The 55430-nt window shown below is 73.0% G+C and carries 52 protein-coding genes and 1 pseudogene (1 of these 53 running past the window's edge); 28 read left to right on the plus strand and 25 right to left on the minus strand.

Annotation, left to right across the window (positions count from 1 at the left end; genetic code table 11):
• Window positions 1–35: 35 nt before the first annotated feature.
• The 4 genes from AB0M29_RS27360 to AB0M29_RS27375 all read right to left on the minus strand — a co-directional run bounded on the left by AB0M29_RS27360 (window position 36) and on the right by AB0M29_RS27375 (window position 3733).
• Window positions 36–932, minus strand: a complete 897-nt coding sequence (locus tag AB0M29_RS27360) for an alpha/beta hydrolase (RefSeq protein WP_365387168.1) — start codon at window positions 930–932, stop codon at window positions 36–38.
• 141 nt (window positions 933–1073) lie between these two features.
• Window positions 1074–1781, minus strand: a complete 708-nt coding sequence (locus AB0M29_RS27365; protein ID WP_365387344.1) for an FAD:protein FMN transferase — start codon at window positions 1779–1781, stop codon at window positions 1074–1076.
• 34 nt (window positions 1782–1815) lie between these two features.
• Window positions 1816–2361 carry an FMN-binding protein gene (locus tag AB0M29_RS27370; RefSeq protein ID WP_365387170.1) on the minus strand — a complete coding sequence of 182 codons (546 nt, stop codon included), beginning with the start codon at window positions 2359–2361 and terminating at the stop codon, window positions 1816–1818.
• A 7-nt stretch (window positions 2362–2368) separates the two neighbouring features.
• Window positions 2369–3733 carry a ferredoxin reductase family protein gene (locus AB0M29_RS27375; protein WP_365387172.1) on the minus strand — a complete coding sequence of 455 codons (1365 nt, stop codon included), beginning with the start codon at window positions 3731–3733 and terminating at the stop codon, window positions 2369–2371.
• A gap of 150 nt (window positions 3734–3883) precedes the next feature.
• Between AB0M29_RS27375 and AB0M29_RS27380 the strand changes: the two genes are divergently transcribed.
• Together AB0M29_RS27380 and AB0M29_RS27385 are read left to right on the plus strand one after the other, a co-directional pair.
• Window positions 3884–4636, plus strand: coding sequence for a response regulator transcription factor (locus AB0M29_RS27380; protein WP_365387173.1), 753 nt, complete (start codon window positions 3884–3886; stop codon window positions 4634–4636).
• A complete protein-coding gene (locus AB0M29_RS27385) occupies window positions 4633–6168 on the plus strand; it encodes a HAMP domain-containing sensor histidine kinase (protein ID WP_365387175.1) in 1536 nt (511 codons plus the stop codon). Before AB0M29_RS27380 ends, AB0M29_RS27385 begins: the two co-directional genes overlap by 4 nt.
• Before the next feature lie 12 nt (window positions 6169–6180).
• On the opposite strand, the gene AB0M29_RS27390 is transcribed toward AB0M29_RS27385, so the two are convergent.
• On the minus strand, window positions 6181–6723 hold the full coding sequence (locus tag AB0M29_RS27390; RefSeq protein WP_365387177.1) for a DUF2231 domain-containing protein: 543 nt from the start codon (window positions 6721–6723) through the stop codon (window positions 6181–6183).
• A 160-nt stretch (window positions 6724–6883) separates the two neighbouring features.
• Window positions 6884–8476 (minus strand): metallophosphoesterase family protein, encoded by a 1593-nt coding sequence (locus tag AB0M29_RS27395; protein WP_365387179.1) that lies wholly within the window; start codon window positions 8474–8476, stop codon window positions 6884–6886.
• A 311-nt stretch (window positions 8477–8787) separates the two neighbouring features.
• Here AB0M29_RS27395 and AB0M29_RS27400 point away from each other — a divergent pair, with 311 nt between their 5' ends.
• A complete protein-coding gene (locus tag AB0M29_RS27400) occupies window positions 8788–10845 on the plus strand; it encodes a phosphocholine-specific phospholipase C (RefSeq protein ID WP_365387181.1) in 2058 nt (685 codons plus the stop codon).
• Window positions 10846–10869: 24 nt separating this feature from the next.
• Here the strand turns inward: AB0M29_RS27400 and AB0M29_RS27405 are convergent, their stop codons facing one another.
• On the minus strand, window positions 10870–11715 hold the full coding sequence (locus AB0M29_RS27405) for an AraC family transcriptional regulator (protein ID WP_365387183.1): 846 nt from the start codon (window positions 11713–11715) through the stop codon (window positions 10870–10872).
• Window positions 11716–11795: 80 nt separating this feature from the next.
• Between AB0M29_RS27405 and AB0M29_RS27410 the strand changes: the two genes are divergently transcribed.
• On the plus strand, window positions 11796–12152 hold the full coding sequence (locus tag AB0M29_RS27410; RefSeq protein WP_365387185.1) for a cupin domain-containing protein: 357 nt from the start codon (window positions 11796–11798) through the stop codon (window positions 12150–12152).
• A 68-nt stretch (window positions 12153–12220) separates the two neighbouring features.
• Here the strand turns inward: AB0M29_RS27410 and AB0M29_RS27415 are convergent, their stop codons facing one another.
• Entirely contained in the window at window positions 12221–13123 is a 903-nt protein-coding gene (locus AB0M29_RS27415) for a LysR substrate-binding domain-containing protein (RefSeq protein WP_365387187.1), read from the minus strand.
• A 95-nt stretch (window positions 13124–13218) separates the two neighbouring features.
• Here AB0M29_RS27415 and AB0M29_RS27420 point away from each other — a divergent pair, with 95 nt between their 5' ends.
• The 4 genes from AB0M29_RS27420 to AB0M29_RS27435 all read left to right on the plus strand — a co-directional run bounded on the left by AB0M29_RS27420 (window position 13219) and on the right by AB0M29_RS27435 (window position 17664).
• Window positions 13219–13923 carry a succinate dehydrogenase cytochrome b subunit gene (locus tag AB0M29_RS27420; protein ID WP_365387189.1) on the plus strand — a complete coding sequence of 235 codons (705 nt, stop codon included), beginning with the start codon at window positions 13219–13221 and terminating at the stop codon, window positions 13921–13923.
• Window positions 13924–13940: 17 nt separating this feature from the next.
• Window positions 13941–15902: a fumarate reductase/succinate dehydrogenase flavoprotein subunit gene (locus tag AB0M29_RS27425; RefSeq protein ID WP_365387190.1), complete on the plus strand. Its 1962-nt coding sequence runs from the start codon at window positions 13941–13943 to the stop codon at window positions 15900–15902.
• The gene (locus AB0M29_RS27430; protein WP_365387192.1) at window positions 15899–16648 is read left to right on the plus strand and encodes a succinate dehydrogenase/fumarate reductase iron-sulfur subunit; all 750 of its coding nucleotides are present in this window, start codon (window positions 15899–15901) and stop codon (window positions 16646–16648) included. Before AB0M29_RS27425 ends, AB0M29_RS27430 begins: the two co-directional genes overlap by 4 nt.
• 83 nt (window positions 16649–16731) lie before the next feature.
• Window positions 16732–17664, plus strand: coding sequence for a LysR family transcriptional regulator (locus AB0M29_RS27435; protein WP_365387194.1), 933 nt, complete (start codon window positions 16732–16734; stop codon window positions 17662–17664).
• Here the strand turns inward: AB0M29_RS27435 and AB0M29_RS27440 are convergent.
• Together AB0M29_RS27440 and AB0M29_RS27445 are read right to left on the minus strand one after the other, a co-directional pair.
• The gene (locus AB0M29_RS27440; RefSeq protein ID WP_365387195.1) at window positions 17661–18443 is read right to left on the minus strand and encodes an SDR family oxidoreductase; all 783 of its coding nucleotides are present in this window, start codon (window positions 18441–18443) and stop codon (window positions 17661–17663) included. The genes AB0M29_RS27435 and AB0M29_RS27440 overlap by 4 nt on opposite strands.
• Before the next feature lie 151 nt (window positions 18444–18594).
• On the minus strand, window positions 18595–18816 hold the full coding sequence (locus AB0M29_RS27445) for a hypothetical protein (protein WP_365387198.1): 222 nt from the start codon (window positions 18814–18816) through the stop codon (window positions 18595–18597).
• Window positions 18817–18956: 140 nt separating this feature from the next.
• On the opposite strand from AB0M29_RS27445, the gene AB0M29_RS27450 reads away from it, so the two are divergent.
• Window positions 18957–19340 carry a DUF427 domain-containing protein gene (locus AB0M29_RS27450; RefSeq protein WP_365387200.1) on the plus strand — a complete coding sequence of 128 codons (384 nt, stop codon included), beginning with the start codon at window positions 18957–18959 and terminating at the stop codon, window positions 19338–19340.
• A 79-nt stretch (window positions 19341–19419) separates the two neighbouring features.
• Here AB0M29_RS27450 and AB0M29_RS27455 read toward each other — a convergent pair whose 3' ends face one another.
• The gene (locus tag AB0M29_RS27455) at window positions 19420–20280 is read right to left on the minus strand and encodes a hypothetical protein (RefSeq protein ID WP_365387201.1); all 861 of its coding nucleotides are present in this window, start codon (window positions 20278–20280) and stop codon (window positions 19420–19422) included.
• Complete coding sequence (locus tag AB0M29_RS27460; protein WP_365387202.1) at window positions 20280–21542, minus strand: VWA domain-containing protein; 1263 nt, start codon at window positions 21540–21542, stop codon at window positions 20280–20282. Before AB0M29_RS27460 ends, AB0M29_RS27455 begins: the two co-directional genes overlap by 1 nt.
• A 68-nt stretch (window positions 21543–21610) precedes the next feature.
• On the opposite strand from AB0M29_RS27460, the gene AB0M29_RS27465 reads away from it, so the two are divergent.
• Together AB0M29_RS27465 and AB0M29_RS27470 are read left to right on the plus strand one after the other, a co-directional pair.
• Window positions 21611–22165: a sugar O-acetyltransferase gene (locus AB0M29_RS27465; RefSeq protein ID WP_365387205.1), complete on the plus strand. Its 555-nt coding sequence runs from the start codon at window positions 21611–21613 to the stop codon at window positions 22163–22165.
• A gap of 139 nt (window positions 22166–22304) precedes the next feature.
• Window positions 22305–23165: a hypothetical protein gene (locus AB0M29_RS27470; RefSeq protein WP_365387207.1), complete on the plus strand. Its 861-nt coding sequence runs from the start codon at window positions 22305–22307 to the stop codon at window positions 23163–23165.
• A 7-nt stretch (window positions 23166–23172) separates the two neighbouring features.
• Here AB0M29_RS27470 and AB0M29_RS27475 read toward each other — a convergent pair whose 3' ends face one another.
• Window positions 23173–23850: an ABATE domain-containing protein gene (locus tag AB0M29_RS27475; RefSeq protein ID WP_365387208.1), complete on the minus strand. Its 678-nt coding sequence runs from the start codon at window positions 23848–23850 to the stop codon at window positions 23173–23175.
• Between the two features lie 140 nt (window positions 23851–23990).
• On the opposite strand from AB0M29_RS27475, the gene AB0M29_RS27480 reads away from it, so the two are divergent.
• Both AB0M29_RS27480 and AB0M29_RS27485 read left to right on the plus strand, forming a co-directional pair.
• Window positions 23991–24947, plus strand: coding sequence for a pyridoxamine 5'-phosphate oxidase family protein (locus AB0M29_RS27480; RefSeq protein WP_365387210.1), 957 nt, complete (start codon window positions 23991–23993; stop codon window positions 24945–24947).
• 71 nt (window positions 24948–25018) lie between these two features.
• Window positions 25019–25486 carry a nuclear transport factor 2 family protein gene (locus AB0M29_RS27485; RefSeq protein WP_365387213.1) on the plus strand — a complete coding sequence of 156 codons (468 nt, stop codon included), beginning with the start codon at window positions 25019–25021 and terminating at the stop codon, window positions 25484–25486.
• 35 nt (window positions 25487–25521) lie between these two features.
• Here the strand turns inward: AB0M29_RS27485 and AB0M29_RS27490 are convergent, their stop codons facing one another.
• Window positions 25522–26538 carry a LacI family DNA-binding transcriptional regulator gene (locus AB0M29_RS27490; protein ID WP_365387214.1) on the minus strand — a complete coding sequence of 339 codons (1017 nt, stop codon included), beginning with the start codon at window positions 26536–26538 and terminating at the stop codon, window positions 25522–25524.
• A 192-nt stretch (window positions 26539–26730) separates the two neighbouring features.
• Between AB0M29_RS27490 and AB0M29_RS27495 the strand changes: the two genes are divergently transcribed.
• Entirely contained in the window at window positions 26731–28680 is a 1950-nt protein-coding gene (locus AB0M29_RS27495; RefSeq protein WP_365387216.1) for a discoidin domain-containing protein, read from the plus strand.
• A 141-nt stretch (window positions 28681–28821) separates the two neighbouring features.
• Complete coding sequence (locus AB0M29_RS27500) at window positions 28822–29991, plus strand: SRPBCC family protein (protein ID WP_365387219.1); 1170 nt, start codon at window positions 28822–28824, stop codon at window positions 29989–29991.
• On the opposite strand, the gene AB0M29_RS27505 is transcribed toward AB0M29_RS27500, so the two are convergent.
• The 8 genes from AB0M29_RS27505 to AB0M29_RS27540 all read right to left on the minus strand — a co-directional run bounded on the left by AB0M29_RS27505 (window position 29973) and on the right by AB0M29_RS27540 (window position 38766).
• Window positions 29973–31265 carry a benzoate/H(+) symporter BenE family transporter gene (locus tag AB0M29_RS27505; RefSeq protein WP_365387222.1) on the minus strand — a complete coding sequence of 431 codons (1293 nt, stop codon included), beginning with the start codon at window positions 31263–31265 and terminating at the stop codon, window positions 29973–29975. The genes AB0M29_RS27500 and AB0M29_RS27505 overlap by 19 nt on opposite strands.
• A 1-nt stretch (window position 31266) precedes the next feature.
• Window positions 31267–32421 (minus strand): acyl-CoA dehydrogenase family protein, encoded by a 1155-nt coding sequence (locus AB0M29_RS27510; protein ID WP_365387224.1) that lies wholly within the window; start codon window positions 32419–32421, stop codon window positions 31267–31269.
• A gap of 2 nt (window positions 32422–32423) precedes the next feature.
• A complete protein-coding gene (locus AB0M29_RS27515) occupies window positions 32424–33191 on the minus strand; it encodes an alpha/beta fold hydrolase (RefSeq protein ID WP_365387226.1) in 768 nt (255 codons plus the stop codon).
• Entirely contained in the window at window positions 33188–33481 is a 294-nt protein-coding gene (locus AB0M29_RS27520; RefSeq protein WP_365387227.1) for a phosphopantetheine-binding protein, read from the minus strand. Before AB0M29_RS27520 ends, AB0M29_RS27515 begins: the two co-directional genes overlap by 4 nt.
• A complete protein-coding gene (locus tag AB0M29_RS27525; protein ID WP_365387229.1) occupies window positions 33474–35084 on the minus strand; it encodes an amino acid adenylation domain-containing protein in 1611 nt (536 codons plus the stop codon). The genes AB0M29_RS27520 and AB0M29_RS27525 overlap by 8 nt, the downstream gene beginning before the upstream one ends.
• A 27-nt stretch (window positions 35085–35111) precedes the next feature.
• Window positions 35112–36074, minus strand: a complete 963-nt coding sequence (locus AB0M29_RS27530; protein WP_365387232.1) for a chlorinating enzyme — start codon at window positions 36072–36074, stop codon at window positions 35112–35114.
• Between the two features lie 182 nt (window positions 36075–36256).
• The gene (locus AB0M29_RS27535) at window positions 36257–36715 is read right to left on the minus strand and encodes a hypothetical protein (protein ID WP_365387234.1); all 459 of its coding nucleotides are present in this window, start codon (window positions 36713–36715) and stop codon (window positions 36257–36259) included.
• On the minus strand, window positions 36712–38766 hold the full coding sequence (locus AB0M29_RS27540; RefSeq protein ID WP_365387235.1) for a DNRLRE domain-containing protein: 2055 nt from the start codon (window positions 38764–38766) through the stop codon (window positions 36712–36714). The genes AB0M29_RS27535 and AB0M29_RS27540 overlap by 4 nt, the downstream gene beginning before the upstream one ends.
• 221 nt (window positions 38767–38987) lie before the next feature.
• Here AB0M29_RS27540 and AB0M29_RS27545 point away from each other — a divergent pair, with 221 nt between their 5' ends.
• The gene (locus AB0M29_RS27545; RefSeq protein WP_365387236.1) at window positions 38988–39638 is read left to right on the plus strand and encodes a carboxymuconolactone decarboxylase family protein; all 651 of its coding nucleotides are present in this window, start codon (window positions 38988–38990) and stop codon (window positions 39636–39638) included.
• Window positions 39639–39773: 135 nt separating this feature from the next.
• Here the strand turns inward: AB0M29_RS27545 and AB0M29_RS27550 are convergent, their stop codons facing one another.
• Window positions 39774–40424, minus strand: a complete 651-nt coding sequence (locus AB0M29_RS27550) for a Type 1 glutamine amidotransferase-like domain-containing protein (protein WP_365387238.1) — start codon at window positions 40422–40424, stop codon at window positions 39774–39776.
• Between the two features lie 13 nt (window positions 40425–40437).
• Window positions 40438–41109 carry a TetR/AcrR family transcriptional regulator gene (locus tag AB0M29_RS27555; RefSeq protein WP_365387241.1) on the minus strand — a complete coding sequence of 224 codons (672 nt, stop codon included), beginning with the start codon at window positions 41107–41109 and terminating at the stop codon, window positions 40438–40440.
• A gap of 180 nt (window positions 41110–41289) precedes the next feature.
• Here AB0M29_RS27555 and AB0M29_RS27560 point away from each other — a divergent pair, with 180 nt between their 5' ends.
• The 12 genes and pseudogenes from AB0M29_RS27560 (at window position 41290) to AB0M29_RS27615 (ending at window position 54668) form a co-directional block, all read left to right on the plus strand.
• Window positions 41290–41610: a multidrug efflux SMR transporter gene (locus AB0M29_RS27560; RefSeq protein ID WP_365387243.1), complete on the plus strand. Its 321-nt coding sequence runs from the start codon at window positions 41290–41292 to the stop codon at window positions 41608–41610.
• Window positions 41611–41863: 253 nt separating this feature from the next.
• A complete protein-coding gene (locus AB0M29_RS27565) occupies window positions 41864–44011 on the plus strand; it encodes a glycoside hydrolase family 27 protein (RefSeq protein ID WP_365387246.1) in 2148 nt (715 codons plus the stop codon).
• A gap of 136 nt (window positions 44012–44147) precedes the next feature.
• Window positions 44148–45440 (plus strand): ABC transporter substrate-binding protein, encoded by a 1293-nt coding sequence (locus AB0M29_RS27570; protein WP_365387248.1) that lies wholly within the window; start codon window positions 44148–44150, stop codon window positions 45438–45440.
• Window position 45441: 1 nt separating this feature from the next.
• Complete coding sequence (locus AB0M29_RS27575) at window positions 45442–46368, plus strand: sugar ABC transporter permease (RefSeq protein ID WP_365387249.1); 927 nt, start codon at window positions 45442–45444, stop codon at window positions 46366–46368.
• Window positions 46368–47279 (plus strand): carbohydrate ABC transporter permease, encoded by a 912-nt coding sequence (locus AB0M29_RS27580; RefSeq protein WP_365387252.1) that lies wholly within the window; start codon window positions 46368–46370, stop codon window positions 47277–47279. The genes AB0M29_RS27575 and AB0M29_RS27580 overlap by 1 nt, the downstream gene beginning before the upstream one ends.
• Window positions 47276–49394, plus strand: a pseudogene (locus AB0M29_RS27585) (alpha-galactosidase). Before AB0M29_RS27580 ends, AB0M29_RS27585 begins: the two are co-directional and overlap by 4 nt.
• An 85-nt stretch (window positions 49395–49479) precedes the next feature.
• A complete protein-coding gene (locus AB0M29_RS27590) occupies window positions 49480–50238 on the plus strand; it encodes an SDR family oxidoreductase (RefSeq protein ID WP_365387254.1) in 759 nt (252 codons plus the stop codon).
• A 40-nt stretch (window positions 50239–50278) separates the two neighbouring features.
• Entirely contained in the window at window positions 50279–51043 is a 765-nt protein-coding gene (locus AB0M29_RS27595; RefSeq protein WP_365387255.1) for a FadR/GntR family transcriptional regulator, read from the plus strand.
• Window positions 51040–52185: a galactonate dehydratase gene (gene dgoD / locus AB0M29_RS27600; RefSeq protein WP_365387258.1), complete on the plus strand. Its 1146-nt coding sequence runs from the start codon at window positions 51040–51042 to the stop codon at window positions 52183–52185. Before AB0M29_RS27595 ends, dgoD begins: the two co-directional genes overlap by 4 nt.
• Window positions 52186–52190: 5 nt before the next feature.
• Window positions 52191–52988, plus strand: a complete 798-nt coding sequence (locus tag AB0M29_RS27605) for a hypothetical protein (protein WP_365387260.1) — start codon at window positions 52191–52193, stop codon at window positions 52986–52988.
• Between the two features lie 64 nt (window positions 52989–53052).
• On the plus strand, window positions 53053–53697 hold the full coding sequence (locus AB0M29_RS27610; RefSeq protein ID WP_365387261.1) for a bifunctional 4-hydroxy-2-oxoglutarate aldolase/2-dehydro-3-deoxy-phosphogluconate aldolase: 645 nt from the start codon (window positions 53053–53055) through the stop codon (window positions 53695–53697).
• Window positions 53694–54668: a sugar kinase gene (locus AB0M29_RS27615; RefSeq protein ID WP_365387263.1), complete on the plus strand. Its 975-nt coding sequence runs from the start codon at window positions 53694–53696 to the stop codon at window positions 54666–54668. The genes AB0M29_RS27610 and AB0M29_RS27615 overlap by 4 nt, the downstream gene beginning before the upstream one ends.
• Before the next feature lie 15 nt (window positions 54669–54683).
• Here AB0M29_RS27615 and sthA read toward each other — a convergent pair whose 3' ends face one another.
• On the minus strand, window positions 54684–55430 hold the 3' portion of the coding sequence (sthA, locus tag AB0M29_RS27620; RefSeq protein WP_365387265.1) for a Si-specific NAD(P)(+) transhydrogenase. It continues 657 nt past the right edge of the window; 747 of the gene's 1404 nt are visible here — the last part of the coding sequence; its start codon lies off the right edge, out of view; its stop codon occupies window positions 54684–54686.

Below are 55430 nucleotides of genomic sequence, written 5' to 3' on the forward strand. Positions count from 1 at the left end.
GACCCCTGTGCGGGGAGCACGGCGGCTGCGAGCCCTCACCCCGGGGCCGGGGCGCGGCGCACGGCGTCCGCCAGATGCGCGGCCACGACACGGGCGCCGGGCGCACCGAGCACCAGCGAGTAGTGGTTGACGTCCGGCACGAAGTGCGTGCTGACGCCCTCCGCCTCCAGATCGGCGGCGGCGATCACCGCGGGCGCGTACAGCCCGGTCGGCTCGTCCATCAGCCCCCGCTCGGCCCACAACAGCCGGGTCGGGACGGTCAGTTGGTGGAGGGCGGCGAAGACGTCGGGGTTGCGCAGCTCGTCCTCCGCGTCCTCGCGGATCGCCGCCGCGCGGCACGCGGAGCGCATCCGCGGTGCCTCGCCGACGAGGTCGCGGTCCAGGTAGCCGGCCACCAGCGGCCCGCCGAGCCGCGCGAAGGCCGGGTGCGCCGCCCAGAAGGCGTGGTACGCGGCCCGGTCGGCGAACACCATGTCCAGCTTGCGCATCGCGGGCCCGATCACCGCCTCCAGCACCACGTCGATGTCGGTGCCTTCGGGCACGGGGAAGCCGAGACCGCCGTCGGCCAGCACGAGCGAGGAGTAGCGCTCCGGGTCGCGCCGTGCGGCGACGCAACCGACGAAGCCACCCATCGAGTGCCCGGCCAGCACCGCCCGCCCGATGCCGAAGTGGTCGAGCACCGCCAGCAGGTCGTCGGCGTGCCGCGCCATGCCGCCGCGGCCGGTCACGTCCCGGCTGAGCCCGCGACCGCGCAGGTCGGGGGCGATCAGCTCCACCTCGCCGAGTTCCTCGGCGACCCGGCTCCACGCCAGCCCGTTGCTCGCGATCCCGTGCACGGCCAGGACGACGGGCCCGCCCGCGGGTCCCGGCCAGCGCCGTACCGTCAACCGCCCGCCGTCCACCGGGATCCCGGCATCCTCGAACTCCCGCATGTGCCCGCTCCCGCTCCGGCCGTGACCCAGCTCCGATCCGCAGCACGATAGAGAGCGTGCGGCTCGCCGCCCATGGTCGCGGCGCACACAACGCGGCCCCGGAGGGTGTGTCCTGTCACCGCCCGCGCGGAGGTGCGGGCGCTACGCGGCGAAGCCCGGGGTGCGCCAGGTGGTGCCGTCGGCCGCCACCGCGAAGCCCTCCGTGCCGCGGAGCGCCGTCAGCCACCCCCGCGCCCGGGGGCCCATCGCGTACCCGGCGGTGGCGCGCACGTCCGCGTCGGTGAGGCTCCGGCAGACCACGGTGAGGGAGGCGAGCCCGGCGGCGGGCGGGCGGCCGGTGCGGGGGTCAAGGATGTGGCAGCCGCGTTCCGCGGGGCCCGAGGTGGCGACGGCGAGGGCGTCGCCGTCGAACTCCACAAGCGTCGCCAGGGCGCCGGGCCGCAGCGGGTCGGTGACGCCGATCCGCCACGGACCGCCGTGCAGCTGGACGTCGCCGCCGCCGTTGACGCACACCGCCTCGGCGCCCGCCGACGCCAGCATCGCGGCGGCGCGCTCCACCGCCCACCCCTTCACCAGCCCGGTCGGGTCGAAGCCGCCCGCGTACCGCGCGGTGAACCACCCGGCGGTGTCGCTCTCGGCCGCCTCGCACAGCGCGGCCACCTCGCGCACCTCGGGACCGCACGCCGCCAGGGTCCGCGTGCCCGCCGCGAGGCGGCTGATCTCGCTGTCGGGGCGGTAGGTCGAGAAGACCTCGTCCACGTGGTGCAACCAGGCCGCCGCGGCGTCCAGCGCCGCCGCCACCCGGCGCTCGCCGCCGCCGCGCACGTCGAAGGAGAAGGCGGTGCCCATGGTGTGCTCGACCCGGCGCAGCCGGGCGCCGGTCTCAGGCACCGGCCTTGTCCAGCGCGCTCTGCAGGGACTGTATGTACCCGTCGCTGGTGTACGAGGCCCCCGACACGGAGTCGATCCGCGCGCTCTGCGCGGCCAGCGCCTCCTGGGTGAGCTGCGGCACCGCGAAGCCGGAGATCTCCTGGTCCCGTGGGTTGTCCTGCGGGAGCTGGAGGGTGGTCACCGCGGTGATCTTCCCGCCGGTGAGGGTGACGCGCAGCTGCACCGGCCCGTAGCGGGTCTGCACGGTGTCGCCGTCGACCGTGCGGGTCACCGGGGCGCTGGAAGTGCTCGGTGCCTTGGAAGAGCCGGAGGAGCCGGAGGAGGACTTGCCGCCGCTGGCCGAGGGCTGGGGAGAGGCCGGGGCCGAGGGCGCCGCCGAGGCGGACGGCGCCGCCGCCGGGGAGGTCGACCGGGCGGCCACGTCGGCGGCGCCGCCCGTGGAGTGCGGCTTCAGCGAGAGCAGCAGCAGGCCACCGGAGACGGTCGCCACCGTCGCCAGCAGGATCCGGCGCAGCGGAGGTGCGGGAAGGGCGCTCATGGGGTGCTCACAGTTCGAAGGACTCGTGGTGGATACGGCGGGCCGGTACGCCCGCCTCCCGAAGGGCCTCGTACGAGGCGCGGGTCATGCCCGGCGGCCCGCACAGGTAGACGTCGTGCTCCGCGATGTCGGGCAGCGCGGCCCGCAGAGCCCGGGCGCTCAGTACGGGACGGCGGCCGTCCGGGGTGTTGACCGCGAGGTGCAGCCGGGCGCCGCGGGCGGCGGCGATCGACTCCAGCTCGGCGCGCAGCGCCAGGTCGGCCGGGCTGTGGGCGCGGTAGACCAGCGTCAGGTCGCCGGGGCGCGCGGGCAGCGACTCGAAGAGCGCCCGCAGCGGGGTGACGCCGACACCGCCCGCGATCAGCAGCACCTTCTGCCGGGTCCTGCGGTCCGCGGTCAGCGCGCCGTACGGCCCCTCGGCCCAGATCCGGGTGCCGGGCCGCAGCCGGGCCAGCGCCCTGCTGTGGCTGCCGACCTCCTTGACGGTGATCCGCAGCGCCCCCTCCCGCGGGGCGGCCGACAGCGAGTAAGGGCTCGCCGTCCACCACAGCCCCGGCGTCAGGAAGCGCCAGCGCAGGAACTGCCCGGGCCGTACCGCCAGCTCCGGCAGCCGCTCGCCGTGCACGATCACTGACACCACGTCCGGCGCCTCCCGCACCACCCGGGCGACCCGCAGCCGGTGCCGCAGGTTCAGCCGCTGCGGCGCCAGCACCCGGAACCACAGCACGGCCGCGGCGGCGCCCCCGTAGAGCGCGTACCAGAAGACCCGCGCCGGAGTGTTCCCGACGAAGTCCGCGCCGAGCGCGAGCTGGTGCCAGAAGGCGAGGAAGACCGCGAGATACGTCAGCAGGTGCAGGTAGTACCAGGTCTCGTAGCGGACCCTGCGGCGGACCGCGCGGACCGAGACCACGCCGACGACGATGAGCAGCAGACCGCCGATCGTGCCCTTGAGCATGTCGGGGTAGGTGAGGACGACGGTCTCCGTCTCGCCGACCAGTGAGGTGTGGGCCTGGACCGTGTAACCGGTGAGGATCAGCGTGATGTGCGCCACCAGCAGGCAGATCGTGTAGCGGCCCGCCATCGCGTGCCAGCGGGCCACCCGGTCGCTGCCCACGCCCTGCTCGAGCGCCGGTATCCGGGCCATGAGGGCGACCAGCAGCGCGCAGCAGTACCCGGTGAGCAGCCCGGCGATCCGGCCCGCGCCGAGCAGCCAGTCCGCCGGGCCGACGACGCTGTGCGTGTTCTGCCACCACAGGCCGACCGCCGCCGCCGCGCCCGCCCAGCACAGGACCAGGATCACGGTGGCGGGCGAGCGCCGGGCGGGCCGGGCCACCGCATGGCGGGCCGGCGGTGGGGAGACGGTGGTGGTCACGGTGGTTCCTTTCCTGGTCGTACGCTGGCCACTGTGCGGCGGCAACCTCTGAACCAGCTCTGAACGTGACGTTCCGCCCCGAGATTCACAGCCAACGCAGAGCTCGTGGAGCGCCACGGGAGGCGCCCGCCGGGTGATGCTGGAAGGACCATGGACACCCCCTCACCCGCGCGTCAGTCCCCGCAGACGCATCCGCTCACCCACCCCGACGGCTCACCGGTCCGGGTGCTGGTCGTCGACGACGAACCCGACCTCGCCGAGGTGCTCTCCGGCGTCCTGGCCTACGAGGGCTGGGAGGTGCGCACCGCGGGGGACGTCGCCTCGGCGGTGGCCGCGGCGCGCGACTTCACGCCGGACGCGGTGGTCCTCGACGTGATGCTGCCCGACGGCGACGGGCTGTCCGTCCTCCGGCAGATCCGGGCCGAGCAGACCGACGTCTGCGTGCTCTTCCTCACCGCGCGCGACTCCGTCGAGGACCGCATCGCGGGCATCACGGCGGGCGGCGACGACTACGTGACCAAGCCGTTCAGCCTGGAGGAGGTGCTGGCCCGGCTGCGCGGGCTGCTGCGCCGCGCCGGGATGACCAGGGCGCGCGGCGACGCGGCGGTGCTCACCGTCGGCGACCTGGTGATGGACGAGGACGCGCGGGAGGTGACCCGCGGCGGCGAGATCGTCGAGCTGTCGCCGACCGAGTTCGAGCTGCTGCGCTATCTGATGCGCAACCCGCGCCGGGTGCTCAGCAAGGCGCAGATCCTGGACCGCGTGTGGTCGTACGACTTCGGCGGCCAGGCCCATGTCGTCGAGCTGTACATCTCCTATCTGCGCCGCAAGGTCGACGCCGGGCGGGAGCCGATGATCCACACCGTGCGCGGCGCGGGCTATCTGCTGAAATCCCCGCAGTGAGCGGCACACGTCTGACGCGGCTGCTGCCGCGCACCCTGCGGGCCCGGCTGACCTGCGGTCTCGTGGTGCTGCTCGCGCTGAGCTGCGCGGCCGTGGGGATCGCGGCGGTGGTGGCGCTGCGGGCGTTCCTCACCGAGCGGCTCGACCAGCAGCTCGCCGAGGCGGGAGGCCGGTTCCCCGCGAGCCTGGAGCACCCGGGCACCGGCACCGGCGGCGGGCCGGGCGGGAAGGAGCCCGACGCGGACAACGCGCAGGTCGACACCCGCCGCCAGGCGCAGGGCACCTTCGGGGCCCGGCTGCTGCACGGCAAGGTCACCGGCGCCGCCGTGATCCGGGCCGGGGCCGACACCAGCGTCACCCTGACCGCCGCCGACCGGGCGGCACTGGCCGCGCTCGCCCCCGACGGCCACTGCCACCGGCTGGAGCTGTCGGCGCTGCACGACTACCGCGTGGTGGCCGTCAAGGGCGACGACGGCGACGTGCTGATCACCGGGCTGCCGTTCGGCTCGGTCGAGGACGCCGAGAAGCGGCTGATGGCCGTCGAGGCGGCGGTCTTCGGCGGCGCGCTGGTGGTGGCGGGCGCGGCGGGCGCCTTCTGGGTGCGCTGGTCGCTGCGGCCGCTGAGCCGGGTGGCCGCGACGGCCGCCTCGGTCACCGCGCTGCCGCTGGACAGCGGCGAGGTGACGCTGCCCGACCGGGTGCCCGACACCGACCCGCGCACCGAGGTCGGCCGGGTCGGCACCGCCTTCAACCGGATGCTCGGCCATGTCGAGAACGCGCTGACCAAACGGCACGCCAGCGAGGAGCGGCTGCGGCGGTTCGCCGCCGACGCCAGCCATGAGCTGCGCACCCCGGTCGCCGCGATCCGCGGGCACGCGGAGCTGGCGCTGCGCCACCCCGGACCGGTGCCGCCGGGGGTGACCCGGGCGCTGGACCGGATCGCCGCCGAGTCGGCGCGGATGGGCGGCATGGTGGACGACCTGCTGCTGCTCGCCCGGCTCGACGCGGGCCGCCCGCTCGCCGCCGAGCCCGTCGACCTCACCCGCCTCGTACTGGACGCGGTCGACGACGCCAGGGCCGCGGGCCCCGGCCATCTGTGGGCGCTGGACCTGCCCGCCGAGCCGGTCACCCTGATCGGGGACGCCCACCGCCTCCAGCAGATCACCGCCAACCTGCTCGCGAACGCCCGCGTCCACACCCCGGCGGGCACCCGCGTCCTGGTCCGCCTGCGTCAGCACCCGGACGCCACCCTGCTCACGGTCACCGACAACGGGCCCGGTGTCCCCGAGGCCGTACGCGACACCGTCTTCGAGCGCTTCGCCCGCGCCGACCACCTGCGCGACGACGCGGGCACGGCGCCCGCCCCGGGCGTCACGTCCGCCACCGCGACCGGCCACGGCGCCGGGCTCGGCCTCGCCATCGTCGCGGCCGTCGCCGCCGCGCACGGCGGCTCGGTCACCCTGGAGAGCCGGCCAGGCGCGACGTCCTTCGAGGTGACCCTGCCGGGCGGACCCGCGGAACCGGCGCGGTAGCGCGCCCGGGGATCAACCGGGCTGGCCGCTCGCGGACTTGTCGTAGTTGTCGTGCCAGGCGGCCTTGGCGCCGGACTCGCCGATCCGGTAGACGTCCACCACGGCGCCGGTGCCGATGACGACTGCCAGCACCACCGCGGTGAGGTGCAGCGCCCTCGGGGCCCGCCACCAGGCGCCGGCGGCCGGTGCCTGACCGCCCTCGGCGGCCGGCTGCGCGTCCTGGGCGGCGAGACGGCGGCCCATCCACCAGACCGCCGCGGTGACCAGGAACAGCGCCCCCGCCCAGGGCAGCAGGCCGTCGCCCAGCTCCGTGTGCTTCTCCACCAGCGGGTCATGGCCGACGCGCGACTGAAGCCACTCGCCCGCGTGCGTGGTGACCGGCACCATGGCGAGCGTCACCAGGCCGAGGACCGGCAGCGTGAGCCCCAGCCGCCGGGCGTACCGCGGCCGTATCGCGCAGACGATGGCGGCCAATGCGGTCAATGGCACCATCACCACGATGAAGTGGACGAAGAGCACGTGTGCGGGCAAGCCGTCAATGTGCGTGAGACTCATGGGTGTTGGCTCCAGGACGGGGTCGTCGACGTGCACGGGGACAGGTACGGACCGCAGCGTTCCATGCCAACTTCTGAGTTACTTCTGAAACACCCGTCGCACCGTCCCCGCGGAGCCGTGTGCGCGGCTCCGCGGGGACGGTGCGCGGGCGGGCCCTGGCTCAGCGGCCGTCGGAGCGCTTGCGGTGCAGCGTGAAGTTCTCGAACACCGACAGGTCGCCGTTGGGCTTGTTCACGTTGTAGTACGTGACGTGCATGCGGGTGGTGTCGCCGGGGAAGCGGCCCGGGTCCACGGTGAACGCCGCGAAGCCGTACGGGTGGTCGGTGTCGCGCACGCCCGCCCAGACCGCCTGCTCCTTGACGTAGACGGAAGTGCGCTTGCCGTTGGCGCCCGGCGTCGACGACACCGCGGTGATGACCTTGCCCGTGCCGTCCTTGAAGAACGCCTGGTTGGTGGTGCCGGAGACGCCACCGCCGCCGAGCACCATGTGCACGGTGCCGAGCGAGGTGTCGATGTCGTCGGTGGCGGTCGAGACCGGGTTCGGCGTGAGCGTCTCGCTGCCGGTCACCACACCGCGGACGGCCAGCGACCGCTCGTAGTTGTGCTCGTGGCCGCAGACCACCAGGTCCACCCCGTAGCGGTCGAACAGCGGCCCGTACTTCTGGCGCAGCCCGAGGTCGGAGCCGTTGGCGTCGGTGGAGCTGACCATCACCTGGTGCATGGCGACGACCACCCAGTCGATGTCGCGGTCGGACCTGGCCGCCCGCAACTCCCGCTCCAGGAAGGCGAGCTGACGGCCGCCGGAGTATCCGCTGATGTAGACGTCACCGCCGTCCTGCAGGCAGTTGTCGTCGTTCTGCAGCACGATCACCCGCACCGAACCGGCGGTGAACGCGTACCACAGGCCCGCGAGTTCGTCGTCGGTCTCGGTCGACGGGAGCTGGAAGTACGTCTGGAACGCGCCCAGGCCCAGCGGTCCGTTGGCGCTCTCGATCTCGTGGTTGCCCGCCGCGGGCATCCACGGGCGGAACCGGGCCGAACGGGTGTTGTTGGTGAAGAAGTTGTTCCAGGTGCGCACCCGGTCGACGTCCAGGTTCGCGTAGCACAGGTCGCCGTTGAGCAGGTGGAAGAGCGGGGCGACCTGCTCCACGCCGCTGACGATGTCCTTGGTGGCGGGCGTGGAGTTGGCGTCCAGGCCGACGGCGCCGGCCGCGGTCCATGTCACCTGCGGCGCCGACTGGTCACCGAAGCTGGTGAAGGTCAGCGGGCGGCGGTCGCGCGGCGCGGTACGGAAGTTGCCGCTGTCGGGCGTGGCGCCGTCGTGCGAGACCACGTACAGGTACTCGGTGCCGGGGGAGAGCCGGCCGAGCAGCGCGTGGTGGACGTAGACCGTACGGCCCGACTTGCCGTCGGTGTACGAGCGGGTGGTGGCCGAGGCGCCGGAGCCGAGGCCGTGCTCGAGCGTGCCGTAGAGCACCCGCGGGCGCTTCACGGGGCCGTCGGTCAGCCAGGAGACCACCATCTGGCTGCTGGGGTCCTTGCCGAAGGTGAGGTGCAGTCCCTGGATCACGGGGGCGCCGCCGGTGTCCGGGGAGGGGTGGAACGCGGGGGCGCCGGCCGGGGCGGCGGCCGCCGGGGTCGCGGTCAGCAGCGGGGCGGCGACCGCCCCGACACCCGCGGTGCCGAGCAGGCCGACGGCGGTGCGCCGGCTGACCTCTCCGGACGAGCCCGGTGTATCCGTCTGTGCAACCATCGTGGCTCCTTGTGCAGGGCTGCGAACGTACGCATGAGGAATCGCGTGAAGACTCGCGCCCTCCGGCGACGCCCAGTTGAACTCCGCCTTGCGGCCACACGTCGGTACCCGGCGCGATCGGCCGATAACGGACGGCTGCGAACCGCCCCCGCCGGGCAGGGCGTTCGGCCCGCCACGCCGTGACCGGCAGCGGAGTTCGTACCGCGTACCGCCTGCCGTCACATCCGCGACACCGGGCGGTCTCCCGCACTCGCTGCCCTGGGAGCACCCTGGTCACCCGTTCCTCCGACAGCGAAGAGGTCCCCGGATCCATGTCTGAACTCAACCGGCGCCGGTTCCTGCAGATCGCAGGCGCCACCGCGGGCTTCACCGCCCTGTCCAACAGCATCAACCGGGCCGCGGCCATCCCGGCCAGCCGCCGTACCGGCACCCTCAGGGACGTCGAGCACATCGTCGTCCTGATGCAGGAGAACCGGTCCTTCGACCACTACTTCGGTGCGATGAAGGGTGTCCGCGGATTCGGCGACCCGCGCCCCGTGACGCTGGCCTCCGGCAAGTCGGTGTGGCACCAGCCGGACGGCGGCAAGGACGTGCTGCCCTACCACCCGGACGCCGAGGACCTCGGCATGCAGTTCATCGAGGGCCTCAACCACGACTGGATCGGCGGCCACAAGGCGTTCAACGCCGGGCGGTACGACCAGTGGATCCCCGCCAAGGGCACCGGCACGATGGCGCATCTGACCCGGGACGACATCCCGTTCCACTACGCGCTCGCCGACGCGTTCACGGTCTGCGACTCGTACCACTGCTCGTTCATCGGCGCGACCGACCCGAACCGCTACTACATGTGGACCGGCTACACGGGCAACGACGGCAAGGGCAAGGGACCGGTCCTCGGCAACGACGAGGCGGGCTACTCCTGGACGACCTACCCCGAGCGGCTGGAGCAGTCCAAGATCTCCTGGAAGATCTACCAGGACATCGGCGACGGCCTGGACGCGGCGGGCGGCTGGGGCTGGATCGAGGACGCCTACCGGGGCAACTACGGCGACAACTCGCTGCTGTACTTCGACAACTACCGCAACGCCAAGCCGGGCGACGCGCTCTACGAGAAGGCCAGGACCGGCACCGACGCCAAGGCGGGCGAGGGCTTCTTCGACGTCCTGAAGGCGGACGTGAAGGCGGGCAAGCTGCCGCAGGTGTCGTGGATAGCGGCGCCCGAGGCGTTCTCGGAGCACCCCAACTGGCCCGCGAACTACGGCGCCTGGTACATCTCGCAGGTCCTGGACGCGCTCACCTCCAACCCCGAGGTGTGGAGCAGGACCGCGCTGTTCATCACCTACGACGAGAACGACGGCTATTTCGACCACGTGGTGCCGCCCTTCGCGCCGGTCTCGCCCGACCGCGGCGCCTCGACCGCCGCGACCGACCTGGAGGTCTTCGCGGGCAACAGCACCTACGCCGCCGGTCCCTACGGGCTCGGCCAGCGCGTCCCGATGCTGGTGGTCTCGCCCTGGAGCACCGGCGGTTACGTGTGCTCCGAGGTCTTCGACCACACCTCGATCATCCGGTTCATGGAGCGCCGTTTCGGCGTGCACGAGCCCAACATCTCGCCCTGGCGCCGCGCGGTCTGCGGCGACCTCACCTCGGCGTTCGACTTCGGCCTCAAGCGCTCCGGCACCGTCGACCTGCCCGGCACCGACGGCTACCGGCCCACCGACGACCAGCGCCACGACAGCTATGTGCCGGTGCCCCCGGCCAACCCGGTGCTGCCCAAGCAGGAGAAGGGCCGGCGGCCCTCGCGCCCGCTGCCGTACGCGCCGCTGGTGGACGCCGCCGTCACCTCCTCCAACGGGCATGTCACCCTCACCTTCGGCGGCGGCGTGGCCGCCGGCGCCTGCTTCCACGTCACCGCGGCCAACCGCGCCGACGGCCCGTGGACGTACACCACCGAGGCGGGCAAGAAGATCTCCGGCAGCTGGGACACCGCCGCGGCGCAGGGCGCCTACGACCTGACCGCGCACGGCCCGAACGGCTTCCTGCGCGCCTTCAAGGGCTCCGCCGCGCACACCGGGCCCGAGGTGACCGCCCGCCACGACGCCGAGACCGGCCGGGTCGAGCTGACCATGACCAACTCCGGCCACGAGGACGTCCGGCTGACCGTCAGCAACGCCTACGACGGCAAGCACCGCACCTACGTGGTGCGCGCCGGCCGCCGCCTCACGCAGTCGGTGGACCTGTGGGCGGGCAGGCACTGGTACGACCTGACCGTGGTCAGCGACCACGACGGGACCTTCCTGCGCCGCTTCGCCGGACACGTCGAGACGGGCCGCCCCGGCGTCAGCGACCCGGCGATCATCACCGGCTGAACGCCTCGCGGCCGAGGGCGGCGCCTACGGGTGCCGCCCGCGGCCGAAGCGGGCCGGGGACACGCCCAGGTGGCGGGTGAAGTGCCGGTTCAAGTGGGCCTGGTCGTAGAAGCCGACGGCGAGGGCCACGTCGACCGGCCGCTGCCCGGCGAGCAGCAGACGGCGGGCGCGCTCGATGCGCTTGCCGGTCAGATAGGTGTGCGGCGGCAGCCCGTACGCCTGCTTGAAGCAGCGGATCAGATGGGTCGGGTGGGCGTGCAGCAGCGCGGTCGCCTCGTCGAGCGTCAGGCCGTCGGTGACCCGGGCGTCGAGCAGCTCGCGCAGCCGGGCGGCCAGCAGGGCGGCCTCGCGGCCGGGTTCGGTGGCCGAGCGGGCGTCGAGGTGGAACAGCAGGCGCTCGCGGACGAACGCCAGCCGGGACTCGGCCTCCAGGCAGTCGTCGCGGTGCCGCAGCGCGCTGTGCAGCTGGTGGATGCGGCGCCGCAGCAGGACGTCGCCGAGCACGGGCACGTCGACCGCCGCGCCCGCCAGCCGCTCGGGCAGCACCGCGGTGTCGAGGTAGAGCACCCGTTTGCGGAAGCCCAGCGGGTTCACGGTGCGCCCGTCGTGCGGGACGCCGGGCGGCAGCAGGGTCACCGCGCTCGCGCCACCCACGCCGTGCCGGCGGCGGTCGAGCGCGAAGTCGACCGCGCCGTCGTCGAGGATCATCAGGTCCCACGTGTCGTGGGTGTGCACCGGATACGCGTGGTCGGTGAAGTGCGCGTGCAGCACCTCGGTGATCCCGGGCACGGCGGGCGTCCACGCGTCGACCTGCGAGACGGCGGTCCGGGACCCCTTCGCGCCGGCCGCGCCGGTCCGGGAACCCTTCATGCCAAGAATGTACAAGACCACCGGCCGGGCCGTGCGGGACGCTGCGAGCGGCAGACCGGCGACGAACCGAGGGAGACACCGTGACCGTCAACATCACGGACGCACTGGCACGGATCACCGACATGTGGTCGCAGCGGACCGTGGCCGCGGTCAACGACTACGAGGTGAAGCTGGCCAAGGTGCACGGCGAGTTCGTCTGGCACCGCCACGAGGACACCGACGAGTTCTTCCTCGTGGTCAGCGGCCGCCTCACCCTCCAGCTCAGGGACGGCGACGTGGTGCTGGGCCCGGGGGACATGTATGTGGTGCCCAAGGGGGTGGAGCACTGCCCGAAGGCGGACGAGGAGACCGCGATCCTGCTGCTGGAGCCGGCGGGCACGCTCAACACCGGCGACGCGGGCGGCCCGCTCAGCCGGCCCGCGGTCCCGCTGGCCTGACCCCGGCGGGCGCGTCTTCGTACGCGCGCCGGGCCTCGGCGACCTCGTCGAGGCGGGCCCGCGGCCCGTCACCTCCGGGTGGCGGGCGCCGGTGTGTGGCGGGCCAGCAGGACCTCCTGGAGCACCCGGGCCGCCCGCGGCGGGGCGACGTCGCTGCGGTGGGCCAGCGCGATGGTACGGCGCAGCCCCGGGCGGGCCAGCGGGGTGACACGCAGGTCCTGCCCGGTGCGGGAGGCGACCATGCTGGGGACCACGCCGATCCCCAGGCCCGCCCGGACGAAGCCGAGCACCGCGTCCATCTCGCCGCCCTCGACGGTGAAGTACGGCTCGAAGCCCGCGGCCCGGCAGGCGTTGAGGGTCAGGTCCCGCAGGTCGTAGCCGTGCCGGAACATCACCATCGGCTGCCCCTCCAGATCACCGATCCGCAGCGGCGAGCGCGGCGCGGGCGCCCAGCGGGACGAGACCGCCACCAGGTCCTCCTGGAACAGCTCGACGGTGGTCAGCGCGGGGGACGGCGACGGCAACGGCAGCACCACCAGCGCCAGATCGAGCGCGCCGCGCGCCAACTCCCGTACGAGGTCGTGCGAACCGCCCTCCTCGATCAGCAACTGGATGCCCGGGTGCAGATCGTGGAAAGTGCGCAGCACATCCGGCAGCAGGCCGGTGCACAGGCTCGGGGTGGCGCCCAGCCGCACCCGGCCGCGGCGCAACTGCGCCAGCTCCAGCACCTCGTGGCGGGCGGTGTCGGCGTCGGCCAGGATCCGCCGGGCCAGCGGCAGCAGCGCCTCCCCGGCGTCGGTCAGGGTGATGTTCCCCCGGGCCCGGCTGAACAGTTCGGCGCCCAGCTCCCGCTCCAGCGCCCGGATCTGCTGGGACAGCGACGGCTGCGAGACATGCACCTCCTCGGCGGCGCGGGTGAAGTGCCGGGTGTCGGCGACGGCCACGAAGTACGCGAGCTGCTGGAACTGCATATCTCCAGGGTAGGCGCTTCGATAGCCAGTGCCTATGGAGACCAGCAATATCATGTCTTGGACCACTGATGGCCGATGACCTTAACGTCAGGGACATGGCACTGGCAACGCGGACGGACCGGCGTCCGTCGATGGCCCGCACGGTCTGGGGATCGACCGTCGGCAAGAAGACGATCATGGCGGTGAGCGGCCTGGTCATGCTGCTCTACCTGGTGGTCCACATGTTCGGGAACCTGAAGATCTTCTTCGGTCCCGGCACCTTCAACGGGTACGCGCACTGGCTGCGCACCCTCGGCGAACCGTTCCTGCACTACGAGTGGGCGCTGTGGATCATCCGCGTCGGCCTGGTCGCCGCGGTGGTGCTGCACGGTGTGTGCGCGTACCAGCTCAGCCGCCTCGACCGGAAGGCACGGCCCGTCGCGTACGTCCACAAGCGGCAGCGGGCCAGCTACGCCACCCGCACCATGCGCTGGGGCGGGGTCATCCTGCTGCTCTTCATCGTCTGGCACCTGCTGGACCTCACCACCCTCACGGTGAACCCGCACGCCGAGCCGGGCCACCCGTACGAGAACGTCGTGGCGACCTTCCACACCTGGTACGGCGACGTCGTCTACATCGTGGCGATGCTCGCGCTCGGCCTGCACATCCGGCACGGCTTCTGGAGCGCCGCCCAGACGCTCGGCGCGGGCAGCGCCCGCCGCGACCGGGCACTCAAGACCACCGCGAACGCCCTCGCGCTGGCGCTGACGGCGGGCTTCGTCGCCGTACCCGTCGGTGTGATGACCGGCATCGTGAACTGAGCGGAGGCACAGCCGACATGAGCGACAGCACGCAGGACTACACGCGCTACGCGACGGGCGCACCGCTCGCCGACACCAAGGCGCCGCAGGGGCCGATGGCCGAACGCTGGGACACCCGCCGCTTCGAGGCCAAGCTGGTCAACCCGGCCAACCGCCGCAAGCACACCGTGATCGTCGTCGGCACCGGCCTCGCGGGCGGCTCCGCGGGCGCCACCCTCGCCGAACAGGGCTACCACGTCGTCCAGTTCTGCTACCAGGACTCCCCGCGCCGGGCCCACTCCATCGCCGCCCAGGGCGGCATCAACGCCGCCAAGAACTACCGCAACGACGGCGACTCCATCCAGCGGCTGTTTTACGACACCGTCAAGGGCGGCGACTTCAGGTCCCGCGAGTCCAACGTCCACCGCCTCGCCCAGATCTCGGTGGAGATCATCGACCAGTGCGTGGCCCAGGGCGTGCCCTTCGCCCGCGAGTACGGCGGCCTGCTCGACACCCGCTCCTTCGGCGGCGTGCAGGTCTCGCGCACCTTCTACGCCCGCGGCCAGACCGGGCAGCAACTGCTGCTCGGCGCCTACCAGGCGCTGTCCCGGCAGATCGGCGCGGGCACCGTCGAGATGCACCCGCGCACCGAGATGCTGGACCTCGTCGTCATCGACGGCCGGGCCCGCGGCATCGTCGCCCGCGACCTGGTGACCGGCGAGATCTCCAGCCACTTCGGCGACGCGGTGGTGCTGGCCAGCGGCGGCTACGGCAACGTGTTTTACCTCTCGACCAACGCCATGAACTCCAACGCCACCGCGGTCTGGCGCGCCCACCGCCGCGGCGCCCTCTTCGCCAACCCCTGCTTCACCCAGATCCACCCCACCTGCATCCCGCGCACCGGCGACCACCAGTCCAAGCTGACGCTGATGAGCGAGTCGCTGCGCAACGACGGCCGGATCTGGGTCCCGAAGACACCCGGCGACAGCCGCCCGGCCGCCGAGATCCCCGAGGACGAGCGCGACTACTACCTGGAGCGGATCTACCCGTCCTTCGGCAACCTGGTGCCGCGCGACATCGCCTCCCGCGCCGCCAAGAACGTCTGCGACGAGGGCCGCGGCGTCGGCCCCGGCGGCCAGGGCGTCTACCTGGACTTCGCCGACGCCATCGCCCGGATGGGACGGCGGGCGGTCGAGGAGAAGTACGGCAACCTCTTCGAGATGTACGAGCGGATCACCGCGGAGAACCCGTACGAGGTCCCCATGCGGATCTATCCGGCCGTGCACTACACGATGGGCGGCCTCTGGGTCGACTACGACCTGCAGACCACCGTGCCGGGGCTGTTCGCGATCGGCGAGGCCAACTTCTCCGACCACGGCGCCAACCGGCTCGGCGCCTCCGCGCTGATGCAGGGGCTGGCCGACGGCTACTTCGTGCTCCCCGCGACGATCAACGACTACCTGGCCCGCCACCCGTACAGCGAGGAGGTCCCGGCCGACCACCCCGTCGTCCAGGAGGTGCTCGCGGAGACCGAGGACCGGCTCAACCTGCTCCTCGCCGTCGACGGCGACCGCACCGCCGACTCCTTCCACCGCGAGATCGGCGAACTCCTGTGGGAGCACTGCGGAATGGCCAGGACCGAGGACGGCCTGCGCAAGGCGCTCGGCCGACTGCCGCACATCCGCGACGAGTTCTGGCGGCGGATCAAGGTGCCCGGCAGCGGCGACGAGTTCAACCAGTCGCTGGAGCGGGCCAACCGCGTCGTGGACTACCTCGAACTCGCCGAGCTGATGTGCCTCGACGCCCTGCACCGCGCCGAGTCCTGCGGCGGCCACTTCCGCGAGGAGTCGCAGACCGCCGACGGCGAGGCGGCCCGCAGGGACGACGAGTTCGGCTACGTCGCGGGCTGGGAGTTCACCGGCACCGGCCGCGCTCCCGTCCTGCACAAGGAAGACCTCGTCTTCACCAGCGTCCACCCCACCCAGCGGAGCTACGCATGAGGATCGACCTGCGCGTCTGGCGCCAGAAGGACGCCGGCTCGCCCGGCGCCATGGCCACCTACACCGTCGACAACATCTCCCCGGACATGTCCTTCCTGGAGATGCTCGACACCCTGAACGAGGAACTGACCCTGCGCGGCGAGCAGCCCGTCGCCTTCGACCACGACTGCCGCGAGGGCATCTGCGGCGCGTGCAGCCTGGTCATCAACGGCGACGCGCACGGCCCCGAGCGCACCACGAGCTGCCAGCTCCACATGCGGTCGTTCCAGGACGGCGACACCATCGACGTGGAGCCGTGGCGGGCGGCGGCCTTCCCCGTCATCCGCGACCTGGTCGTGGACCGCTCGGCGTTCGACCGGATCATCCAGTCCGGCGGCTATGTCAGCGTGCCCACCGGCTCGGCGCCCGAGGCCCACGCCACCCCCGTACCCAAGGCCGCCGCCGACTCGGCCTTCGAGCACGCCAAGTGCATCGGCTGCGGCGCCTGTGTCGCCGCCTGCCCCAACGGCTCCGCGATGCTCTTCACCTCGGCGAAGGTCAACCACCTCAACGTGCTGCCGCAGGGCGCGCCGGAGCGCGAGACCCGGGTGCTGGACATGGTGGCGCGGATGGACGAGGAGGGCTTCGGCGGCTGCACGCTCACCGGCGAGTGCGCCACCGCGTGCCCCAAGGGCATTCCGCTGACCTCCATCACCGCCATGAACAAGGAGTGGCTGCGGGCGACCCGCAAAGTGCCCCGCACCTAGGGCGTGTTCCACAGGACAGGCCCTGGCAAAGTCCGTCCCAGGAAGGACCCGGAGGCGGCGACCGTGCGCATAGGGTCCGGAGCATGGCTGATCTTGATCTGCGCCACCTGCGCTCGTTCCTGGCCGTCGCGCGGGAGTCCAACATCACGCGGGCCGCGCAGCAACTGCACCTGGCCCAGCAGGCGGTGTCCGCGCACATCCAGCAGCTGGAGCGGGCGCTCGGCGCCACGCTGCTGGTACGCACCTCCCGCGGCGTCCGGCTGACCGCCGCGGGAGACGAACTGGCCGCGGGCGGCAAGGCGTTGCTGGGCGACCTGGACGCGCTCACCGCCCGGGTGAGCACGGTGGCCGACGGCCAGGCCGGGCGGCTGCGGCTGGTGTGCAAGCCGCACGCCACCCATGAGTTCGCCCTCGAGGTCGCCGAGGCGCTGGAGGCCGCGCTGCCGCGCCTGGAGGTCGAGTTGGTCAGCGTCTCGACGCTGCCGGAGGAGCTGGAACTGCTGGAGTCCGGCGGCGCCGACGCCGCCTTCCTCTGGGTGCCGACCGGTGACGAACGGCTGCGGTACGCCGAAGTCCGCACCGACCGGCGGATGGTGGCGCTGCCCGTCACCCATCCGCTGGCGGGCCGCGCCTCGGTGACGCTCGCCGACCTCGCCGACGAACCCGTCATCATCCCGAAGGTCGTCGTCTCCGACGAGGTGCTGCGGCACTGGCTGGCGGAGCCCCGGCCCGACGGGCGGCCCGCGCGGCGCGGCCCGGCGACCCAGCGGATCGAGGACCGGCTGCTGCTGGTCGCGCGCGGCCGCGGCGTATGGCTCGCGCCGGAACCGCTGAGCCGCTACTTCCCGATGCCCCGGGTGTGCTGGCTGCCGGTCGAGGACGCGGCGCCCTCCCACCTGGCCCTGGCGTGGACGGCGCGCGCCCCCGAGGCCCTGATGACCAGGGTCGCCGCGGAGGTGCGCGCCCTCACCGGCTGGGACAGCCGGCCGCTGAGCGGCGTCCGGGACACGCCCTAGAACATCGCGCCGTTCGCGCGGACCGTCTGCCCGCTGACCCAGCCCGCCCCCTCGCCGACGAGGAAGCCGACCACGGGCACGATGTCCTCGGGCGCGCCGAGCCGTCCGCGCGGGCTGTGCTGGGAGGCCGCCGCCATCGACTCCGGGGTCTCGGCGCCGCGGTAGAAGGAGTCGTCCACCGGCCCCGGCGCGACCGCGTTGACGGTGACCCCGCGCCCGCCCAGCTCCTTCGCCGCCGCCAGCACCATCCGCTCCACCGCGGCCTTCGAGCCGGAGTAGACACCGTAGGGGCCGGTCATCACCGAGGTGAGCGTGGTGGACAGCACCACGCAGCGGCCGCCGTCGGCGATGTGCCGGGCGGTGGCCCGCAGAGTGTGGAACGCGCTGCGCGTGTTGCGGTCGATGAGGTGGTCGAAGTCCTCGTCGGTGAAGTCGGCCAGCGGCTTCTTGATCACCGCGCCGGGCACGTGCACCACGATGTCTATCCGCCCGTGCCGCTCGACGACACCGCGGAAGAGGGTCTCGACGTCCGCCGAGACCGTGGCGTCGGAGCGCACGGCCTCAGCGGCGCCGCCGTGCTTCTCCAGCGCGGCGAGCGTCCGCTCGGCCGCCGCGTCGTCACCCGCGTACGTGATGACGGTGGTGGCGCCGCGCGCCGCCAGGTCGCCGGCGAACGCCGCGCCCATGTTGCGGGAGCCGCCGATCACCAGCGCCACCTTGCCGGCGAGGTCGCGGGACTCCCGCACGGAGGCAGGGGTGGACGAGGGGAAGGTAGACATCTGGACGCCCTTCGGAGTTTCCGGGATGGCGGAACCGCCGCACTCATCGTGCGACGGGCACCCCGAGGGGCGGAAACACCGTTCGGCGGTGGCTGCCACAACGCGGAGCGGTGGCAGCGGTCACGGGCGTACGCCGGCGGTCAGATGGCTCTCAGAGATTGGTGAGCTTGGTGTACGGGCTCATGATGCGCTTCTGGAGCGAGCCGAAGTCAACGATCACCGCCACTCCCTCTTCGACGCCGGTGACACGGCCGAGGCCGTACACATCATGGGTGACCCGGTTGCCCACCTGGAACTCCTTCGGTGGTGGGGCCACCGGAGCCTTGAAGGGGCTGGTGGGCAAAAAGCGCTTCGTTGCATCAGGCTTTGTCATTGGCTCCAGTATGCGCCCGCCGGGCGCCGGATCGCCCCGCCGGGGGCCGTCCGGTCCCGCTTGACGGGCGGAGACAGATCTGTCTATCGTCGAAGATCTTGCCTAGACAGATCTGTCTATAATGTGCTGAGGGAGTTCTCATGGAACGCACGGTCAAGATCCCCGGCCCCGACCACCCCATCACCGTGACGCCCGATCCGGCCCGGATCGTGGTCCGCGCGCAGGGCCGGGTGATCGCCGAGACCACCCGCGCCCTGACCCTGCGGGAGGCCGATTACCCGCCCGTCCACTACATCCCGCTGGACGATGTCGAGGACGCGGCGCTGCGCCGCACACAGACGCAGACGTACTGCCCGTACAAGGGCGACGCCTCGTACTACTCCCTCGTCGGCGCCGGCGAGGAGATCGCCGACGCGGTGTGGACCTACGACAAGCCGTACGACGCGGTCGCGGAGATCGCCGGGCATGTCGCGTTCTATCCGCGGCATGTCGAGTTCACCGTCGAGGACGCGCCCGCCGGGTAGCGCCGCGCCGATTCCGTGCCGCGGGGCCCGTCCGGCGTCGGACGGGCCCCGCGGTGTGTCCGGTCGCCGCCGGGGTGGATCAGTTCACGTACGCGCCGGGCTCGCGGGCGCGCTCCGGACCGCGTCCCGGCGGGCCGGGCGGCGGTCCCTGGCGGGGGACGACCGGTCCGTTGACCGGGCCGCGGGCCAGCCGGTGGGCCCCGACGGCCGCGAGGGCGGCGAGCAGACCGCCGCCGCCGGTCCACAGCCAGCGCGGCGACCACCAGGTCCCCGCCCAGCCGCCGGAGGGCGCGACCGAGGGGGCGTTCGCGGACACCAGCGGGGCCACCGAGCCATCGACCGCCTGCCGCCCCGCGGTACCCGCCGCGCTTGCCTTCACGGCCGCCTGCACGGGCAGCCCCAGGTCGGTCTGCGGCACCGTGAGCGCGGTCAGCCGCAGGTAGTAGCCGCCCCGCAGCGGATCGTTCGACCAGGGCTCGGCCCAGGCGCGTACCGCACGCAGCGTGCAGGACAGCTCCACCGACGTGGCGTCCGCGGCGGCGGTACGGGTCTGCATGCCGAACCGGCACGGCTGGCGGCGGCGCAGCCCGTCGTACACGTCGAGCTGCCAGGTGGACGCGCCGTGCCGGGCCGCCGAGGCCGGGAAGGTCACCGTGGCGGTGGCCGTCACGTTCTGGCCGGTGTCGGCGGGGAACACCCAGTACAGGTAGTCGCCCGTGGACGCGGCCGCGGTGGCCTGCTGGCCCTGCTTGATCACCGTGGCGGTACGGAAGTTGGTGCCCGCCACCGTCGGCGGGGCGTCGTCGTCCGCGGTCGCGGTGGCCGAGGGGGTGGCACTCGGGTCGGCCGTCGGGTCGTCCGCGGCGGCGGGGCCCGCCACGGCGGACAGGGCCGCCGCCGCGAGCAGCGCCGCGGCGGCCATCATCCGGGTCGCGCGCATCAGCGGGTCCTCCCTGTGGTCAGGCGCCAGCGGGAGATCCAGCCGGACAGCAGTCCGGCCACCGCGCCGGTCACGGTCAGTACGCCCAGCAGCCACCAGCCGCGCCCGAGGCCGAAGAAGGCCACGTCGGACGGCTGGTCGGGGGAGTCGACCAGGTCGATCGACAGCTCCACCGGCAGACCCGGGGAGGTCTTCACCGAGGGCGCCGCGGAGAAGGAGTTGCCCACCTGGAGGCAGACCGTCTCCGGCGGGGTGCCGTCGTCCGCCGACGGCTTGGGATAGCGGATACCGGCCGAGACCACGTCGGTGCGCCCGGTGCCGCCCTCCGTGTCACGGACGATCTCCCGCCCGTGCACGGTGACTCCGCGCAGCAGCACCCCGTAGTCGGCGTTCACCGCGCGGTCGTCGGAGACGCTCACCGCGGCGCGCAGCTCGCGGCCGGGCGGCACGTCCACGCGGTACCAGCGGTTCTCCGAGAACATCTCGCGGTCGGTGTAGAGCCCCGCCTTGAGCTGCGGCGCGTCGGCGCAGCCCGTACCGCCCCTGGTCGCCACCGGGTTGACCTGCACGGCCGTGCTCCGGGAGACCAACTGCTTGACCTTGGTGGTGAGTTGCTGGCGGTGCTGGACGGTGGTGTACGTACCGCCGGTGGCCTCCGCGATGCAGCTCAACTGGTTGCGGGTGGTGGCGTCCGGTATCAGCCCGAGCGTGTCGATCACCAGATGGATGCCCTGGGCGGCGATGTCGCGCGCCACGTCGCACGGGTTGAGCGGGCCGCAGGTGTCCTCGCCGTCGGTGATCAGCACCAGGCGGCGGCTGCCGTCCCCGCCCTTGAGGTCGTCGGCCGCCTTGAGCAGCGCGGGGCCGATCGGCGTCCAGCCGGTCGGCTGCAGCGTCGCCACGGCGGTCTTCGCCTCGGTGCGGTCCAGCGGACCGACCGGGTAGAGCTGGCGGGTGTCCTTGCAGCCGGTCTTGCGGTCGTTGCCCGGATAGTCGGCGCCCAGGGTGCGTATGCCCAACTGGACGTTCTGCGGCACCGAGTCCAGCACGTCGTCGAACGCCTGCTTGGCCGCCGACATCCGCGACTGCCCGTCGATGTCCCTGGCCCGCATCGAGCCGCTCACATCGAGCACGAGCTCGACCTTCGGGGACGCCTGCGCCACCGGCTCGTCGGCGGCCGCCGACGTGGGCAGCAGCCCGCAGGCCAGGACGCCCAGCAGGCCGCAGCCCAGCGTAGCCGTCAGTAGCTTTCTGATGATCATTCGCAGGATCGTAGTGAAGATCGTGCCGGATACTGAAGTCGGCCGGTCAGAGCGACTTCAGGAGGACCATGGGCGAGAACGAGCGGCGGATGCTGGCGGGCGAGTGGTACCTGCCCGACGACCCCGAGCTGGGCGCGCAGTCGCTGCGGCGGGCCGAGTTGTGCCGCGCGTACAACAGCGATCCGCTCGACGCGGACCAACGCACCGCGCTGCTGGGACGGTTGCTCGGCTCGCTCGGCGAACGGGTCGTCATCAGGGCGCCGTTCCACTGCGACTACGGGGCGCAGATCAGCGTCGGCGCGCGGACGTTCGTGAACTTCGGCGCGGTCTTCCTCGACGCGGCCGCGATCACCATCGGCGAGGACGTGCAGATCGGCCCCAACGTCCAACTGCTCACCCCCACGCACGAACTGGACACCGAGCGGCGCCGTGCGGGCTGGGAGCGGGCGCTGCCGGTGACGATCGGCGACAACGTCTGGCTGGGCGGCGGCGTGATCGTCTGCCCGGGCGTGACGATCGGCGAGAACACCGTGGTCGGCGCGGGAGCGGTGGTCACCAGGGATCTGCCCGCGGGTGTGCTGGCGGTCGGGAACCCGGCGCGGGTGGTCCGCGAGCTGACCTGAGCGTTCCCGGCGGCGCCTCGCTTCGGCCCGGTCTTATGGTGCCTTGCCCGCGCGCTGCCCTCGCCTCGCCCGCGCCTTGCCCGCGCCTTGTCCGGCAGGCGGGGTGGCGCCGCGGGCCGGGGTCAGTAGGGTGTCCGGCATGACACTACTGGCCGGTAGGAAATGCTTCAGGGCGCTCGAGCCGCTGCACTCCATGGTCTACTTCGCGCCGGAGACCCAGGCGGAGCTGGTGGCGGCCGGGCTGGAGAAGAGCCGGATGTGCTACTTCGCGGGCCGGGCCGCGGCGCTCGGGCCGGTCGGCGCGGGGGTCGTCGCGGCCACCTTCTACAACTTCAGCCCGGCGCTGGTCGCCCGGCACATCCCGCGCGCCTGGACCCTGGCCACCCCCGAGGCGGTGACCGCGGCCCGGCTGCGCGCCGTCGAGGCCGTACAGCGCCGCCTGCTCGGTGACGCGCTGGCCTCCGCGGAACTGGCCGAGGCGGCCGCACTCGCGCTGCGCGCCACCGAGGCGTGCGCCCCCGCCGGCCGCCCTCTCTACGCCGCCCACGCCCAGCTCGACCGGCCGGAGGAGCCGCACCTCGCCTTCTGGCACGCGGTCACCCTGCTGCGCGAGTACCGCGGCGACGGCCACCTCGCGGTGCTGCTCGACGCCGAACTCGACGGCCTGGAGGCCCTGGTCACGCACTGCGCCACCGGCAAGGGGTTCCTGCCGGACTTCGCGCGGGCCAGCCGCGGCTGGAGCGACGCGGAGTGGGACGCGGCGGTCGCCCGTCTGCGCGACCGCGGCCTCCTCGACGCCGACGGCGCCCTCACCCCCGAGGGAGCCGACCTCCGCCGCCACATCGAGCACGAGACCGACCGCCTCGACCACGCCCCGTACGCCCACCTCGGTGAGGACGCCACGGTCCGGCTCGCCACGATCGCCCAGAGCCTCACGCTCCGCGCCCTGAGCGCGGGCGCCTTCCCCGACGGCGTGTTCGCCGCCTCGGGCAAGAAGTGACGGTCCGTCAGCGGGGGGCGGACCCCGCGTGGTGGCGCTGGTAGTGGCGGGCCACGCGGGCGCGGTTGCCGCAGGCGGCTGAGCACCATTCGCGGCGCGGGTGGGAGCGGACGAAGTACAGCACGCAGCCGGGGGCGTGGCAGGCGCGCAGTTCGCTACGGGCGTCGCCGGTGAACAGGCGGGTGGCCTCCTCGGCGATCCCGGACAGGGCGGTCGCGGCCCGCGAGTGGGCCGAGTGGCCGGTACGGGTGGGGGCGCCGCCCTCCGGCCAGTCGAGCCGGGACCAGGCGGGCGCGTAGGCGCAGGCGTGGTTGACGGCGTCGACGGCGGCGGTGAGGTCGGGGGTGGCCGAGGACGCCGCCGGGCGCGTGTCGTCGGTGGCGACGGCGGCCAGCCGCCGCAGCGCGTCCCTGAGCTGCCGGAACTCGCCGAGGAGCGCGGGGGAGGGGGCGTCGTCCACGGCCGCGGCATCCCCGCCGGCGGCGGGGCCGACCGGCAGCCGCGGGCGCACCGACACCAGCCAGCGGGCCAGGCCGTCCGCGTCGAGCAGGGCGTCGTGGACGCCGTCCCGGTCCGCCCAGACGGTGTTCATCAGCTCCACCGGCAGCGGCTCGCCGAACAGCGGCGCGTCGGTCACCGGCTCCGTGGTCACCGGCTCCGTGTTCTGCGGCTCCGTGGTCTCCATGGCGTGCAGCCTAATCCTGGTCCTAATGGTTGTCCAAAGGTCATCCCATTTGACAACGGGATGCGGTCACGGCAGGCTACCTAATGAAAGAACTTCTTCGTTGCCATTAGGTGCAGAGGCTGACCCGGTAGGAGGCCGCCATGATCCCGCGCACGCACTCCGGCTTCCACGACGGCGAGCTCGCCGTCCAGCGGCGCGCCGGGGTCGGCGGCGAGGCCGCCCGGCTGACCGGCATGCTCGCGCCGCCCACCCTCACCGGCGGCGCCGCCCGCTTCCTGGCCGACCGCGACCTCGCCGCACTGACCGCCCGCGACGCGGACGACATGCTGTGGACCGTGCCGCTGCGCGGGGCGCCCGGCTTCCTCAAGGTGGTGGACGACACGACCCTGGACGTGCTGGCGCTGCCCGCCCCCGGCGGCCCGCTCGCGGATCCCGACGGCGGCGGCCTCGTCCGCGGACGCCAAGCCGGCCTGATCGCCGTCGACTTCGCCGCCCGCCGCCGCTTCCGGGTCAACGGCACCGTCGTCGCGTCCGGCCCGACCGGTTTCGCGCTCCGGGCCGAGCAGGCGTACGGCAACTGCCCGCAGTACATCCAGCGGCGCCGCGTCACCGCCGAGCGGGCGGACACCGTGGCCGCGACGGTCCGCTGGGGCGACGGCCTGGACGCGGACGCGGTACGGCTGATCACCCGGGCGGACACCTTCCTGCTGGGCACCGACCACCCCACCCGCGGCGCCGACACCTCGCACCGCGGCGGCGCGCCCGGCTTCGTACGGGTCGAGGACGGCGGTCTGTGGTGGCCGGACTATCCGGGCAACAACATGTTCAACAGCCTCGGCAACATCGCGGCCGACGGCGCCGCCGCCCTGCTCTTCCTCGACTTCGCCACGGGTGCGGCCCTGCACCTGTCCGGCACCGCGGTGGTGGAGTGGACGACCCCGGGTGCACCGGGGGACGACGGCGGCACCGGGCGGCGCGTCCGCTTCACCCCCCGCCGCACCGCGACGACCGCCACCCGGCTGCGCGCCGGCGACACCGCCCCCTACCCGCGCAACCCGCCGCTGAGCCCCCCGTACCCGGTCCGCCGAGCCCCGTGAGCGGCCCGGCACTCCAGCCCGACGACCCCGACGACCACCCAGCACGGCAATCCCGCACGACAGGAGACCACATGTCCGCGCCCCGCCCGCCGCTACCGCCCTTCACGGCGGAGACCGCGATCCAGAAGGTCCAGGCCGCCGAGGACGCCTGGAACACCCGAGACCCGGAGAAGGTCAGCCTCGCGTACACGGAGGACTCCCGCTGGCGTAACCGCGACACCTTCGTCACCGGCCGCGCCGAGATCGTCGCCTTCCTGACCGCCAAGTGGGAGCGCGAGCAGGACTACGCACTGCGCAAGAGCCTGTGGAGCTTCGACGGCGACAGGATCGCGGTGCGCTTCCAGTACGAGTGGCACGACGCCGACGGGAACTGGTTCCGCTCCTACGGCAACGAGTTGTGGCTGTTCGACGCGAACGGCCTGATGAGCCGGCGTGAGGCCAGCATCAACGACCTGGCCATCACCGAGGAGCAGCGGCGCTACTTCGGTCCGCGCCCCGACGCGGAGCGCGGCCCCGGCCACGACATCGAACTCGCCTGATCCGACGGCCCGTCGCAGCCCGGTCCGGCGCCGCGTCAGTCGCGCGGCGCCGGACCCGTCGAGCCGCGCGGCACGAGCTGGGTGGCGAGCTCCACATGCAGGGTGTCGACGGTGTGCCGGTCGAGCAGGCGCATCAGCAGTGAGACCGCCATCCGGCCCATCTCCTCCAGCGGCTGACGGACCGTCGTCAGCCGCGGCACCGTGCTGCGGCTGAGGTCGATGTCGTCGAAGCCGGTGATCGACAGCTCCTCGGGGACCCGAAGTCCCCTTTCGTACGCGGCCCGCAGGGCTCCGACGGCCGCCTTGTCGTTGAACGCGACCAGTGCGGTGGGGCGTTGCGGCAGGTCGAGGAGTTCGCAGGCCGCCGCGTAGCCCCAGTCGGCGGTCGGCTCGATGCTGCGCAGCAGTTCGGGGGCGGGCAGCACTCCCGCGTCGGCGAGCGCCGAGGTGTGGCCCGCGAGGCGGGATCTGCTGGCCAGCCAGTCGCCGGGCCCGCCGATCACACCGATCCGCCGGTGGCCCAACTCCACGAGATGCGCGGTGACATCGCGGGCGCCGGTGAGGTTCGCCGCGGACACCGAGGCGATGTCGCGGGGCAGCGGTGTACGGGGATCGACCACGACGAAGGGGAAGTCCCGCGCGCGCAGCGCCTCCAGTTCGTGCTCCGGCTCCGGCGGCACGATCAGGATCGCCCCGGCGATCGCGGGGTCGGTCGGCAGCCCCGGCAGCACCTGGGCCTCGCGGGCGGCGTCGCCCGCGCTGAGCACCACCCGCCTGCCGTGCAGGTCCAGCGTCTCGGCGATGGAGGAGACGATCACGCCGAAGTAGTCGGTCAGCACATAGGGGCAGCGCACGTAGATCGCCCCGTCCGCGGTGCCGCGCCTGGCCGGTGCGGGCGCGCCGAGCCGCTCGACCGCGCGCCGTACCAGCGCCTGCGTGCCGGGGGCGACGTTGGCCTGTCCCGTCATCACCCGCGACACGGTGGCGATCGACACGCCCGCCTCGGCGGCGATGGCGCGGACCGTGACCCGGGGCGCCTGCGGCCTAGCCAACTGTTACAGCGTTTCGTTTCATGGGGGGCAGCTTAGCGCCCCGGCGTGCGGACGTCATGATCCTGCCTTCTGTACTGATAGCGGGATCGGTACGGGATATTGACAGGCCGCGGCGGCGACCGCTTATCTGGGTTTCGCCTCAGTTCCAGAAAATGTTACATCATGTTTCATGAGTGCTCGCCGAGGAGAACGATGAGGAGACGTGCCATGGGCGCGGCGGCCGTTACGGCCGCCGCACTCTGCCTGACCTGCGTGCCCGCCGCGCAGACCGTGGCGATGACACCGGCCGCCCACACGCCCGCCGCGGCGCCCCAGGCGCAGGTGTGGGTGACCACCGCCGACGGGGCCCAGCGGATGCGGCAGCAGCCGCCCGTCACCTTCCAGGCCGGGACCTCGGACCTGACCACCATCACCGTCGACCCGAACCAGACCTTCCAGCGCATGGACGGCTTCGGCGGCGCGCTCACCGACTCGTCGGCGGCCGTGCTGTCCGCGCTGCCGCGCGAGGCCAGGGACTCCGCGATGCGGCAGCTCTTCGACCCGGACAGCGGCATCGGCGTCAGCTTCGTCCGGCAGCCCGTCGGCTCCTCCGACTTCACCGCGGCCGCCGCGCACTACACCTACGACGACATGCCCGCGGGCCAGACCGACTTCGCGCTGCGCCACTTCAGCATCGCCCACGACCAGACGCAGATCCTGCCGCTGCTGCGGCAGGCCAAGCGGCTCAACCCGCGTCTCACCGTGATGGCCACGCCCTGGAGCCCGCCCGCGTGGATGAAGGACAGCGGCTCGCTGGTGGGCGGCCACCTCAAGGACGACCCGGCGGTCTACCAGGCGTACGCCCGCTACCTGGTGAAGTTCGTCCAGGCGTACGCGGCGGCCGGCGTCCCGGTCGACTACCTGACCGTGCAGAACGAGCCGCAGAACCGCAAGCCCAACGCGTACCCCGGCACCGACCTGCCCGTGCAGGCCGAGACCGCGGTCATCGAGGCGCTCGGCCCGCTGCTGCGCGAAGCCAGCCCCCGTACCAGGATCCTCGCCTACGACCACAACTGGACCACGCACCCCGGCGACATCGCCACCGCGCAGCAGCTCGGCGAGGACCCGCAGACCGACTACCCGTACGAGGTGCTGGACAGCCCGGCGGCGAAGTGGATCGCGGGCACCGCCTACCACTGCTACTCGGGCGACCCCAGCGCGCAGACCGCGCTGCACGACGCGCACCCCGACAAGGGCATCTGGTTCACCGAGTGCTCCGGTTCGCACGGCGCCACCGACACACCCCCACAGATCTTCCGCGGGACGCTCACCTGGCACGCGCGCACCATCACCGTCGGCACCACCCGCAACTGGGCCAAGTCGGTGGCCGACTGGAACCTGGCGCTGAACGCCGACGGCGGCCCGCACAACGGCGGTTGCGACACCTGCACCGCCCTGCTCACCGTGCAGCCGGACGGCAGCGTCACCAACAGCGCCGAGTTCTACACCATCGGCCATCTGTCGAAGTTCGTGGCACCGGGAGCGGTCCGCATCGGCAGCACCAACTTCGGCACCACCGGCTGGAACGGCCAGCTCACCGATGTGGCCTTCCGCAACCCCGACGGCTCCACCGCCCTGGTGGTCCACAACGAGAACGACAACCCGCGGAGCTTCGCGGTCGCCGTCGGCGACCGGAACTTCACCTACTCCCTGCCCGGCGGCGCGCTGGCGACCTTCACCTGGCCGAAGTCGCAGCTCCTGACCAGCCGCCTCCACTCGGTCCCGCTGGACGGCGCCGGCGCCACCTCCCAGCCCGCCGGGCAGGGCGCGGCCACCCTGGCCACCGACGCGGACGCCAGCACCCGCTGGTCCAGCGGACAGGCCCAGGAACCGGGGCAGTACCTGCAACTCGACCTCGGCAGGCGCACCGCGTTCCGCCGGGTCGCGATCGACAGCGGCGACAACCTCGGTGACTACGCACGCGGTTGGCAGCTCTCGGCGAGCGACGACGGTACGACCTGGCGCACCCTGGCCGCCGGAACCGGCACCGGACAGCTCACGAACGTGGATGTGCCGCTCACCAGCGCACGCTATGTCCGGGTGACCGCCACCGGCTCGGCGGGCAACTGGTGGAGCCTGGCGGACATCAGGCTCTACCGCTGAGTTCCCGCCCGGCCGCCCCAACCGCCGGGCCCTGTGCGACACATGACGCCCCCTCAGCCTCGGCCGAATACCGCGCCGGAGCCGAGGGGGCGCTCTACCATCGAACAGGTGGCCGCCGTCGTACGGAGGAGAGAAGCCGGGATGGATCGTGACGAGGAACTCCGGATACTCGACCGCGCCCTGGCGCACCTCCATGACAAGAGACTCCCGCTCACCGACGCCGACAGCCGGGTGAGCACCGACCGGTACCAGTCGCCCGACTGGTACCGGGCGGAGCTGGACCAGATCTTCGGCCGTCTGCCGTCGATGCTGGTGCACGGCTCCGAGTTACCCGGGCCCGGCGCCTTCGTCACCATGGAGCACTTCGGGCGCCCGCTACTCGTCAACCGCGACCGCGACGGCGTCGCACACGCCTTCCTCAACGCCTGCCGCCACCGCGGCGCCCGGCTGGAGCAGGACCCGTCGGGCGTCCGCAAGCACTTCACCTGCCGCTACCACGCCTGGCGTTACGACACCGACGGGTCGCTGGCCACCATCCCGAGCGCCCACTGCTTCCCCGGCGTCGATCCCGCCAAGCGCGGCCTGGTCGCCCTGCCGGTGGTCGAGGCGTACGGCTTCGTCTGGCTGATGCCGGAGGCGGCCCCCGGCCGCGCCGACCTCGACGGCTTCCTCGGCTCCTTCCGGCACGACCTCGCCGACCTCGGCCTCGACGGCTTCGAGATCTACGGCGCCGAGAGCCAGGAGTGGGAGATCAACTGGAAGCTGGTCGTCGAAGGCACCCTGGAGGGCTACCACTTCCCGTTCCTGCACACCAAGAGCGCCAACCCGCTCTTCGAGAACAGCACGTTCTTCTTCGACGGCTTCGGCCCGCACCTGCGCTCGATCCTGCCCAAGCGGTCGATCAACTTCGTCGAGCGCACCCCGCGCGAGGAGCGGCGGCTGCTCGCCGTCGCCAATGTCATCCACACGATCTTCCCCAACGAGACGGTGCTGCACCAGTCCGACCACTTCCTGTGGATCACCGCCCACCCGCTCGGCCCGGCCCGCACCCTGGTCAAGCTGCGGCTGATCGTGCCGCGCGGCTCGGTGGAGAGCGACGGCGCCGAACGCTGGGAGGAGAACCGGGCGCTGACCTACCAGGTGCAGTACGAGGACCTGGAGATCTACCGCGAGATCCAGATCGGCTTCGCCACCGGCGCGAACGAGGAACACGTCCTGGGCACACAGGAGTTCGCCCTGCGCACCTTCCACGAGACCGTCGACCGCCACCTGTTCGGGGCCGGACCCGGAGCTCAGCGGGACGGTGCCTGAGCGCGTACGGCATCGGGTGTCCCGGCGGTCTCCGGCGCCCCGGGCGACCCTGACGCGGGAGTCTTCCGTGCGGCCGCCCGGCCCGTCCGCCACTGCCGCAGCGCGTAGAGCAGCCCGCCCGCCGCCAGGCCCCAGAAGGCACCGCTGATCCCGAAGAAGGTCACGCCCGACACCGTGACCACCAGCGTGACCACCGCGGACTCGCGGTGGTCGGCGTCGGCCATCGCCCCGGTCAGCGAGCCGGCGAGGGCGCCCAGCAGCGCCAGCCCGGCGACCGCCTCGATGATGTTGGGCGGGGACGCGTTGACGAAGGCGACCGCCGCACTGGCGCCCAGGCCGAGCAGCACGTACACGCCGCCCGCGACCGCCGCCGCCCGGTACCGCTTGCGCGGGTCGGGCCCGGCCTCCTCGCCCGCGCACAGCGCCGCGGTGATCGCCGCCAGGTTGACCGCGTGCCCGCCGAAGGGCGCCGACAGCAGGGAGAACGCGCCGGTCCAGCTGAACAGCGGCCCCGGCTCGGGGTGGTAGCCGTTGACGTTCAGCACCGCGATTCCGGGGATGTTCTGCGAGGCCATGGTCACCACGTACAGCGGCAGCGCGATGCCGATCGCCGCCGACGCCGTGAAGTGCGGGGTGACCAGCTCCGGGTGCGGCAGCAGCGGTCCGAGCGAGTCCGCGCGGATGTGGGTGGTGGTGGCGATCAGCACCACCGCGACGACGACCGCGGCGGGCACCGCGTACAGCTTGCGGAAGCTGCCGACGGCCGCCCAGGTCAGCACCACCGCGAGGCCCAGCTTCGGATCGGACTTCACCGCGTGCGCCGGGGCCAGGCACAGCGGCAGCAGGATGCCCGCGAGCATGGCGTTGGCCAGCGGCTTGGGGATCGAGGAGACCCAGCGGCCGAGCGGCTCCCACAGCCCGGATATGACGATCAGCGCGCCGGTGAGCAGGAACGCCCCGACGGCGGCGGGGAATCCGCCGTGCGAACCGGTGGACCCCGCCAGCAGTGCCGCGCCCGGCGTCGACCACGCCACGCTGACCGGCAGCCGGGTGCGCAGGCTGAGGAAGATCGCGCACAGGCCCATGGCGACGAGCAGCGCCATCAGCCCGGACGCCGCCTCGGCCCGGGTGGCGCCGACCTTGGCGAGACCTTCGAGCACCACCGCGAAGGAGCTGGAGAAGCCCACGAAGGCGGCGACGAACCCGGCGGCCGACGCCCGGACGAGATCGGACCGCGCGGAGCCCCCGCCGGACGTCTGGAGGGCCTCGCTCATCTCAGAATTCCTCGTATCCACTCTGCGCGATGATGTCGCGCATGACCTCGCTCGCCCCGGCGGCGACCGCGGCGGCCTGTGCGTCGTTCACTGTCGCGGAGATGGCGGAGCCCGCCCGGAACCCCTCGGCGCCGTGCAGATGACGGCACTCCTCGGCCACGGTTTTGGCCACTTCCGTGGCCTTCAGTTTGACCATCGAGCACTCGGTGATCGACAGCGGGTCCCGGGAGTAGCGCCAGGCGGCGTGGTACGCGAGCTGCCGGGCCGCCTCCACCTCGGTCAGCAGCTCCGCCATCCGGTGGCGTACCGCCTGCTTGGCGCTGAGCGTCGACTCGAACATCCCGCGCTCCTTGAGGAACCGCCAGGTGGTCTCCAGACAGTTGGCCGCGTCGCCCACCGCGGAGATCCCGGCGGCCAGCCGTTCGAGCTGCATGTTCCGCATGATCTGCGGAAAGCCGGAGCCGGGCCGCCCCACCACGTTAGCCTTCGGCACCCGGACGCCGCGGAAGCTGAGGTCGGCCATGGCGCAGGCCCGCCAGGCGACGCAGTCGTTGGGGGTGACGCGCAGACCCGCGCTCTCGCGGTCGACGACCACCAGCGACAGCCCGCCCTGGCCGCGGACCGCCGGGCCCGCGGTGCGTACGGCGGTGACGAAGAAGTCGGCGAAGCCGCCGTTGACGATGAAGCGCTTCTCGCCGTCGACGACGAGGTCGTCGCCGTCCTCCCGGGCGGTCGCCGCCAGCCCCGAGAGGTCGGAGCCCGCCTGCGGCTCGGTGAGCGCCAGCGCGGCGATCCGCTCACCGCTCACCGCGGGCCGCAGATAGCGCTGCTGCAGCTCGGGCGAGCCCTTCGAGGCGAGGTAGCTGGTGCCCATGTAGCAGTGCAGCGCGACGGCGAAGCGGACACCGCCGAAGCCGAGCCGCCCCAACTCCTCCAGGAACACCACCGAGTGGAAGAAGTCCGCCTCGGCGCCGCCCGCGGCGCGCGGGTGGTTGAGGCCGAGCAGCCCCTCCGCGGCCAGCGCGTGCCAGGCGGAGCGGGGCATGGTGCGGCGCTCCTCCCAGCCCGCCGCGTGCGGGGCGATCTCCTTGCGCAGGAAGGTGCGCACCCGGTCCCTGAACGCCTCGTGCTCGGCGGTGAGATACGGCGACTCCACGGTCACCGCCCCGGCCCGCTCGGCAGGTGCGCGGCGATCTCGGCCACCACGGCCGCCTCCTCGTCCCGCAGGAAGAAGTGCCCGGCGGGGAACGACCGGATCGCGAACGCGCCGGTGGTGTGCCGCCGCCAGCCGGTCATGTCCTCGTAACGGTCGATGTCGTCGCGCTCGCCGCACATCGCCAGGATCGGCGTGCCGATCGCGCCGGGCGACGGCTCCCAGGTCTCCGCCAGCCGCAGATCGGCCCGGAGCACCGGTTCGAACAACCGCATGAGCTGCTGGTTCTCCAGCACCTCCGGCGGCACCCCGTTCATCTCCCGCAGCCGCTCCAGCAGTTCGGGGCCGTCCATGTCGTGCATCGTCCGGTGCCGCGGGGCCCGGCCCGGGGCACGGCAGGCGGCGACCACCAGCAGTTCGGGCGGCCGGTGGCCCGCCTCGGTGAGCACATGGGTCAGTTCGTACGCCAGCCGCGCGCCGAGGCTGTGGCCGAAGAAGGCGTACGGTCCGCGCGCGGCCTCCGGCGCCACCGCCGCGGCCAGTTCGGCCAGTGCCTCCGGCCAGGTGTCCAGCGGCGGCTCGCGGAAGCGCTGCTCGCGCCCCGGCAGCCGGACCCCGGTCACCTCGACCCCGGCCGGGACGCGCTGCTGCCAGCCGCGGAAGACCTGCGCCCCGCCGCCGGCGTAGGGCAGGCACAGCAGTTGGGTGCCGGGGCCGCCGGCGGCGCCGAACCGGGCGAGGACGCGCTCGGAGACGGGTGCGGTGCCGGTCATTGGGAGGGAGCCTGCGCCAGCGCCTCGTCGACCGCCCGCGCCAGGCTGCCGAGCCGGGCGTCCTCGTAGAGCGTCTCCGGCTCCAGCACCTCGGCGCCGAACCGCTCCTCGGTGCGCGCCAGCAGCTTGATCGCGGACAGGGAGTTGCCGCCGATCTCGAAGAAGTCGTCGTCGACGCCGACTTCCGTGATGCCGAACAGGCCGCGCCAGATCTCGGCGAGCGCCTCCTCGGTGGCGGTCAGCGGCGCCGCCGCGTCGGTCCCCGTGCTCACGGCCGTCTCCTCACTCATGGACTTCTCCTCGCTGTCGGGTCTGGGTGGCGAGCAGGGCGTGCCGGTCGACCTTCCCGGTCGCGGTCAGCGGCAGCGCCTCGCAGAGGTGGACGCGCGCCGGCACCATGTAGGCGGGCAGCCGGGCGCGCAGATGGTCGCGCAGGGACTTCGGTGTGCAGTCCGGGTCGTCGGTGACGACGAAGGCGAGCACCGGCTTCTCGCCGCGCGCGCTCACCGTCACGAAGCTGCTCCTGACCGCCGGATGGCGGTCCAGGTGGTGGGCGATCTCGCCGAGTTCGATGCGGTAGCCGTTCACCTTGACCTGGTCGTCCTTGCGGCCCTGGAAGACCAGGGCGCCGTCGGGCAGCAGATGGCCGTAGTCGCCGGTGCGGTACAGGCGCTCCGGCGTGCCGTCGACGACGCGCTCCACGAACAGCTCCGCCGTCAGCGCGGGCATCCCCAGGTAGCCGGGGGACAGGCCGTCCCCGGCCAGGCAGATCTCGCCGCTGCGCCCCGGCTCGCACAGTTCGTCGCCGTCGATGACGTACACCCGGGTGTTCTGCAGCGGCAGGCCGATCGGCAGCGCGGTGGCGTCGTCGGCCAGTTCGTCGACCGGGTGGTAGGTGGCGAAGGTGGTGGACTCGGTGGGCCCGTAGACGTGCACCAGGCGGCCGGGGCCGTAGCGGCGCAGCGCCTCGGACATCCGGCGCAGTGAGGCGTTCTCGCCGCCGGTCAGGATGGTGCCGACCCCGGCCAGTGCCTCCGGCTGCTCGTCCACCACGGCGTTGAACAGCGCGGTGGTCAGGAAGAGGGTGCCGACCCGGCGCTCCCGCAGCACCCGGCCCAGCTTCGACAGGCTCAGATGGCTGTCCGGGTAGAGCACGCAGGTGCCGCCGCGCAGCAGGGCGCCCCAGATCTCGAAGGTCGCCGCGTCGAAGGTGACGGGGGCCAGTTGCAGCAGGCGGCTGTCCGCGCCGAGCCGGGCGTAGCGGGCGCCGGAGATCAGCCGGACGACGCTGTGGTGCCGGATCGGCACCCCCTTCGGTCGCCCGGTCGAGCCCGAGGTGAAGTTGACATAGGCGATGGCGTCGCCCGTGACGGCGACCTCGGGTCCCCGCGCACGGGCCGCCGGGACGCCCTCGGCCACGGGGGTGACCCGGAGGTCGGCGAACCGCGCCGCCAGCTCCGGCGCTCGGTCGGTCACCACGGCGCCGCACTCCGCGTCGGCGAACAGGCCGCGCAGCCGCTCGTCGGGCCAGGCGGCGTCGAACGGCAGATAGGCGGCGCCGCACTTGAGGACCGCCAGCAGCGCCACGATCAGCTCGGGGGAGCGGGCGACGCAGACCCCGACCACCGCGCCGGGCGCGACGCCGCCCGCGGCCAGCTCCAGGGCCAGCCCGTTGGCGAGCCGGTCCAACTCCGCGTACGCGAGGGTACGGTCGCCGTGCTCGACGGCCGGTGCGTCCGGCGTGCGGCGGACCCACTCCTCGAACAGCGCGGGCAGGCCGCTGTCGTGCGGATAACCGGTCGTGGTGGCGTTGATCCGGCGGTGGATCGCCACAGCCGAGTCGGAAGCGTTCACGTGCTGCAGCGCCGACACCCCCGTGTACGCGTCAACCATGCTGGCGGAATAGTGCGTCGTGCGTCGTCAGCGATCCGCTCGGAACGGCGTGCCGTCGACCGTGTGCTCCACGAAGCGGTTGTGCCCGAAGCTGTCCTCGCCCGCGACCATCACACAGCCGTGCCGCGCCAGGCTCGCCTCCGCGCCGAACTCCTGGAGCGTGTCGGAGTACGGGTAGACCCGCACCGACGTCGGCAGGTAGCGGGCCGCGTACCCGAGCCGCATGTCGTCGGTCAGCCCGGCGTGCGGGTGCGAGGCGTGCATCAGCGTCGACCAGAAGATGATGAACTGGCCCTGGCGCATCACCATGGACTGCGCCTTCGACTCGTCGGGGCTCCAGTCCGGGTCCTTCTGCAACTGCCGGTAGTCGTAGCCGAAGAAGCCGCGCCGGACGCTGCCCTTCTCCAGCTTGCCGATGGACTCCGCGTCGTACTCCATGACCTTCGACTCGTCGTAGTTCATCGACTTGTGCGAGCCGGGGATGAACTGGAGGCAGCCCATCTCGACGGTGGCGTCGGTGAAGGCCGACCAGACGGTGATGGTGCCGCCGAAGTCGGCGTCCTCGGGCCAGACGATCTGCGGGTGCTTGGAGCCCGCGACGTTGGAGAAGTTGTCGGCCTGGTGCCAGTCGGTGCCCTCGTCGCCCGGGTACTTGGGGAAGAACTCGGTGCGCCAGCACAGCACGTCGGGGCCGAGGATGCTCGCCAGCCGGTGGGTGATCTCCGGGCGGGTGATGTGCCCGGCGAGGAAGTCCACGTCGATGTGCCGGTCGTAGTTGGCGAGGTTGGTCACTCCGGACTGCGTACGGTCCTGGCCGTAGATCGCCCGCTTGGTGTTCAGCAGCTTCGGTCGCAGCGCCCGCAGGTTCCGCTCCATCTCGGCGGGTTCGTACAGGTCGAAAGGACCGATGTACCCGTCCCGGTGGAACTGCTCGACCTCCTGCGGGCTGAGTGCTAAGTCGCCGGTCGTGCCGCCTGTCAGGGCGTCCATGCCGCACCTCGTGGTCGTGTCGAGTGGGACGGTCCTCGCATCGTAATCGGGGGCCACGCGTACGTGGGTGCGATTTCGGAAACCTCGCCCGTTCCGCGGCCCGGCACCGGAAGGCCACCGGCCCCGCCCCCGGGTGCGCGAGTGCGCGGCCGGGGCGGGGCCGGTGAAGTGACCTGCGACTCCTACGGGAGAAGGCTCTTGAACTGCGGGCACAGATAGGTGATCGCGTCCTTCGCGTCGGTGATCTCTCCCGAGGCGATGGCCTGCTTCGCGACGGTGCGGCTCGCGTCGGCGGTGGAGGCGATGCGGTCGCAGGACTCCTGGCCGGTCTGCAGCACCGCCGAGGGGTCCATGCCCTTGGGCACCTTGCCGACCAGGTAGTCCCGCTGCCGGTCGGTGAACGTGCCGGTGGCCGGGGTGAGCTGGGACTTGGGCAGCGTCGCCGCGTGCCCGGTGGCCGGCGCCGACGACGGCTCGGTGGTGCCGTCGGGGCCGATACCGGGCGCCGAGGCGGCGGGCTTCTCGGCGGGCGCGGAGTGCTCCGCCTTCGCCGAGCCGCCGCTGCCGCATCCGGCCAGGAGGACCGTGGCCGCCGCCAGGGTGACGACGGCCGTGGCCAGCCTGGCCACCGGCCCGGTCACGGCTGTCCGAACGTGAGGACGAGCTGCGGGTGGCCCGAGGTGCCCGGGGCGTTGCGCGACCAGAACCACGCCGAGTCCGTGCCGGTCGACGTCAGCGCCAGGTCGTACGCGCTGCCCAGCCGGTCGCTGAGCGGCGCGACGGTCAGGGCCGTCGAGTAGTCCGTCTGCAGCGCGGACGGCGCGTTGATCGTGCCCAGCACCGTCGGGTCGAGCGCCGGCCGCCCGGTCCAGGTCACCCCGGTCTCCGTCCAGCTCCCCGTCACCGGCTGCACCGAGAAGCTGTTGGTGGAGGCGGCGTTGACGTCCGAGCTGGTGCGTACGGTCAGCTGGGCGCTCTTGAGCACCATTCCGCTGGGCGCGGCGGGCAGGTCGAACCGCAGGTACGAGGTGTACGCCGAGCTGCCGCGCACGGCGAGCTGCTGGTCGGCGCCGTAGTTCGCCGACGCCGCCGAGGCGTTGACGTACGCGTCCGCGGTGTCCTCCAGGGTCACCGTCGCCGACGTCGGGGTGCCCGCCGTGGTCACGCTGGCCGCAGCCGACTTGGCGCTGGTGTTGGCCACCGAGTCGCCCGCGGTGACCTGGTACGAGTACGTCGTACCGGGCTCCGTGGTGGTGTCGGTGAAGGACAGCGTCGGGACGATCCAGAACTTGGAGTCACCGGTGACCGTGCCGACCTGGGTGCCGTTGCGGTAGATCTTGTACGTCAGCGCCGAGTCGTCGAGGTCCAGGCTCGCCTGGAAGGTCACCTTGACCCCGCTGCCGGACCGCGCCGCGGTGACCTGCTGCGGGACCGAGGGGCTGCGGGTGTCGGGGGTGCTGGCGAAACGGACCAGGCCCTGCTGCGGCCGGTTGCCGTTGCTCGCGATCCGGGTGAACTCGCCGCCCACCCACATGTAGTCGGTGCTGCCGCTGGTCGCGGTGATGATCGCCCGCGGCCCGATCTGCTCGGTGCCCGCGGGACCGTCGTCGGTGTCGGGGAACCAGCTCAGCAGCGGCTTGGGGTTGTCCACCGACTCGGCGAGCAGGTGGTGCCGGTCGTTGGACTGCGGGAACTCGCCCATGCTGGAGCAGTCGTGCGCGTGCGAGCCGCTGTAGAGCGCGCCCTTGTACACCTGCACGGTCTGCGTCGCGCCCAGGCAGGTGTCGCGCCAGCGCTGGTTGAGGTCGCTGAAGTTCACCGCGATCCGGCCGTCGAACACCCCGCCGCCCGTGCCCTCGTTGCCGGTGTAGAAGCCGGTGGCGTCCTCGGCGAGGGTCTGCACGGTGGAGGTCGCCTGGATGAAGCCGGGGTACGTCTTCACGTTCGCGCCGGTCGTCGCGTTGACGACGGCCAGGGCGTGCGAGGAGGCGCCGTTGACGGTGTTGAAGTCACCGCCGACCACCACCTTGGTGCCGTCCGGGCTGACCAGCACGGCCTTGCCCGCCTTGTCGGCGTTGGCCACGAACGGCTTGAGTGCGCCCGTGGTGCTGACCGCCGCGAAGTGCTGGCGGGTCTGGCCGCCGACGGTGGTGAAGTTGCCCGCCAGGTAGACCGTGCCGCCCGCGGTCACGGTCAGGCCGCGGACCTGCGCGGACACCGACACCTTGAAGGTGGTCTTCACCTTGCAGGTGGCGATGTCGATGGCGGCCAGGTTGCTGGCCGGGGTGCCGCTCACCGCGCCGAACGTGCCGCCCACGTACAGCGTCGTCTTGTCCGGCGAGACCGCCATGGCCCGCACCGTCGCGGTGCCGCTGCCGACGGTGAAGGACAGCTTGCACGAGGTCGGCGCTCCCGTGGCGGCGTTGAACGCCTGGAAGTTGAGCGCGGACTGCTCGCTGGTGCCCGCGGCGGCGCCCGGCGGCCGGACCGCCGAGAAGGTGCCGCCCGCGAACACCACGCCGTTCGCCTCGGCCAGCGCCCAGACCACACCGTTGGTCTGCCAGGTGGGCAGGTCGTCGGCCGTCATGGCGACCGGCGGGGTGAGCGCCACCGCCTGGTGCGCCGAGGTGAATCCGATCAGCGAGGCTGCCGCGAGCGCGATCGCAGCCGTGAATGCCCCAGTTCTCCGCATGAGCCCCCCTGGCCCTGAACCCCCGCGGTCATTCGACCGCAACGTCCGGTAAGGCTAGCGTTTGCCGACGCGTTCGGGTGAGCCCGGGGAGACGACTGTTGCCGTCCTGTCACCGGCGGCCCCCGCACGGCACGATGGCGGGAACGCGTCGGCGCCCGGAGATTCCGCTTCCGCGTGCCTGTGCGCGTCCCGATCCGTACCGGAACGAAGGCTGGACGCACATGACCTTCCAGGACCTGCACGCACAGGGCGAGACGACCTTCGCGGCCCTCGTCCCCGGCGGTGCGCAGCGGCTCGCCGAGATCTTCCGGGTGGCTCCGGATCTGGCCGAGATGGCGGTCGGCACGGTCTACGGCCATCTGCACTCCCGGCCCGCGCTCGACCCCCGGACACGGCAGGCGGTGGCGCTCGCGGCGATCCTCGCCGCGGGCGTCGACGGCACACCGCTGGCCGTCCATCTGCGCACCGGGCTCGCCTCGGGGCTCGCGCCCGGTGAGATCGTCGAGATCCTGCTGGAGACGGCCGCGTTCGCCGGTTTCCCCCGCGCGGTGTCGGCGCTGCCCCGGATCGAGCGGGCGCTGGGCGACGCGGGCGGCCCCGTACCGCCGGACCCCACCCCGCGCGCCGCCGTACTCGACTGGCTGCGCGCCCCCGTCAACCCCCACCCCACGCTGCGCTCCCTGCTGGAGACCTGGCCGCTCCCCGCCGTCCAGACCACCGCCGCCGACCAGGCCGTCGCCGTCTTCGCCGACAGCGACCCCGCCGTCCCCCCACGCGCCGTGGTCCACTTCCGCGTCCGGCAGGGCGAGGTCACCGAGGTGACGGTACTGGCCGCGGCGGCCCCGGAAGCGACGGTGGACGACGGGCGCTAGCCGCGCGGGCGCCGATCCGACGCGCCGTACCCACGGCCGTGCGCGGCCGTCCCGCGCCGCGGCACGTTCGCGCCGACCGACCGACCGACCGACCGGGCCGCCGCGCCCCTCAACCGCCGTGCCGCCGGAGGTCGTTCAGACGACCGTCACCGCCGGGCCGTCCACCACGATCGCCTGGCCGTCGCGGAGGGCGCGGTGGGCGGTGCCGTTCGCGCGGTAGGTGGCGGCGACGGCGTCGAGGGCGGCGGACTCGGGGTGGCCGGGGGAGTCGACGTGCGGCACCACGGCGTAGTCGAGCACGCCGAGCCCGTCCCAGACGACGGGGTCGCCGTGGGTACGGGGCACCGCCTCGCTGTCGTCGCAGTGTTCGAGGCCGCGCAGACTGGGCGCCAGGACGCAGGCGCCCGCGCTGTACCCGGCGTACACCAGCGCGTCCTGGCGCAGCAGTTCGAGCAGCGCGGCGTCGGCGCCGCTACGGGCGAGCGCGTACCGGAGCATGAAGACGTTGCCCCCGCGGAGCCAGACCGAGGGGAAGGGGGCGAGCGCGCCCGCGAGGTCCGCCGCCGGCCGGTCGTAGTAGGCGCGCAGATCCAGTTCCACCGGATCGAGGCCGAGTTCACGCAGCGCGGTGACCTCGCGGGCGACCCCGGCGGCGCGGATGTCGGCGGGCTGGTCGTCCATCGCGTTGGCGATCACGGCCGTCCGGGCCGGGCCCGGCTCCCGGAGCAGGGCGAGCAGCCGCTCGGGATGGTCGCCGAGCCGGAAGGAGGACAGATACAGCCGCATGCCGCAATCGTAGTCAGCGGCCGGTCACGGCCTCGGGCCGCTGCGCGCCGCGCATGCCGGTGACGATCAGATCGACCCCGCGGCCGTAGTACAGCGCCTCGCTACCGCAGCTCGACATCGCGTCGGCGGCGGCCACCAGGTGCGGGTAGCGGTCCTCGGGCAGGGCGAGCAGCGCCGCCTTCTGCTCCCGGGCGGCTGCGGCCTCGTCGATCTCCGGGCCGCCGGTGCGCCCGGGCGCGGCGATCACCAGCGCGACCAGCGAGGACAGCGTCTGGGACGCGGTCTCCGCGGCCTGCTCGACGGGCATCCCGGAGCGCCGCAGCAGCGCCAGCGTCCGCTCGGTGATGTCGCGGCCCGGCGTCGAGGACAGGATGCGCGAGAACACGAGGGTGGCGGCGTTCGGATGCGGCCGCAGCGCCTCGACGAGCCCGGAGAGCAACTCCGTCATCTGCTCGTCCCACGGGCGTTCGTCGTGCTCGGGCAGCCGCACCTGCGCCAGCAGCCGCTCGATGACCGCGTCGAAGATGCCGTCCTTGTCGGGGAAGTGCCGGTAGAGCGCCATCGGCGTGACATCGTGCCGCTGGGCGACCCGCCGGATCGTGACGGCGTCCAGCCCTTCCCTGTCGGCCACCTCCAGGGCGGTCGAGATCAGAGCGTCCCTGTTCAGGCGCTTGGGTGCCGCCATCGATCCCTCCACCTCCGCACTCCCGGGCACAGGTGAGCGTACTGCGTGCGCGTCCGGCCCGGGGAGACGCGGGCGCGCATCCGATTTGCTACGGTTGAGGGAACCCGACGAGCGCGTCGTACCGGGACCCACGCAAAGACGACGCACCCCCGTAAGCACGAACCCCACGGAGGTGCCGTCATGGCATGGGTCTTTGTCGTTGTCGCAGGTCTGCTCGAAGTCGCCTGGTCGATCGGTATGAAGTACACCGACGGCTTCACCCGTGTGTGGCCGAGCCTGGCGACCGGCGCCGGAATCGTCGCGAGCATGCTGCTGCTCTCCCAGGCGGCGAAGTCGCTGCCGATCGGTACCGCCTACGGCGTGTGGGTCGGCATCGGCGCGGCCGGCGCCGCGGTCGTCGGCATGGCCGTCCTCGGCGAGCCCGCCACCGCCGCCCGGATCTTCTTCGTCTCGCTGCTGCTGGTCGCCGTGGTGGGCCTGAAGGCCACCTCCGGCCACTAGGACAGGCCCCTGGAGCGCAGCGCTCCGGCCACCGGGCCGCCCCTGAGAACCCCGCCGCACCCGCCCCCACCAGGGGTTCCCGGTGCGGCGGGAGCATGCCCGGCCCAAATTTAAGTTAATTAGTAATAATCGTTGACAGGGTGCGGCGCCACCGTCACAGTCATCGTCGTGGCGGCGCGCCCCCTCCCCGGGAGGCGGCCGTCCGCGTATCCCCAACTCTCGGGAGACTCACGTGATTTCGCATCGTTCAGGGATGACGCGTGCCCGGCGGGCCGCCGCGACGGCCGGCGCGGCCGCGCTCCTCGTGGCGGTCGTACCGGGCGCGGCGCAGGCCAGCGGCGGCGGACCCAAGGCCGGTCGCGCGGCCGGTCCCGCCGCCGACACCGGCGTCCCGGCGTACTACGACAGCGGTCTGGCGCCGACGCCGTACATGGGATGGAACACCTACTACGGGCTGGGCGCCCCGACCGAGACCCAGGTCAGAAGTGTCGCCGACTATCTGGTCAGCAGCGGTCTGCGCGACAGCGGTTACGACATCGTCTGGCTCGACGGCGGCTGGCAGGCCGACACCCCGCGCGACAGCGCCGGGAACCTGATCGCGAACCCCGAACGTTTCCCGTCCGGCATCCCGGCCCTGGTGAGCTATCTGCACCAGCGCGGGCTGAAGGCGGGCATCTACACCGACGCGGGGGACTACAACCCGGCCAACTGCGGTCTGGGCAGCCGCGGCCACTACCAGCAGGACGCCGACCTGTTCGCGGCCTGGAAGATCGACGCGGTCAAGGTCGACTTCCTCTGCGGTATCGGCGAGAAGCTCGATCCGGGCCCCGCCTACCAGCAGTTCAGCGACGCCCTGGCGACGTCGGGCCGCCCGATGATCCTCAACCTGTGCAACCCGCTCACCGACGACTGGGGGCTGCCGCACACCCCGGCGCAGGACGCGCACAACACCTTCGCCTACGCTCCCACGATCGCCGACTCCTGGCGCTCCGGCACCGACATCGCCTTCGGCTCGCCGACCGCGGGCGAGTTCCCCAACGTGCTGCGCAACATGGACGCCAACGCCTGGCACCCCGAGGCCCAGGGGCCCGGCCACTACAACGACCCCGACTACCTCATCCCGATGCGCAAGATGCCCGACGGCTCCTACGAGTTGAGCCAGGAGGAGTCCACGACGCAGCTCGTGATGTGGGCGGAGATGGCCTCACCGCTGGTCATCGGCTCCGACCCGCGCACCCTGCCGCGGTCGATGGTCGACACCCTGCGCAACCCCGAGATCCTCGCCGTGGACCAGGACCCGCTGGGCGTCCAGGGTGTACGGGTGGCCACCGACGCCACCGGTGACGTCTACAGCAAGGTCCTCGACGGGTCGGGGCGGCGGGCGGTGGTGCTGCTCAACCGTTCCGGCCAGGCGGCCGAACGCACCGTCTCCTTCCACGACGCGGGACTCACCGGCCAGGTCGCCGTCCGCGACCTGCGGGCGCGCGCCGACCGGGGGTCGTACACCGGCTCCTACACCGTCACCGTCCCCGCGCACGGCACCGCCTTCCTGCGGCTCACCGGGCAGGACGACGCCCCGGGAGTCTCGCTGGGCACCCGCTCCTCCGCGGACCCGGCGCTGGTGAGCGACGGCGCCACCATGACCGCCTTCACCCGTGGCGAGGGCGGCGAACTGCGCGCGCGGACGGCCACCGGCGGCGCCTGGTCGTCGCACACCACCGACCTCGGCGGCCCGACCCATGGTGCCTTCCTCGGCCAGCCCGCCGCGTACGGCTCGGCGGGCGGCCGGATCGACGTCTTCGTGCGCGGCACGGACGGCGCCGCGTACCGGCGGACGTACAGCGGCGGTCACTGGGGCGGCTGGCAGTACCTGGGCGGGTCCCTGGCGGACGCGCCGACCGTGGCCTTCGGCGGGCCCGACCAGTGGACGCTGTTCGCCACCGGCCGCGACGGCACGGTCGTCTCACGCGGCGCGCACACCGGATGGACCTCGATCGGGGCGCCCACCGGACTCGCCCTGTACGGGCGGCCGTCGGCCGTCGTGGACTCCGCGGGACGGGTGCACGTGGCCGTCCGCACCGCCGACGACTCGGTGTGGACGCGCGAGCGTGACGCGTCCGGCGCCTGGTCGGACTGGACGGGGCTGGGCGGCACCATCAGCGGCAGCCCGACGCTGGTCGCCACCGGCGGCACCGTACAACTCCTGGCGCGCGCCGGGGACTACACCCTCTGGCAGCGCGGCTACGACGCGGCGTCCGGCAGTTGGGGCGGCTGGTACCCGCGCACGCAGTTCGTCAGCGCGGTCTTCGACGGGGCGATGGGCGCCACGGCGGGGCCCGACGGCAGTGTGCTCGCGGTGTTCCGCGGGGTGGGCGGCGTCGTCCACCAGAGCGCGCTCTGACCGTGGTGCGAGCGTAAGTAAATAAATTAGGAATTAATCTTGACGCCGCCGCGGCGTCGCGACAGTCTGATCCAGCCGAACGAGAGACCGGCCGTCAGGGCGCCGGATCCCGTTCCGTGGGCGCAAAGGGAGTCCCATGAACACCTCGCAACCCAACCGCCGCCGGTTCCTGGCGGGCGTCGGCGCCGTCGGCGCGGGCGCCGTGATGAGCGGCTGCGTCACCTCCGGCACCTCCGGCGGCGGCGCGCAGTCCACCAGTGGCACGGTCACCCTCCAGTCCAACATCTCCGCGCCGCAGGCGAAGACGGCGATGCAGGACGTCGTCGCCGCGTACAACAAGCGCGGCGGCGCGAAGGCGAGCCTCAACACCGTGGCCGCCGAGACCTTCCGCACCCAGCTGCCGACGTACCTCACCTCGGCCAACCCGCCGGACCTGCTCACCTGGTACCCCGGCTCGGTCGCCGACGCGTACGCCAAGAAGGGCCTGCTGCTCGACGTCGGCGACATCTGGACCAAGGGCGACCTGGCCGGGTACTCCGAGGCGCTCAAGAAGCTGTGCACCGACTCGGCCGGCGCCAAGGTCTTCGTCCCCGTCAGCTACTACTGGTGGGGGATGTTCTACAAGAAGTCCAACTTCGCCAAGTGGGGCGTCCAGGAGCCCAAGACATGGGACGAGTTCACCGCCCTGTGCGAGACGCTGAAGTCCAAGGGCGTCACTCCGATCGGCCTCGGCGCGGGCAGCGGCACCCCCTGGGTGGCCTCCGCGTGGTTCGACTACCTCAACATCCGGATCAACGGCGCCGCGTACCACCGCGACCTGCTCGCCGGACGGCACCGCTTCGACGACCCCGAGGTGCACAAGGTCTTCGACAAGTGGGCGGAGATCCTGCCGTACTTCGACCCGAACGGCACCGCCCTGGCGTTCCAGGACGCCACCACGACCCTGCTCAGCGGCCACACCGGCATGATGCTGATCGGCACCTTCTTCGTCGACGGCGCGCCCAAGGGCGAGGCCGACGACATCGACTTCTTCCAGTTCCCGATCATCGACCCCAAGGTCCCGGTCGCCGAGGAGGGCCCCACCGACGGCTACTTCGCCAGCGCCAGGACCAAGCACACCTCCGAGGTCAAGGACCTGATGACCTGGATGGCGGGTGTGGAGTCCCAGGAGATCTACCTCAAGGGCTCCACCGGCACCACGCTGCCGACCAACCCCAGGGCGAAGGACTCCGGGACGCCGCTGGTGAAGAAGGGCCGGGCGCTGATCGAGGGCGCCGCCGACGTCACCCAGTTCTTCAACCGGGACTCCAGCGACGCCCTCCAGCCGACCGCGGACACCGCGCTGACCAAGTTCCTCGCCAGGCCCAAGGAGATCAACTCCATCCTCACCACCTGGCAGCGGGACGCGCAGAAGATCTGGAGCCAGTGAGATGGCGGTACTGACCGCCGCGGGCAGCCGTGCCGGGCGTTCCCGGCGCGGCCGCCGCGGCAGCGCGAGCCGGGTGCCGCCCGTGGTGCTCGCCTTCGTCCTGCTGCCGCTGCTCGCCGAGGCGTTCTGGGTGTTCTGGCCCGCCTTCCAGGGCTTCTACCTCTCCCTCACCAAGTGGGACGGCGTATCGGCGCCGCGGTTCGTGGGGCTCGGCAACTACCGGGAGATGATCCACGACACCGTCTTCCGCAGCGCGATGTTCCACACCGTGCTCTGGCTGGCGCTGTTCGGCGGGCTGTCGGCGGTGCTCGGCCTCGGCGCGGCGCTGCTCCTGCAGCAGGAGCGCCGCGGCGTCGCGGTCTACCGGGCGGCGCTCTTCCTGCCCGTCGTCTTCTCCCTGACCGCCACCGCGCTGGTCTGGCAGGCGATGTACCAGCCCGACGGGCTGATCAACAAGACGCTCTCCGGCGTCGGCCTCGGCAGCCTCACCCACCCGTGGCTGGCCGACCAGGACACCGCGCTCTACGCCGTGATCGTGCCCGCGCTGTGGCGCCAGATCGGCTACGTCATGGTGCTCTACCTCGCCGGGCTCAAGGGCATCGACCCGATGCTGTACGAGGCCGCCAAGGTCGACGGCGCCGGCCGCTGGCAGCAGTTCCGGCACATCACCCTGCCGCAGCTCAGCAGCGTCAACGCCGTGGTGCTGTCGGTCATCATCATCGACAGCCTGCGCTCCTTCGACGTGGTGTGGGCGCTCACCAAGGGCGGCCCGTACCACTCCTCCGAACTGCTGAGCACCTACATGTACTCCACCGCCTTCCAGTCCCTGCGGCTCGGCTACGGCTCCGCGCTCGCCGTCGTCATCTTCGTGCTGGCCTTCGGCGTCATCGCCTCCTACCTGGTCCGCGCGTTCAAGGAGGCCGACTGATGACCGTCACCCACGCCGCGGCCGCCCCGCCCGCCACCCGCACCGGCGCCGCCGCCCCCGAGCCGGCCGGGCGGACCCGGCGTCCGCGCGGCCGGCGATGGGCCACCGCCGCCTTCCACACCGGCGCCTCGCTGATCTCCGTGGTCTGGCTGATCCCGATCGCCGTCGTCCTGGCCACCGCGACCCGGTCCTTCGACGACATCGCCGCCCACGGACTCGGCGCGCTCCCGCACAGCTTCACCCTCGGCGCCTTCCGCCAGGCATGGGTCGACGGCGGCCAGCAGCAGGCCCTCGTCAACAGCATGATCGTCACCGTCCCGACCGTGCTGGTCACCCTGCTGCTGGCGTCCATGGCCGCCTTCGCGCTCAGCCGCTACGACGTGCCCTTCCGGCGGGTCCTGCTGCTGCTCATGCTCAGCGGCAACCTGCTGCCCCCGCAGATCCTGCTGATCCCGGTCTCCAAACTCAGCGAGCGGCTGGGCATCTACGACTCCCTCTACTCGCTCATCGGCGTCCAGATCGGCTTCGGCGTCGGCTTCTACGTCTTCGTGCTGCACGGCTTCATGCGGGCCATCCCCGCGGAGATCCAGCAGGCCGCCGTGATCGACGGCGCGAGCCCCTGGCAGATCTACTCGCGGATCATCCTGCCGCTGGCCAGGCCCGCGCTGGCGGCGCTGACGTCGCTGGCGTTCACCTGGATCTTCAACGACCTGCTGTGGGCGATCACCGTGCTGCGCACCGACAGCAAGATGCCGATCACCGCCTCACTGCTGGGCCTCCAGGGCCAGTACGTGTCGCAGTGGAACGTCATCGCGGCGGGTTCCGTCATCGCCGCCGCCCCGACCGTCCTGGTCTTCCTCCCTTTCCAGCGGCACTTCGTGGCCGGACTCAACCTGGGAGCGGTGAAGTGACCGCCGCCGCACCGGAGTCGGCGCCCGCCGAGGAGCGCTGGCTGCTGCGCACCGAGCACACCGTCTACGCGGTACGGCTCGCCGACGGCGGCCGGTGGGCGGAACTCGCCGCCTGGGGTCCGCACGGGGCCGAGACCGGCCCCTCCCCGCTGGACTGGTCGCGCCGCACGCACTTCCTCACGCCCGCCGACGCCGCCCCGGCCGAGTACATCCCGCTCGGCCTGCGCCCCTTCACGGGCGCCGACCTGATCGCCGGCACCCCCGGCGGCGACCGCGGCGTGTGGTGGACCTTCACCCGGGCCGTATCGAGCGGCGACCGTGCGCTGCGGCTGGAGTTCACCGACGAGAAGCTCGGCCTGCTGGTCGCGCTGTGCTACGAGACCGTGCCCGGCACCGATGTGCTGCTCCGCTGGACCGAACTGACCTGCACCGCGGCCGAGGAGATCCGGCTGGAACGCTTCGACTCCGCCGCGGTGAACATCCCCGTCGAGGGCGGCGCCCGGCTCACCTACCTCACCGGGCAGTGGTCGCAGGAGTTCCAGCGCACCCGACTCGACCTGGTACGCGGCCGGTTCGAGATGGGCTCCACCCAGGGCGTGCCCGGCCACGCCTACGCGCCGTGGCTCGCCGTCCAGGACGCCGCCGCCCCGCCGGAGGGCGCCACCCCCACCTACGGGGTCGCCCTGGAGTGGCCGGGCAACTGGCACCTCACCGCCGAGGCCGAGCCGGGCGGCCTGGTCCGGGTACGGGCCGGACGGGTGCCGCACGAGGGCCAGGTGCCGCTGCGGCCCGGCGCCACCCTGCGCACCCCGCGGCTGGCCTGCGCCTTCAGCCCCGAAGGGCTCGACGGCCTGACCCGCGTCTGGCACCGCTACGAGCGACACCTCGGCGGCGAGCGGGCCCGCCGTACCCGCAAGGTGCTCTACAACTCCTGGGAGGCCACCGGCTTCGACGTCACCGCGGACGCCCAGCTCGAACTGGCCGCGCTCGCCGCCCGGATGGGCGCCGAACTCTTCGTGGTGGACGACGGCTGGTTCCGCGGCCGCCACGACGAGAGCGGCGGGCTCGGCGACTGGTACGCCGATCCGGCGAACTTCCCCCAAAGCTTCGACCACTTCATCGGCCGGGTGCGTGCCACCGGGCATGGACTTCGGCCTGTGGGTCGAGCCCGAGGCGGTCAGCCCGAAGTCCGAGCTGTACGCGGCGCACCCGGAGTGGGCGTACCGTATCGACGGCCGCCCGGCCACCCTGGTCCGCGAGCAGCTGCTGCTGGACCTCGGCCGCCAGGACGTCCAGGAGTTCGTCCTGGCCACCCTGGACCGGCTGCTGGGCGCGCACGCGATCAGCTACCTCAAGTGGGACATGAACCGCCCGCCGACGGAACGCGGCCGCCCCGGCGACGGCCCCGCGGAGCCGGACCTCGACGCCGCCCATGTCGCGGGCTATCTGCGGGTCCTCGACCATCTGCGCGCCCGGCACCCGCACGTCACCGTCGAGGGCTGCGCGGGCGGCGGCGGCCGGATCGAGCACGCCACCCTCGCCAGGACCGACGTGGTGTGGCCCAGCGACAACACCGCGCCGCTCGACCGGCTGGCGATCCAGTTCGGCTACCTGCTCGCGCACGCCCCGCACACCATGAGCTCCTGGGTCACCGACGCGCCCGGCGTGTTCGACCCCCGGCCGCGCTCACTGGCGTTCCGCTTCGTGCTGGCCGCGGCGGGTGTGCTCGGCATCGGCGCCGACATCCGCGCCTGGAGCCAGGAGGAGCGGGACGAGGCCGCCGCCTGGGTGGCCCGCTACAAGGAGGTCCGCGACGTCGTCCACCACGGTGAGGCCCGGCTGCTCGGCACGCCCGCGGACGCCACCTGCGGGGTGCAGTACGACGCGGGCGGCCGCACCGTCGTGGCCGCCTGGAGCACCGGGCGGCTGGACGGCGCGCCGCTGGTCCCCGGCCGGGCCGCCCGGCTGCGGCTGCGCGGACTCGACCCCGCCGCGCACTGGACGGACGCCGCGACCGGCACCCGGTACAGCGGCGCGTACCTGCTGCACTCGGGGCTGCCGTTCGCCTGGACCGGTGGTCACGACGCCGAACTCGTCGTCCTGGAGCGGCAGTAGCCGCCGGCCGCACCGGGCGTCACTAAAGTCGCCGACAGATCACGCCTGACAGCCGTACTCACCACCTGAGGAGTCGACCCGCCCCATGAACGCACCCACCCGATTCGCCGGCCAGGTGGCCGTGGTCACCGGAGCCGCCTCCGGTATCGGCGCGGCCACCGCCGAACGGCTGGCGGCCGAGGGCGCCGGCGTGGTTCTCGCCGATGTCGCGGCCGACCGGGGCGAGGCGGTCGCCGCGGGTATCAGGGACAAGGGCGGCCGGGCCGCCTTCGTGGCGGCGGACGTCGCCGGCGAGGGCGACTGGGAGCGGATCGTCACCGCCGCGCACTCCTTCGGCCCCGTCGCGGTGCTGGTGAGCAACGCCTTCACCGTCGACGTGGCCCCGGCGCACGAGCTGACCGCCGCCTCCTGGGAGCGGCAGCTCGCCGTCAACCTCACCGGCGGCTTCCTCGGCGTCCGCGCGCTGCTGCCCGATCTGCGGGCCGGGCAGGGCGCGGTCGTGCTCACCTCGTCCGTCCACGCGTACAAGGGCATCCCCGGCCACCCGGCCTACGCCGCCTCCAAGGGCGCGCTGCTCTCCCTGTGCGGGCAGCTCGCCGTCGAGTACGGACCCGCGGTACGGGTCAACGCGGTGGTGCCGGGACCGATCCTCACCGCGGCCTGGGACCGGGTCGCGGAGGCGGACCGGGAGCGCAGCGTGGCGGAGACCGCGGCCGGGCGCTTCGGCCGGCCCGACGAGGTCGCGGCGGCCATCGCCTTCCTCGCCTCCGCCGAGGCGTCGTACATCACAGGAACGAGCCTGATCGTGGACGGTGGCTGGAGTGTCACCAAGGCCTCGGCCTGACCGCCGTCCCCCGACCGACCAGCAGAGAGGCAGAATCAAGATGACGCCATACGCGCGCCGCGGAGTGCACGGGCAGACCGTGGAGACGCTCGCGCGCCGGGTGCTCAGCGGCGAGATCCCCGAAGGGGCGACACTCGATCTCGTGGCGCTGCAGAGCGAGTTGGACGTCAGTCTGACCGCGTTGCGCGAATCGCTGAAGGTCCTGGCGGCCAAGGGGATGGTCGACGCGCGGCAGAAACGCGGCACGTTCGTCAGAGCCCGCGCGGACTGGAACCTGCTCGACGCCGACGTGCTGCGCTGGCAGTTCGCGGGCGGCCCGAGCACCGGCGCCGACCTGGGCCTGCTGCGCAACCTGGGCGAGGTCCGCGGGATCATCGAACCGGCCGCGGTACGGCTGGCCGCGGTCCGCCGCACCGAGGACGACCTGGTGGCGCTGGACACCGCGCTCACCGCGATGGGCGAGGACGAGGGCGGCGCCGCCCACGCGGTCGAGGCCGACCTCGCGTTCCACCGGGCGCTGCTCGCGGCGACCCACAACGAACTGCTGGAACGCATGGAGATGGTCATCGAGTCCGGCCTCGCGCACCGGGACGAGATCGTGCACTCCTCCCCGCACGGCGAGGACCCGGTGCCCAGCCACCGCGCCGTGCTCGACGCCGTACGCGACCAGGACCCGGACGCGGCGGAGCGCGCCATGCGGGCCCTGCTCGACCAGGCCGTCCGCGACCTCGACCTGGTGCACGGCGCGTCCACCCGGGACGCCGCTCCAGCCGGCACCCCCGAGGCGCCCGGGGCGGCGCAGTGAAGATCGTGCGGGTCGAGACCTTCCTCGTGCCGCCCCGCTGGCTGTTCTGCCGGATCGAGACCGACGAGGGCGTCGTCGGCTGGGGGGAGCCCGTCGTCGAGGGCCGCGCCGAAGTGGTGCGGGCCGCCGTCGACGTACTCGCCGAGTACCTGATCGGCCAGGACCCGCTGCGGATCCAGGACCACTGGCAGGTGCTCACCAAGGGCGGCTTCTACCGCGGCGGCCCGGTGCTCTCCAGCGCCGTCGCCGGGCTCGACCACGCCCTGTGGGACATCGCGGGCAAGACCTACGGCGCTCCGGTCCACGCGCTGCTCGGCGGAGCGGTCCGCGACACCGTACGCGTGTACGCCTGGGTCGGCGGCGACGAGCCGTCCCGGCTGACCGACGAGGTCACCGCCCAGGTCGAGGCCGGGTTCACCGCGGTGAAGATGAACGCGGCGGGCCGCACCGACCCGATCGGCACCCCCGCCGCGACCGCCGCCGTGGTCGAGCGGGTGACCGCCGCGCGGGAGGCGCTCGGACCGCACCGCGATGTCGCGGTCGACCTGCACGGCCGCTTCACCCCGGCCGGCGCCCGCCGGGTGCTGCACGCGATCGCGCCGCTGCACCCGCTGTTCGTAGAGGAACCGCTGCTGCCCGAGCAGGGCCATCTGCTGCCGGGCCTCGTCGCCTCGACCGGCGTGCCGATAGCCACCGGCGAACGCCTCTACGGCCGCGCGGAGTTCCTGCCCGCGCTCGCCGCGGGCATCGCCGTGGCCCAGCCCGACCTCAGCCACGCGGGCGGCATATCCGAGGTCACCCGGATCGCCGCCCTCGCCGAGACCTACGGCGCGCAGCTCGCCCCGCACTGCCCGCTGGGCCCGATATCGCTCGCCGCCAGCCTCCAAGTAGCCTTCTGCACCCCCAACTTCCTCATCCAGGAGCAGAGCCTCGGCATCCACTACAACAAGGACGCCGACCTGCTGTCGTACCTGATGGACCCCGAACCGTTCCGGTTCACCGACGGACAGGCCCGACGTACCGGACTGCCGGGCCTGGGCGTCAGCGTCGACGAGGACGCGGTCCGCGCCGCCGACCGCAGCGGCCACGCCTGGCGCAACCCGGTGTGGCGGCACGCGGACGGCTCGTTCGCGGAGTGGTGAGCGCCATGACCGGATCCACCGGCGCCCCCGCCGTCCGCGCGGTCACCGACCCGGCGCACGGCGGGCGCTGGACCTCGCTGCGGGCCGGGGCACGGGAATGGCTCTGGCACCGTGACGAGCCCCGCCGCGCCGACGTCCGCCCCGGCGACGCCTTCGCCGACGCGGGCGGCCTGGAGGAGTGCCTGCCGACCGTGCGCGGAATGCCGGACCACGGCGACGTCTGGGCGCGGCCGTGGTCGCGCGACGGCGGCACCGAGTCCGTCGCGACCCCGGACTTCCGCCTCACCCGCCGGATCCGCGACCGGCCCGACGGACTCACCGCCGACTACCGGCTGACCGCCGCGCCCGGCTACCGCTTCCTGTGGGCCGCCCACGCGCTGCTCGACGTCTCCCCGTCCGCCCGGCTCGGCATCGCCGACGGTGCCCCGGCGCGGCTCTACCCGGACGGCGGCGCCGACTGGACGCCGTTCACCTGGCCGGACGCGGGCGGTGTCCGGTACGACCTGCTCGGCCCCGACGACGGTACGGCCCTCGGCGCGGTCGTCGGCGCCGCGCGGGTGTCGGTGCACGACGGCGCCGACACGCTGCGGCTGGCGGTCGAGGCCGAGGGCCAGCCGGTCTCGGTCGCGCTCTGGCGCAACCTGCGGGGCTTCCCTGAGCACGCTCCGTACCGCTCGATCGGCGTCGAGCCGATGCTGGGCCGGGTCTTCGACCTCGGCGCGGCGGGGGAGGGCGACGCCGCCGAGGTGCCCGCCTCCGGTGAGGTCCGCTGGCGGCTGACCGTCGGCGCGACCCGCGCCTGACCACACCGATTCACGGTGCCGCACCTCAGACCCATTACCACTCCGACGGAAAGGAACTCCGCCCGTGGACCTGCTGACCGCGCTGCGCGCCCACCGCCTCGTCGCCATCGTGCGCGGCGGTGACGCGGACGCCGCGCTGAAGACCGTACTGGCCCTCGTCGAGGAGGGCGTCACCCTGGTCGAGGTCTCGCTGAGCGGCCGGGACGCGCTGGAGGTCATCGCCGCGGCCCGCACCGCCCTCGGCCCCGACGCGCCGCTCGGCGCGGGCACCGTCCTCACCGCCGACGACGCCCGCGCCGCCCGTCGCGCGGGCGCCGACTTCCTGGTGACGCCCGCGCTGGGCGAGGCGGTCGAGGCGGCACGCGCCCTCGGACTCCCGGTACTGGCCGGGGTGATGACCCCCACCGACATCGTCGCCGCGGTACGGCTCGGCGCCGACGCGCTGAAACTCTTCCCCGCCGCCCAGGCGGGCGGCCCCTCCTACCTGCGGGCCCTGCGCGGGCCGTTCCCCACCCTGCCCTTCGTCCCCGTCGGCGGCGTCGACGAGGACGCCGCCCGCGCCTACCTCGCCGCGGGCGCCACCGCGGTCGGCGTCGGCTCCCCGCTGATCGGCGACGCGGCCGACGGCGGCAGCCTCGACGCACTCCGCTCGCGCGCCCGGACCTTCACCGCGGCGACCCGCGCGGCCGCGCTCGGGGGTGCCCGGTGACGGCCCTGCCGGAACGCACCCTCGCGGCCGGACCCGTCGTGTGTGTCGGGGAGACCATGGTGGCGCTCGTGCCCGAGCCGGTGGGGGCGCTGGCGCTCGCCGAGCGGTGCGCGGTCGGGGTGGCGGGGGCGGAGTCGAATGTGGCGATGTATCTGGCCGACCACGCGGTGCCGGTGCGCTGGGTGTCGGCGGTCGGGGCCGATCCGTTCGGCGAGCGGGTACGGCGGGAGGTCGCCGCGTGCGGGGTCGACGTCAGCGGGGTGCGGGTCGACCCGGAGCGGCCCACCGGGCTGCTGGTGAAGGACCCCGGCCCGGACGGCACGGGCGTCCGCTACTACCGGAGCGGTTCGGCCGCCGCCGCCCTCGGACCCGGACTGCTGGCCGACGAGGCCGTACGGACGGCGGGCCTGCTGCACCTGACCGGCGTCACCGCCGCCCTGTCACCCTCCTGCCGCGCCCTGGTGGAGGAGGCGCTGCGCGGCCCGCTGCCGGTGAGCTTCGACGTCAACCACCGCCCCGCGCTGTGGCCGCCGGACACGGCGCCCGGGGTGCTGCGCGCGCTGGCCGACCGCGCGGACATCGTCTTCGTCGGACTGGACGAGGCACAGAGGCTGTGGGGGAGCGCGCTGTCCGGCGCCGAGGACGTACGCGCCCTGCTGCCGCGCCCCCGGCTGCTGGTGGTCAAGGACGGCGCGACCGGCGCCACGGCCTTCGACGGCGGCGCCGCGTACACCGTGCCCGCACTCCGTACCCACGTGGTCGAACCCGTCGGCGCGGGTGACGCCTTCGCCGCGGGCTTCCTGGCCGGGCTGCTGCGCGGCCAGTCGCTGACGACGGCGCTGCGGCTCGGCCATCTCACCGCGGGCGCCGCCCTGCGGGTGACCGGCGACCACGGACCCCTGCCGGACCCGGCCCGGATCGCCGAACTGCTGGCCGCGAGCGACGAGCGATGGAGCGGGGCGTCCGTCTGAGAGCGGCCCGCCGCGTCAGTCCGCCATCCGGTCGATCTGCCGGATCTTGTTGGTCACGTCGAGCGCCGCGACCTTGTACGACTCCGCCAGCGTCGGGTAGTTGAAGACGGCGTCCACCAGGTAGTCGACGGTGCCGCCGCACCCCATCACCGCGTGCCCGATGTGGATCAGCTCCGTCGCCCCGGTGCCGAAGCAGTGCACACCGAGCAGCCGCCGGTCGTCGGGGGAGACCAGCAGCTTGAGCATGCCGTGGGCGTCGCCGATGATCTGGCCGCGGGCCAGCTCCCGGTAGCGCGAGACACCGACCTCGAACGGCACGAGCTCGTCGGTGAGCTGGTCCTCGGTGCGGCCGATGAAGCTGACCTCCGGAATGGTGTAGATGCCGATCGGCTGCAGGTCCTGCAGACCGTGCACCGGCTCGCCGCACGCGTGGTACGCCGCGGTGCGGCCCTGCTCCATGGAGGTGGCGGCCAGCGCCGGGAACCCTATGACGTCACCGACGGCGTAGATGTGCGGCACCGCGGTGCGGTAGTGCTCGTCCACCGCGATCCTGCCGCGCTTGTCCGCCGTCAACCCCGCCCGCTCCAGGTCCAGTTCGTCGGTCAGCCCCTGCCGCCCCGCGGAGTACATCACCGCGTCCGCCGCGATCTTCTTCCCGCTCTCCAGTACGGTCAGCGTGCCGCGCGCGTGCCGCTCGACCGCCGCCACCGTCTCGCCGAACCGGAAGGTGACCGCCAGGTCGCGCAGGTGGTAGCGGAGCGC

Origin of the sequence: Streptomyces sp. NPDC051976, from assembly GCF_040680795.1 — a bacterium.
Lineage (GTDB): Bacteria > Actinomycetota > Actinomycetes > Streptomycetales > Streptomycetaceae > Actinacidiphila.

What these genes read in the sequence shown, in the direction of transcription:
- AB0M29_RS27360 (WP_365387168.1), bottom strand. Translation starts at nt 932, where the DNA reads ATGCGGGAGTTCGAGGATGCCGGGATCCCGGTGGACGGCGGGCGGTTG.
- AB0M29_RS27530 (WP_365387232.1), bottom strand. Translation starts at nt 36,074, where the DNA reads ATGGACGCCCTGACAGGCGGCACGACCGGCGACTTAGCACTCAGCCCG.
- AB0M29_RS27560 (WP_365387243.1), top strand. Translation starts at nt 41,290, where the DNA reads ATGGCATGGGTCTTTGTCGTTGTCGCAGGTCTGCTCGAAGTCGCCTGG.
- AB0M29_RS27370 (WP_365387170.1), bottom strand. Translation starts at nt 2,361, where the DNA reads ATGAGCGCCCTTCCCGCACCTCCGCTGCGCCGGATCCTGCTGGCGACG.
- AB0M29_RS27415 (WP_365387187.1), bottom strand. Translation starts at nt 13,123, where the DNA reads ATGCAGTTCCAGCAGCTCGCGTACTTCGTGGCCGTCGCCGACACCCGG.
- AB0M29_RS27520 (WP_365387227.1), bottom strand. Translation starts at nt 33,481, where the DNA reads ATGAGTGAGGAGACGGCCGTGAGCACGGGGACCGACGCGGCGGCGCCG.
- AB0M29_RS27580 (WP_365387252.1), top strand. Translation starts at nt 46,368, where the DNA reads ATGACCGTCACCCACGCCGCGGCCGCCCCGCCCGCCACCCGCACCGGC.
- AB0M29_RS27540 (WP_365387235.1), bottom strand. Translation starts at nt 38,766, where the DNA reads ATGCGGAGAACTGGGGCATTCACGGCTGCGATCGCGCTCGCGGCAGCC.
- AB0M29_RS27400 (WP_365387181.1), top strand. Translation starts at nt 8,788, where the DNA reads ATGTCTGAACTCAACCGGCGCCGGTTCCTGCAGATCGCAGGCGCCACC.
- AB0M29_RS27460 (WP_365387202.1), bottom strand. Translation starts at nt 21,542, where the DNA reads ATGATCATCAGAAAGCTACTGACGGCTACGCTGGGCTGCGGCCTGCTG.
- AB0M29_RS27430 (WP_365387192.1), top strand. Translation starts at nt 15,899, where the DNA reads ATGAGGATCGACCTGCGCGTCTGGCGCCAGAAGGACGCCGGCTCGCCC.
- AB0M29_RS27480 (WP_365387210.1), top strand. Translation starts at nt 23,991, where the DNA reads ATGATCCCGCGCACGCACTCCGGCTTCCACGACGGCGAGCTCGCCGTC.
- AB0M29_RS27570 (WP_365387248.1), top strand. Translation starts at nt 44,148, where the DNA reads ATGAACACCTCGCAACCCAACCGCCGCCGGTTCCTGGCGGGCGTCGGC.
- AB0M29_RS27575 (WP_365387249.1), top strand. Translation starts at nt 45,442, where the DNA reads ATGGCGGTACTGACCGCCGCGGGCAGCCGTGCCGGGCGTTCCCGGCGC.
- AB0M29_RS27450 (WP_365387200.1), top strand. Translation starts at nt 18,957, where the DNA reads ATGGAACGCACGGTCAAGATCCCCGGCCCCGACCACCCCATCACCGTG.
- AB0M29_RS27500 (WP_365387219.1), top strand. Translation starts at nt 28,822, where the DNA reads ATGGATCGTGACGAGGAACTCCGGATACTCGACCGCGCCCTGGCGCAC.
- AB0M29_RS27380 (WP_365387173.1), top strand. Translation starts at nt 3,884, where the DNA reads ATGGACACCCCCTCACCCGCGCGTCAGTCCCCGCAGACGCATCCGCTC.
- AB0M29_RS27505 (WP_365387222.1), bottom strand. Translation starts at nt 31,265, where the DNA reads ATGAGCGAGGCCCTCCAGACGTCCGGCGGGGGCTCCGCGCGGTCCGAT.
- AB0M29_RS27605 (WP_365387260.1), top strand. Translation starts at nt 52,191, where the DNA reads ATGACCGGATCCACCGGCGCCCCCGCCGTCCGCGCGGTCACCGACCCG.
- AB0M29_RS27390 (WP_365387177.1), bottom strand. Translation starts at nt 6,723, where the DNA reads ATGAGTCTCACGCACATTGACGGCTTGCCCGCACACGTGCTCTTCGTC.
- AB0M29_RS27425 (WP_365387190.1), top strand. Translation starts at nt 13,941, where the DNA reads ATGAGCGACAGCACGCAGGACTACACGCGCTACGCGACGGGCGCACCG.
- AB0M29_RS27485 (WP_365387213.1), top strand. Translation starts at nt 25,019, where the DNA reads ATGTCCGCGCCCCGCCCGCCGCTACCGCCCTTCACGGCGGAGACCGCG.
- AB0M29_RS27590 (WP_365387254.1), top strand. Translation starts at nt 49,480, where the DNA reads ATGAACGCACCCACCCGATTCGCCGGCCAGGTGGCCGTGGTCACCGGA.
- AB0M29_RS27435 (WP_365387194.1), top strand. Translation starts at nt 16,732, where the DNA reads ATGGCTGATCTTGATCTGCGCCACCTGCGCTCGTTCCTGGCCGTCGCG.
- AB0M29_RS27395 (WP_365387179.1), bottom strand. Translation starts at nt 8,476, where the DNA reads ATGGTTGCACAGACGGATACACCGGGCTCGTCCGGAGAGGTCAGCCGG.
- AB0M29_RS27455 (WP_365387201.1), bottom strand. Translation starts at nt 20,280, where the DNA reads ATGCGCGCGACCCGGATGATGGCCGCCGCGGCGCTGCTCGCGGCGGCG.
- AB0M29_RS27545 (WP_365387236.1), top strand. Translation starts at nt 38,988, where the DNA reads ATGACCTTCCAGGACCTGCACGCACAGGGCGAGACGACCTTCGCGGCC.
- AB0M29_RS27495 (WP_365387216.1), top strand. Translation starts at nt 26,731, where the DNA reads ATGAGGAGACGTGCCATGGGCGCGGCGGCCGTTACGGCCGCCGCACTC.
- AB0M29_RS27515 (WP_365387226.1), bottom strand. Translation starts at nt 33,191, where the DNA reads ATGACCGGCACCGCACCCGTCTCCGAGCGCGTCCTCGCCCGGTTCGGC.
- AB0M29_RS27525 (WP_365387229.1), bottom strand. Translation starts at nt 35,084, where the DNA reads ATGGTTGACGCGTACACGGGGGTGTCGGCGCTGCAGCACGTGAACGCT.
- AB0M29_RS27595 (WP_365387255.1), top strand. Translation starts at nt 50,279, where the DNA reads ATGACGCCATACGCGCGCCGCGGAGTGCACGGGCAGACCGTGGAGACG.
- AB0M29_RS27465 (WP_365387205.1), top strand. Translation starts at nt 21,611, where the DNA reads ATGGGCGAGAACGAGCGGCGGATGCTGGCGGGCGAGTGGTACCTGCCC.
- AB0M29_RS27440 (WP_365387195.1), bottom strand. Translation starts at nt 18,443, where the DNA reads ATGTCTACCTTCCCCTCGTCCACCCCTGCCTCCGTGCGGGAGTCCCGC.
- AB0M29_RS27550 (WP_365387238.1), bottom strand. Translation starts at nt 40,424, where the DNA reads ATGCGGCTGTATCTGTCCTCCTTCCGGCTCGGCGACCATCCCGAGCGG.
- AB0M29_RS27365 (WP_365387344.1), bottom strand. Translation starts at nt 1,781, where the DNA reads ATGGGCACCGCCTTCTCCTTCGACGTGCGCGGCGGCGGCGAGCGCCGG.
- AB0M29_RS27445 (WP_365387198.1), bottom strand. Translation starts at nt 18,816, where the DNA reads ATGACAAAGCCTGATGCAACGAAGCGCTTTTTGCCCACCAGCCCCTTC.
- AB0M29_RS27420 (WP_365387189.1), top strand. Translation starts at nt 13,219, where the DNA reads ATGGCACTGGCAACGCGGACGGACCGGCGTCCGTCGATGGCCCGCACG.
- AB0M29_RS27565 (WP_365387246.1), top strand. Translation starts at nt 41,864, where the DNA reads ATGACGCGTGCCCGGCGGGCCGCCGCGACGGCCGGCGCGGCCGCGCTC.
- AB0M29_RS27475 (WP_365387208.1), bottom strand. Translation starts at nt 23,850, where the DNA reads ATGGAGACCACGGAGCCGCAGAACACGGAGCCGGTGACCACGGAGCCG.
- AB0M29_RS27470 (WP_365387207.1), top strand. Translation starts at nt 22,305, where the DNA reads ATGACACTACTGGCCGGTAGGAAATGCTTCAGGGCGCTCGAGCCGCTG.
- AB0M29_RS27405 (WP_365387183.1), bottom strand. Translation starts at nt 11,715, where the DNA reads ATGAAGGGTTCCCGGACCGGCGCGGCCGGCGCGAAGGGGTCCCGGACC.
- AB0M29_RS27555 (WP_365387241.1), bottom strand. Translation starts at nt 41,109, where the DNA reads ATGGCGGCACCCAAGCGCCTGAACAGGGACGCTCTGATCTCGACCGCC.